Origin of the sequence: Cnuibacter physcomitrellae (genome assembly GCF_014640535.1) — a bacterium.
GTDB lineage: Bacteria > Actinomycetota > Actinomycetes > Actinomycetales > Microbacteriaceae > Cnuibacter > Cnuibacter physcomitrellae.
Genome location: NZ_BMHD01000003.1, coordinates 1 through 55,123 on the forward strand (window position 1 = coordinate 1; position 55,123 = coordinate 55,123).

62 protein-coding genes and 3 pseudogenes (1 of these 65 cut by a window edge) are annotated in these 55,123 nt (G+C 65.0%); 24 read left to right on the plus strand and 41 right to left on the minus strand.

Features of this window, described 5'->3' with window-relative positions; genetic code table 11:
- The 4 genes from IEX69_RS19145 to IEX69_RS19160 form a co-directional block, all read left to right on the plus strand.
- Window positions 1-1,018, plus strand: a 1,018-nt coding sequence (locus tag IEX69_RS19145; protein WP_188760980.1) for a S1C family serine protease, incomplete at its 5' end; no start/stop codon positions are given.
- 2 nt (window positions 1,019-1,020) lie between these two features.
- Entirely contained in the window at window positions 1,021-1,371 is a 351-nt protein-coding gene (locus IEX69_RS19150) for a response regulator transcription factor (RefSeq protein WP_174604621.1), read from the plus strand.
- On the plus strand, window positions 1,362-2,579 hold the full coding sequence (locus IEX69_RS19155) for an LCP family protein (RefSeq protein ID WP_174604619.1): 1,218 nt from the start codon (window positions 1,362-1,364) through the stop codon (window positions 2,577-2,579). The genes IEX69_RS19150 and IEX69_RS19155 overlap by 10 nt, the downstream gene beginning before the upstream one ends.
- Window positions 2,580-2,776: 197 nt before the next feature.
- Entirely contained in the window at window positions 2,777-3,364 is a 588-nt protein-coding gene (locus tag IEX69_RS19160) for a phosphatase PAP2 family protein (RefSeq protein ID WP_229756473.1), read from the plus strand.
- A 78-nt stretch (window positions 3,365-3,442) separates the two neighbouring features.
- Here IEX69_RS19160 and efeO read toward each other — a convergent pair whose 3' ends face one another.
- Together efeO and efeU are read right to left on the minus strand one after the other, a co-directional pair.
- The gene (gene efeO / locus IEX69_RS19165) at window positions 3,443-4,636 is read right to left on the minus strand and encodes an iron uptake system protein EfeO (protein WP_085021727.1); all 1,194 of its coding nucleotides are present in this window, start codon (window positions 4,634-4,636) and stop codon (window positions 3,443-3,445) included.
- A complete protein-coding gene (efeU, locus tag IEX69_RS19170) occupies window positions 4,633-5,487 on the minus strand; it encodes an iron uptake transporter permease EfeU (RefSeq protein WP_085021726.1) in 855 nt (284 codons plus the stop codon). The genes efeO and efeU overlap by 4 nt, the downstream gene beginning before the upstream one ends.
- A 238-nt stretch (window positions 5,488-5,725) precedes the next feature.
- Here efeU and IEX69_RS19175 point away from each other — a divergent pair, with 238 nt between their 5' ends.
- A complete protein-coding gene (locus IEX69_RS19175) occupies window positions 5,726-7,375 on the plus strand; it encodes a lamin tail domain-containing protein (protein ID WP_085021725.1) in 1,650 nt (549 codons plus the stop codon).
- A gap of 147 nt (window positions 7,376-7,522) precedes the next feature.
- Window positions 7,523-8,788, plus strand: coding sequence for a COG4705 family protein (locus IEX69_RS19180; RefSeq protein ID WP_085021724.1), 1,266 nt, complete (start codon window positions 7,523-7,525; stop codon window positions 8,786-8,788).
- Window positions 8,789-8,900: 112 nt separating this feature from the next.
- On the opposite strand, the gene IEX69_RS19185 is transcribed toward IEX69_RS19180, so the two are convergent.
- Window positions 8,901-9,221 carry a response regulator gene (locus IEX69_RS19185; RefSeq protein ID WP_229756503.1) on the minus strand — a complete coding sequence of 107 codons (321 nt, stop codon included), beginning with the start codon at window positions 9,219-9,221 and terminating at the stop codon, window positions 8,901-8,903.
- Window positions 9,222-9,326: 105 nt separating this feature from the next.
- On the opposite strand from IEX69_RS19185, the gene IEX69_RS19190 reads away from it, so the two are divergent.
- Window positions 9,327-9,632, plus strand: a complete 306-nt coding sequence (locus tag IEX69_RS19190) for a hypothetical protein (RefSeq protein WP_157127508.1) — start codon at window positions 9,327-9,329, stop codon at window positions 9,630-9,632.
- A 68-nt stretch (window positions 9,633-9,700) separates the two neighbouring features.
- Here the strand turns inward: IEX69_RS19190 and IEX69_RS21005 are convergent, their stop codons facing one another.
- Window positions 9,701-9,847, minus strand: coding sequence for a hypothetical protein (locus IEX69_RS21005; protein WP_229756474.1), 147 nt, complete (start codon window positions 9,845-9,847; stop codon window positions 9,701-9,703).
- On the minus strand, window positions 9,834-10,394 hold the full coding sequence (locus IEX69_RS19195; RefSeq protein ID WP_229756475.1) for a DedA family protein: 561 nt from the start codon (window positions 10,392-10,394) through the stop codon (window positions 9,834-9,836). The genes IEX69_RS21005 and IEX69_RS19195 overlap by 14 nt, the downstream gene beginning before the upstream one ends.
- A 124-nt stretch (window positions 10,395-10,518) precedes the next feature.
- On the opposite strand from IEX69_RS19195, the gene IEX69_RS19200 reads away from it, so the two are divergent.
- Window positions 10,519-11,289, plus strand: a complete 771-nt coding sequence (locus IEX69_RS19200; RefSeq protein WP_085021721.1) for a COG4705 family protein — start codon at window positions 10,519-10,521, stop codon at window positions 11,287-11,289.
- A gap of 193 nt (window positions 11,290-11,482) precedes the next feature.
- Here the strand turns inward: IEX69_RS19200 and IEX69_RS19205 are convergent, their stop codons facing one another.
- The 3 genes from IEX69_RS19205 to IEX69_RS19215 form a co-directional block, all read right to left on the minus strand.
- Window positions 11,483-11,791 carry a cation diffusion facilitator family transporter gene (locus IEX69_RS19205; RefSeq protein WP_229756476.1) on the minus strand — a complete coding sequence of 103 codons (309 nt, stop codon included), beginning with the start codon at window positions 11,789-11,791 and terminating at the stop codon, window positions 11,483-11,485.
- Window positions 11,792-11,869: 78 nt separating this feature from the next.
- The gene (locus IEX69_RS19210; RefSeq protein WP_085021720.1) at window positions 11,870-12,889 is read right to left on the minus strand and encodes a cation diffusion facilitator family transporter; all 1,020 of its coding nucleotides are present in this window, start codon (window positions 12,887-12,889) and stop codon (window positions 11,870-11,872) included.
- The gene (locus IEX69_RS19215; protein WP_174604617.1) at window positions 12,886-13,251 is read right to left on the minus strand and encodes an ArsR/SmtB family transcription factor; all 366 of its coding nucleotides are present in this window, start codon (window positions 13,249-13,251) and stop codon (window positions 12,886-12,888) included. The genes IEX69_RS19210 and IEX69_RS19215 overlap by 4 nt, the downstream gene beginning before the upstream one ends.
- Window positions 13,252-13,536: 285 nt before the next feature.
- Between IEX69_RS19215 and lgt the strand changes: the two genes are divergently transcribed.
- Window positions 13,537-14,460 carry a prolipoprotein diacylglyceryl transferase gene (lgt, locus tag IEX69_RS19220; RefSeq protein WP_085021718.1) on the plus strand — a complete coding sequence of 308 codons (924 nt, stop codon included), beginning with the start codon at window positions 13,537-13,539 and terminating at the stop codon, window positions 14,458-14,460.
- A 53-nt stretch (window positions 14,461-14,513) separates the two neighbouring features.
- Here lgt and IEX69_RS21270 read toward each other — a convergent pair whose 3' ends face one another.
- Entirely contained in the window at window positions 14,514-14,678 is a 165-nt protein-coding gene (locus IEX69_RS21270) for a DUF8730 family Cys-rich protein (protein WP_506256321.1), read from the minus strand.
- A 67-nt stretch (window positions 14,679-14,745) separates the two neighbouring features.
- Here IEX69_RS21270 and IEX69_RS19225 point away from each other — a divergent pair.
- From IEX69_RS19225 to IEX69_RS19235, 3 genes and pseudogenes are all read left to right on the plus strand, one after another.
- Window positions 14,746-16,376, plus strand: a pseudogene (locus IEX69_RS19225) (FAD-dependent oxidoreductase).
- A gap of 52 nt (window positions 16,377-16,428) precedes the next feature.
- The gene (locus IEX69_RS19230; protein WP_085021717.1) at window positions 16,429-16,728 is read left to right on the plus strand and encodes a rhodanese-like domain-containing protein; all 300 of its coding nucleotides are present in this window, start codon (window positions 16,429-16,431) and stop codon (window positions 16,726-16,728) included.
- Window positions 16,725-17,036, plus strand: a complete 312-nt coding sequence (locus IEX69_RS19235; RefSeq protein WP_085021716.1) for a metal-sensitive transcriptional regulator — start codon at window positions 16,725-16,727, stop codon at window positions 17,034-17,036. The genes IEX69_RS19230 and IEX69_RS19235 overlap by 4 nt, the downstream gene beginning before the upstream one ends.
- Before the next feature lie 277 nt (window positions 17,037-17,313).
- On the opposite strand, the gene IEX69_RS19240 is transcribed toward IEX69_RS19235, so the two are convergent.
- The 7 genes and pseudogenes from IEX69_RS19240 to IEX69_RS19270 all read right to left on the minus strand — a co-directional run.
- Window positions 17,314-17,898, minus strand: a complete 585-nt coding sequence (locus IEX69_RS19240; RefSeq protein WP_157127507.1) for a DUF305 domain-containing protein — start codon at window positions 17,896-17,898, stop codon at window positions 17,314-17,316.
- A 95-nt stretch (window positions 17,899-17,993) separates the two neighbouring features.
- A complete protein-coding gene (locus IEX69_RS19245; RefSeq protein WP_085021714.1) occupies window positions 17,994-18,425 on the minus strand; it encodes a DUF6153 family protein in 432 nt (143 codons plus the stop codon).
- Between the two features lie 214 nt (window positions 18,426-18,639).
- Window positions 18,640-18,903, minus strand: a complete 264-nt coding sequence (locus tag IEX69_RS19250; protein WP_157127505.1) for a hypothetical protein — start codon at window positions 18,901-18,903, stop codon at window positions 18,640-18,642.
- Between the two features lie 5 nt (window positions 18,904-18,908).
- Entirely contained in the window at window positions 18,909-19,178 is a 270-nt protein-coding gene (locus IEX69_RS19255; RefSeq protein ID WP_085021712.1) for a hypothetical protein, read from the minus strand.
- A 322-nt stretch (window positions 19,179-19,500) separates the two neighbouring features.
- Window positions 19,501-19,761, minus strand: a complete 261-nt coding sequence (locus IEX69_RS19260) for a hypothetical protein (RefSeq protein ID WP_174604615.1) — start codon at window positions 19,759-19,761, stop codon at window positions 19,501-19,503.
- A 250-nt stretch (window positions 19,762-20,011) separates the two neighbouring features.
- Window positions 20,012-21,406 (minus strand): FAD-dependent oxidoreductase, encoded by a 1,395-nt coding sequence (locus IEX69_RS19265; protein WP_085021709.1) that lies wholly within the window; start codon window positions 21,404-21,406, stop codon window positions 20,012-20,014.
- A gap of 76 nt (window positions 21,407-21,482) precedes the next feature.
- Window positions 21,483-21,695, minus strand: a pseudogene (locus IEX69_RS19270) (aquaporin family protein); the annotation flags it as partial.
- A 49-nt stretch (window positions 21,696-21,744) separates the two neighbouring features.
- On the opposite strand from IEX69_RS19270, the gene IEX69_RS19275 reads away from it, so the two are divergent.
- Together IEX69_RS19275 and IEX69_RS19280 are read left to right on the plus strand one after the other, a co-directional pair.
- The gene (locus IEX69_RS19275) at window positions 21,745-22,419 is read left to right on the plus strand and encodes an arsenate reductase/protein-tyrosine-phosphatase family protein (protein ID WP_085021708.1); all 675 of its coding nucleotides are present in this window, start codon (window positions 21,745-21,747) and stop codon (window positions 22,417-22,419) included.
- Window positions 22,420-22,446: 27 nt separating this feature from the next.
- A complete protein-coding gene (locus IEX69_RS19280; protein ID WP_085021707.1) occupies window positions 22,447-22,842 on the plus strand; it encodes an arsenate-mycothiol transferase ArsC in 396 nt (131 codons plus the stop codon).
- A gap of 100 nt (window positions 22,843-22,942) precedes the next feature.
- Here IEX69_RS19280 and IEX69_RS19285 read toward each other — a convergent pair whose 3' ends face one another.
- From IEX69_RS19285 to IEX69_RS19315, 7 genes are all read right to left on the minus strand, one after another.
- On the minus strand, window positions 22,943-23,542 hold the full coding sequence (locus IEX69_RS19285) for a cadmium resistance transporter (protein ID WP_085021706.1): 600 nt from the start codon (window positions 23,540-23,542) through the stop codon (window positions 22,943-22,945).
- Window positions 23,539-23,997, minus strand: a complete 459-nt coding sequence (locus tag IEX69_RS19290) for a signal peptidase II (protein WP_229756477.1) — start codon at window positions 23,995-23,997, stop codon at window positions 23,539-23,541. Before IEX69_RS19290 ends, IEX69_RS19285 begins: the two co-directional genes overlap by 4 nt.
- Window positions 23,998-24,119: 122 nt before the next feature.
- The gene (locus tag IEX69_RS19295; protein ID WP_085021704.1) at window positions 24,120-26,027 is read right to left on the minus strand and encodes a heavy metal translocating P-type ATPase; all 1,908 of its coding nucleotides are present in this window, start codon (window positions 26,025-26,027) and stop codon (window positions 24,120-24,122) included.
- On the minus strand, window positions 26,024-26,383 hold the full coding sequence (gene cmtR, locus IEX69_RS19300) for a Cd(II)/Pb(II)-sensing metalloregulatory transcriptional regulator CmtR (RefSeq protein ID WP_085021703.1): 360 nt from the start codon (window positions 26,381-26,383) through the stop codon (window positions 26,024-26,026). The genes IEX69_RS19295 and cmtR (IEX69_RS19300) overlap by 4 nt, the downstream gene beginning before the upstream one ends.
- 791 nt (window positions 26,384-27,174) lie before the next feature.
- Complete coding sequence (locus tag IEX69_RS19305; protein ID WP_157127503.1) at window positions 27,175-27,903, minus strand: cytochrome c biogenesis CcdA family protein; 729 nt, start codon at window positions 27,901-27,903, stop codon at window positions 27,175-27,177.
- On the minus strand, window positions 27,900-28,448 hold the full coding sequence (locus IEX69_RS19310) for a TlpA family protein disulfide reductase (protein WP_229756478.1): 549 nt from the start codon (window positions 28,446-28,448) through the stop codon (window positions 27,900-27,902). The genes IEX69_RS19305 and IEX69_RS19310 overlap by 4 nt, the downstream gene beginning before the upstream one ends.
- Before the next feature lie 31 nt (window positions 28,449-28,479).
- Window positions 28,480-29,205: a DsbA family protein gene (locus IEX69_RS19315; RefSeq protein WP_085021701.1), complete on the minus strand. Its 726-nt coding sequence runs from the start codon at window positions 29,203-29,205 to the stop codon at window positions 28,480-28,482.
- A gap of 640 nt (window positions 29,206-29,845) precedes the next feature.
- On the opposite strand from IEX69_RS19315, the gene cmtR (IEX69_RS19320) reads away from it, so the two are divergent.
- Window positions 29,846-30,190 carry a Cd(II)/Pb(II)-sensing metalloregulatory transcriptional regulator CmtR gene (cmtR, locus tag IEX69_RS19320; RefSeq protein WP_085021700.1) on the plus strand — a complete coding sequence of 115 codons (345 nt, stop codon included), beginning with the start codon at window positions 29,846-29,848 and terminating at the stop codon, window positions 30,188-30,190.
- 256 nt (window positions 30,191-30,446) lie between these two features.
- The gene (locus IEX69_RS19325) at window positions 30,447-31,172 is read left to right on the plus strand and encodes an SOS response-associated peptidase (protein WP_085021699.1); all 726 of its coding nucleotides are present in this window, start codon (window positions 30,447-30,449) and stop codon (window positions 31,170-31,172) included.
- A 12-nt stretch (window positions 31,173-31,184) separates the two neighbouring features.
- On the opposite strand, the gene IEX69_RS19330 is transcribed toward IEX69_RS19325, so the two are convergent.
- The 4 genes from IEX69_RS19330 to IEX69_RS19345 form a co-directional block, all read right to left on the minus strand.
- Window positions 31,185-32,018: an ATP-dependent DNA ligase gene (locus IEX69_RS19330; protein ID WP_085021698.1), complete on the minus strand. Its 834-nt coding sequence runs from the start codon at window positions 32,016-32,018 to the stop codon at window positions 31,185-31,187.
- 132 nt (window positions 32,019-32,150) lie between these two features.
- Window positions 32,151-32,981 carry a hypothetical protein gene (locus IEX69_RS19335; protein ID WP_157127502.1) on the minus strand — a complete coding sequence of 277 codons (831 nt, stop codon included), beginning with the start codon at window positions 32,979-32,981 and terminating at the stop codon, window positions 32,151-32,153.
- A gap of 681 nt (window positions 32,982-33,662) precedes the next feature.
- Entirely contained in the window at window positions 33,663-34,109 is a 447-nt protein-coding gene (locus IEX69_RS19340) for a hypothetical protein (protein ID WP_157127501.1), read from the minus strand.
- A 56-nt stretch (window positions 34,110-34,165) separates the two neighbouring features.
- The gene (locus IEX69_RS19345) at window positions 34,166-34,855 is read right to left on the minus strand and encodes a hypothetical protein (protein WP_085021695.1); all 690 of its coding nucleotides are present in this window, start codon (window positions 34,853-34,855) and stop codon (window positions 34,166-34,168) included.
- 145 nt (window positions 34,856-35,000) lie between these two features.
- On the opposite strand from IEX69_RS19345, the gene IEX69_RS19350 reads away from it, so the two are divergent.
- Complete coding sequence (locus IEX69_RS19350) at window positions 35,001-36,665, plus strand: N-6 DNA methylase (RefSeq protein ID WP_085021694.1); 1,665 nt, start codon at window positions 35,001-35,003, stop codon at window positions 36,663-36,665.
- Entirely contained in the window at window positions 36,665-37,570 is a 906-nt protein-coding gene (locus IEX69_RS19355) for a hypothetical protein (RefSeq protein WP_085021693.1), read from the plus strand. Before IEX69_RS19350 ends, IEX69_RS19355 begins: the two co-directional genes overlap by 1 nt.
- A gap of 35 nt (window positions 37,571-37,605) precedes the next feature.
- Here the strand turns inward: IEX69_RS19355 and IEX69_RS19360 are convergent, their stop codons facing one another.
- Both IEX69_RS19360 and IEX69_RS19365 read right to left on the minus strand, forming a co-directional pair.
- The gene (locus IEX69_RS19360; RefSeq protein WP_085021692.1) at window positions 37,606-38,157 is read right to left on the minus strand and encodes a hypothetical protein; all 552 of its coding nucleotides are present in this window, start codon (window positions 38,155-38,157) and stop codon (window positions 37,606-37,608) included.
- Complete coding sequence (locus IEX69_RS19365; RefSeq protein WP_174604611.1) at window positions 38,141-39,046, minus strand: HAD family hydrolase; 906 nt, start codon at window positions 39,044-39,046, stop codon at window positions 38,141-38,143. Before IEX69_RS19365 ends, IEX69_RS19360 begins: the two co-directional genes overlap by 17 nt.
- Before the next feature lie 703 nt (window positions 39,047-39,749).
- On the opposite strand from IEX69_RS19365, the gene IEX69_RS19370 reads away from it, so the two are divergent.
- From IEX69_RS19370 to IEX69_RS19390, 5 genes are all read left to right on the plus strand, one after another.
- Complete coding sequence (locus IEX69_RS19370) at window positions 39,750-41,462, plus strand: AIPR family protein (RefSeq protein WP_085021690.1); 1,713 nt, start codon at window positions 39,750-39,752, stop codon at window positions 41,460-41,462.
- Window positions 41,463-41,979: 517 nt separating this feature from the next.
- Window positions 41,980-42,441, plus strand: coding sequence for a hypothetical protein (locus IEX69_RS19375; RefSeq protein ID WP_157127500.1), 462 nt, complete (start codon window positions 41,980-41,982; stop codon window positions 42,439-42,441).
- A gap of 167 nt (window positions 42,442-42,608) precedes the next feature.
- Window positions 42,609-43,826, plus strand: a complete 1,218-nt coding sequence (locus tag IEX69_RS19380; RefSeq protein WP_157127499.1) for an acyltransferase family protein — start codon at window positions 42,609-42,611, stop codon at window positions 43,824-43,826.
- The gene (locus IEX69_RS19385) at window positions 43,819-46,017 is read left to right on the plus strand and encodes a heavy metal translocating P-type ATPase (protein ID WP_085021687.1); all 2,199 of its coding nucleotides are present in this window, start codon (window positions 43,819-43,821) and stop codon (window positions 46,015-46,017) included. Before IEX69_RS19380 ends, IEX69_RS19385 begins: the two co-directional genes overlap by 8 nt.
- A 25-nt stretch (window positions 46,018-46,042) precedes the next feature.
- On the plus strand, window positions 46,043-46,345 hold the full coding sequence (locus IEX69_RS19390; RefSeq protein WP_085021686.1) for a metal-sensitive transcriptional regulator: 303 nt from the start codon (window positions 46,043-46,045) through the stop codon (window positions 46,343-46,345).
- Between the two features lie 35 nt (window positions 46,346-46,380).
- On the opposite strand, the gene IEX69_RS19395 is transcribed toward IEX69_RS19390, so the two are convergent.
- The 12 genes from IEX69_RS19395 to IEX69_RS19450 form a co-directional block, all read right to left on the minus strand.
- A complete protein-coding gene (locus tag IEX69_RS19395) occupies window positions 46,381-46,767 on the minus strand; it encodes a four-helix bundle copper-binding protein (RefSeq protein ID WP_085021841.1) in 387 nt (128 codons plus the stop codon).
- A 109-nt stretch (window positions 46,768-46,876) separates the two neighbouring features.
- Entirely contained in the window at window positions 46,877-47,506 is a 630-nt protein-coding gene (locus IEX69_RS19400; RefSeq protein WP_157127498.1) for a beta propeller repeat protein, read from the minus strand.
- A 284-nt stretch (window positions 47,507-47,790) separates the two neighbouring features.
- Window positions 47,791-48,072, minus strand: coding sequence for a hypothetical protein (locus IEX69_RS19405; protein ID WP_157127497.1), 282 nt, complete (start codon window positions 48,070-48,072; stop codon window positions 47,791-47,793).
- 110 nt (window positions 48,073-48,182) lie between these two features.
- Window positions 48,183-48,863: a M23 family metallopeptidase gene (locus IEX69_RS19410; protein ID WP_229756480.1), complete on the minus strand. Its 681-nt coding sequence runs from the start codon at window positions 48,861-48,863 to the stop codon at window positions 48,183-48,185.
- A 490-nt stretch (window positions 48,864-49,353) separates the two neighbouring features.
- Window positions 49,354-49,809 carry a hypothetical protein gene (locus IEX69_RS19415; RefSeq protein ID WP_085021683.1) on the minus strand — a complete coding sequence of 152 codons (456 nt, stop codon included), beginning with the start codon at window positions 49,807-49,809 and terminating at the stop codon, window positions 49,354-49,356.
- A gap of 139 nt (window positions 49,810-49,948) precedes the next feature.
- Window positions 49,949-50,575 carry a DUF305 domain-containing protein gene (locus IEX69_RS19420; protein WP_229756481.1) on the minus strand — a complete coding sequence of 209 codons (627 nt, stop codon included), beginning with the start codon at window positions 50,573-50,575 and terminating at the stop codon, window positions 49,949-49,951.
- Window positions 50,576-50,630: 55 nt separating this feature from the next.
- Window positions 50,631-51,047, minus strand: coding sequence for a DUF6153 family protein (locus IEX69_RS19425; RefSeq protein WP_157127496.1), 417 nt, complete (start codon window positions 51,045-51,047; stop codon window positions 50,631-50,633).
- Between the two features lie 52 nt (window positions 51,048-51,099).
- The gene (locus IEX69_RS19430; protein ID WP_085021681.1) at window positions 51,100-53,334 is read right to left on the minus strand and encodes a heavy metal translocating P-type ATPase; all 2,235 of its coding nucleotides are present in this window, start codon (window positions 53,332-53,334) and stop codon (window positions 51,100-51,102) included.
- A complete protein-coding gene (locus IEX69_RS19435; protein ID WP_085021680.1) occupies window positions 53,331-53,660 on the minus strand; it encodes a heavy-metal-associated domain-containing protein in 330 nt (109 codons plus the stop codon). Before IEX69_RS19435 ends, IEX69_RS19430 begins: the two co-directional genes overlap by 4 nt.
- A gap of 226 nt (window positions 53,661-53,886) precedes the next feature.
- Complete coding sequence (locus tag IEX69_RS19440; RefSeq protein ID WP_085021679.1) at window positions 53,887-54,216, minus strand: hypothetical protein; 330 nt, start codon at window positions 54,214-54,216, stop codon at window positions 53,887-53,889.
- A complete protein-coding gene (locus IEX69_RS19445; protein WP_085021678.1) occupies window positions 54,213-54,443 on the minus strand; it encodes a hypothetical protein in 231 nt (76 codons plus the stop codon). The genes IEX69_RS19440 and IEX69_RS19445 overlap by 4 nt, the downstream gene beginning before the upstream one ends.
- Before the next feature lie 79 nt (window positions 54,444-54,522).
- On the minus strand, window positions 54,523-54,843 hold the full coding sequence (locus IEX69_RS19450) for a hypothetical protein (protein ID WP_085021677.1): 321 nt from the start codon (window positions 54,841-54,843) through the stop codon (window positions 54,523-54,525).
- Between the two features lie 193 nt (window positions 54,844-55,036).
- On the opposite strand from IEX69_RS19450, the pseudogene istA reads away from it, so the two are divergent.
- Window positions 55,037-55,123: pseudogene (gene istA / locus IEX69_RS19455) on the plus strand (IS21 family transposase) (it continues 1,580 nt past the right edge of the window).

A 55,123-nucleotide genomic window follows, 5' to 3' on the forward strand; every position in this document is an offset into this window, starting at 1 on the left:
CGCTGGGCTACCTCAGCCCAGCCGACTACGAACAAGAACACACCACCGCTGCTCTGGCAGCATGAACATCACAAAAGAAGCGTCCGGAGAACCGGGTCAAGCTCCCATCCTGTCCCCAGACGGCTACGTCGTCACCAACACCCACGTCGTCACCCTCGACGGAGCATCAGGGAACACCAGCATCCGCGTCACGGACGTCGCCGGGCGCCTGTACGACGCCACCGTCGTCGGAACCGACCCGACGGCCGACCTCGCTGTCATCAAGCTCACCTCCGCCACAGACCTGACCCCGGCCACGTTCGCGTCCTCCGCCGACCTGAACGTCGGGGACCTCGCCATCGCAATCGGTGCCCCTCTGGGGCTTTCAGGAACGGTCACCGACGGGATCATCAGCGCCCTGAACCGCAGCATCACCGTCGCCTCCTCCGCGCCCGCGAACCCGCAGGACTCCTCCCCACAGCAGACACCGAACTGGCTCTTCGACCAGAACGGGCAGACCCAGACCTCGCGTTCCACCATCGCTTTGCCCGTCATCCAGACCGACGCGGCCATCAACCCCGGCAACTCCGGAGGGGCGCTCCTCAACGCTCAAGGCGACCTGATCGGCATCAACGTCGCCATCGCCAACGCCAGCAAGACCTCCTCGCAGACTGGGAACATCGGTGTCGGCTTCGCGATCCCCTCCGACCTCGTGCAGCGGATCAGCAGCGAGATCATCGCCACCGGCACCGCATCGCACGCCCTGCTCGGAGCGACCGTCGGCGACGCCACCGCCGACGCATCCGCCACCGTCGCCGGAGCGGTCATCAAGTCAGTGACCACCCAGGGTGCCGCCACGCAAGCAGGCCTGCAGGCCGGGGACGTCATCACCGGGCTGGACACCATCCCCATCACGAGCGCTGACGACCTCACCGCACAGATCAGAGCACACGCACCCGCCGACACGGTCACCGTGCACTACGTCCGTGGCGGGCAACAGGCCACCACGACGGTCACCCTCGGCACACTCGGAGGCTGAAAATGCGCACCATCGTGCACGACCCCGACCGCATCCTTCCCCGTCGCCTTCTCGAGTCCTGGGAAGGGGCGCGGCCCGTGGCGGATCTGGAGGATGTCACGGCCACGCTCGGCGACGACGCGGTACTGGTGGTCGCCGCCCCCAGCAGCCGATGCGCCGACGTCTGCCGACAACTGCGCAAAATAGACGACTTTGTCCCTCTCCTCGCGGTCGTGGACACAGTCGACACCGACATCAGGATCGGATGTCTGCTCGCCGGCGCCGACGACGTTCTTCCCGTCGATGCCGAGCCCTCGGAGTGGAGACTGAGGCTGAAGGCGCTCGCCCGACGGCGAGGAGTCCCATGGCTGTGACCGGACGCGGTCCCACACCCATCCGCCATCGCCGTGCATCGCGCCGTACGCCGTGGCTGGTGCTCGTGCGATGGATGGCGATCGGGGCAGCCGTGATCGTCGCGGCGACCGTCGGCGTCGTGGGTGTAGCCGTCGCGTCGCTGTCACAGCAACTCAGCGATAACGCCGTTGACCTCGGCACCACGCCGACGGTCGCCCCGCCCTTGCTCGGCCCCTACCCAGGAGGATTCAACCTGCTGGTCGTGGGCACCGACAACGATCCCAACCAAGCCGACAGCTACGGGGCCCGATCAGCGACGCTGAACGACGTCACCATCCTCGTGCACGTCGCCTCCGACCATCAGTCCGCGACGATCGTCAGTCTTCCCCGCGACCTCGTCATTGCCCAACCCGCGTGCGTCGACCCCGCCACCGGGACCACCGCGTCCGCCGTGTCGGCCAGACCGCTGAACGAGGCGTGGGGCAGAGGAGGGCTGGCCTGCGTCGCTGCGACCGTGTCCGATCTGACCGGGATGAGCATCCCCTACGCGGCCGCAACGTCCTTCGCCGGCGTGGTGAACATCACCGACGCGATCGGAGGAGTGGACGTGTGCCTGACCGGGCCGATCACCGACCCGTACTCAGGCCTGGACCTCCCCGCGGGCCACAGCATCATCCAGGGCGACACGGCGTTGGCCTTCCTCCGATCCCGGCATGGCATCGGTGATGGCAGCGACCTGTCCCGCATCGGCAGTCAACAGCAATACCTCGCCTCCCTCGTACGGACCGTGAAAAGCCAGAGCACCCTCACCGACGTCACTAAAGTCTTCGGGCTCGCGCAGGCCGCGGCGCAGAACATTCGCCCCTCCACGTCGCTGCAGAGCGTCGACGCGATCACCTCCCTGGCCCTCACCCTCAAAGACGTCGATACCAGCCGGATCGCATTCGTGTCCTACCCGGTGACCACCTACGTCAACGACTCCAATAAGGTCCAACCCGCGCAAGCGACCGCTGATCAGCTGTTCTTGGCGATCAAGAACGATCAGTCCATCTCCCTTTCCGGTGGCACCACCGCCACCGGGTCCACCGCCATCCCACCCGCTGCTGGTGCCCCGACCCCACCGAGCACCAACACGCCAGCTGCCGACGCGCCCCCGGCGACGGCAGTGCAGGGAATCACTGGCCAGACCGCCGACGAGCAGACATGCGCCGACCCCTTCTTCGGGTGACCCTGCAATCCTGAGAGGACTCTCATGACCACACCCCGAGCATCGTGAGCGGGCCCGCGTACGGTCGAAAGATGACTCCTGACCCTCATGGCCGCAACCATCCCGTCGGGAACGAAAGCGCGTCTGAGCCTCGCCGGGGAGTCCTAGCCGCACTGGACTGGACCGCGGCTCGCCTCGGTCCTCATGGCGCTCTGATCGTGCTACTGGCGGTCGGGCTCGCTCTGGCAGTCCTGCTCGTCGTGGGCGCCGCGCAGGTCTACGACAACGTCACCGACGCCAACGGTATCGCGGGCCTGGACCAGCCTCTGCTGCAGCTAGCGATCTCGCTGCGTTCGCCCGCGGCCGACGCCATCGTCACCGGGTACACAGAGATCGCGGGCCCGATCGGAATGCCGATCATCGCTGTCCTGGCGTTGATGATCCTCGCGATCAGACGTCGGTCCTGGACCCCGGTCATCGTCATCGCCTCCGCAAGTCTGGGATCGCTGGCCATGACGATTGCAGGCAAGAACTTCATCGGTCGCGTCCGTCCCCCACTCAGCGACGCCGTGCCTCCGTTCGAATACTCGCCCTCTTTCCCCAGCGGACACACCCTCAACGCCGTCGTCGTCGCCGGCGCGATCGCCTACCTCCTCGTCGTGAACCAGACACGACGATCGGCCAAGGTGCTGACCATCAGCATCGCGGCCGGGTTCGCTCTCACCATCGGACTCTCCCGCGTGTTCCTCGGCCCCACTGGTTCACCGACGTCGTTGCAGGGTGGATCCTCGGCGCTGCATGGCTGACCATCGTGATCACCGCCCACCGGCTCTTCCTCTATATCCAGACCCGGCACCGTGCCCGGAGGGCGCGGGCGTCGAAGACTAGCTGACCAGGGTCGCGGTGAGGCGGCTCAACGGCTCAGACAGAGAGTTCACGCCGTCTGCTAGCTCCTTCACCTGCGCCGGCGTCAGATCGGTGTACGACGCGAACCCCGACTGCAAGTTCCCGTACCGCGACAGAGTGGCCTCCAGCTCAGCGAACCGCTGATCCAAGGTGGCGACCAGCGCCGGATCCTTCCCCGCCGCGATATCACGGACGCCCTCATAGGCTACGCGGGCGCCTTCGAGGTTGGCCTGGAAGTCCCACAGGTCGGTGTGTGACCAGATCTCCTCCTCACCGGTGATCTTGCCGCTGGCGACCTCCTCCAGCAGCGCGATCGCGCCATTGGAGATCGCGTCGATGCTGAGCGTGTAGCTCGGATCGTTCACCGCATCGGCGAGAGCCTGCGTGTCTGCGACGAGCCGGTCGGCATACGACGATCGTTCCGCGGCGGTCAGTGCGACGTAGGTCACGCCGCCGTTGTCGGCTGCGGCCGGGGGGAACAGGTCCTTCTCGATCCGGTGCCATCCGGTCCACGCCTCGCCCTGAGCAACGTCGGCCTCGCGGGCATCCAATGCCGGGTCGATGTCGCTGAAGGAAGACGCTACCGGTTCGATGCGCTCGTAGTTGGCCCGCACACGCGGATACAGCGCCTGTGCCGTGGCGACGTCTCCCGCCGCATAGGCGGTGGCGAGATCCTGTGTGCCCACCACGAGTTGCGCGACCTGGTCCTTGACGTAGGCGACGTAGTTCGCCGCCGCGGCATCGACCTGCTCCTGCAGGGTCCCGGGCAGCTGCACCGTGTCACCGGTGACGGTGAACACGGTCTTGCCGATGCCGTCACCGACCATGCCGGGCTTGCAGACGGTGAAGTAGTCGCCCGGCTGCGCCTGGACGACTAGGTCGCGGGAGATCCCGGGACCAATGTTCTCGATCTCCCCGACGATGCGGAGCCCGTCGTCGGCGAGGAGATAGAACTCCGTCACCTGATCGCCGCTGTTGGTCACGGTGAAGGTCACCGGGCCACTCGGCGCGGAGGCAGCGCCGACCGCGCAGTCGGTGCTCGAGCTGGTCACGGCGATCCCTCCACCGGCCGAGCCTCCGGCGGGGGTGTTGGCTACGCACCCCGCCAGGACGACGCCGGTCAGGGCGATCGGGGCGACGGCGAGGCGGCGGAAGGGCGTGCGTGCGGTCATGCGGCGACTTTCTCGGGAGCGGAGGATCGGGCTACCGCGCGAGCACGGCTGTTCCGCCGGACCGTGCGCAGGAAAAAGAACATGGTCGGAACGAAGTACAGCAGCCACACGGTCAGCTCCAGCCAGGTGGTCGCCGGTGAGAAGTTCACGGTCCCCTTCAACAGCGTCCCGTACCAGCTGTCGGGCGGGATGACCGAGCTGACGTCGAAGGCGAGATCGTGCAGCCCGGGGAGGATGCCGCCCTCCTGGAGGTCGTGGATGCCGTAGGACAGGACCCCGGCGGCGAGCACGATCAGGAACGCGCCCGACCAGGCGAAGAACTTCGCCAGGTTCACCTTCACCATGCCGCGGTAGATGACGTAGCCCAGCACGACAGCGGTGGCGATTCCCAGGGCCGCGCCGACTAGTGGGAGGCTGTTCGAGCCCACCGATTGCACGGCGGCCCAGATGAACAGCGCCGTCTCGATCCCTTCGCGTCCGACTGCGAAGAACGCCACGATCACCAGGCTCCAGGCGGATGCGGCGACCGCGCGATCGATCTCACCGTGGAGAGTGCCGCGCATGTTCTGAGACGTGCGGAGCATCCAGAACACCATCCACGTCACGAACCCCGTGGCGATGATCGACAGGCCCCCGCCGATCGCCTCCTTCGCGCCGAAGCTCAGCCCGTAGGTCCCGAAGGTGAGAATGGCGCCCAGTCCCAGCGAGATCGCGATCGCGATGCCGACGCCGATCCAGATGCGCGAGGCGAGGCCCGGACGATCGAGGCGCTTGATGTACGACAGCAGGATGCCCACCACCAGGGCCGCCTCGAGACCTTCGCGGAGGCCGATCAGGTAGTTCGCGAACATGCGGAGGACATCGCTTTCACTGGGGGAGGGAAGGTTAGGCAAACCAATCTTCACCGACGGCGTCGCGCTGAACCCAATTTCCTGAGAGGTTTTTCATCCGAAGAGAAAGAGGGCGCGATCAGGGACTGTCCGCTGTAACGGTCGATCGGTAGACGGTGTTCGACCGGAGTTCACCTGACGTTGCCCTGGTGCCGCCAGTGTGTCTCGGTCGCACATCCTCACCCCGAAGGACGGACCCATGGCGCTCAGACCCCGCTCATATCTCGCAGCACTCTCGCTCGCACTCGCATTCCCCGCGTCGGCAGCACTTCTGCCTGCCGTCGCCGAGGCGGCGCCGGCCCTACCTACCCTGGTGGTCAACGAGGTCGACGCGAGCGGGAACCCGAAGGACTGGATCGAGCTGAAGAACACCGGCTCGGTTCCCGTGGACGCCTCGGGGCTCATCCTCAAGGACGATAAGGACACGGACCGCTTCGACATCCCGGCGGGCACGGTGATTCCCGCGGGTGGATACGCGACGTTTGACGTCGCCGACTCCTTCGGTCTCGGCAAGGGCGGCGACTCGGCCCGCCTCTACCTGAGCGACAACACGACGCTGGTCGACGGCTTCACCTGGACCTCGGACTCTGTGTCGCCCGCGACTTGGGGTCGCTGCCCTGACGGCATCGGCGCTTTCGCGGTGAACCAAGCCGGCACGAAGGGCGCGGCGAATGACTGCGGCGGCTCGACGCCTCCCACGACGCCCCCGACCGACACGCCGGCTCCGGTGATCGACGGCTGGCCTGGATCCGCGACGGTCACTGACGCGGCGGTCAAGGACTACGCGCCCTTCTCGTCGAACATGAGCGGCCTGAGCTACCAGCTCGGCGCCAACGCCTCCGCCGACACACTGTGGGCGGTGCGCAACGGCCCCGGTGCCCTCTTCGCGCTGCAGAAGAGCGGGACCACCTGGATCCCCGCAGCGGGATGGGAGCAGGGCAAGCTGCTCCACTACGTGGACGGCACCGGCAACGTCGATGCCGAGGGTGTCGCCTACACTCCGCAGGCGATCTTCGTCGGCTCCGAGCGCAACAATGACCAGAACGGCGTCAGCCGTCCCGCTGTCCTGCGCTACGACCCAGCCTCGGGCTCAACCGACCTCTCCGCATCCGTGGAGTGGAACCTGACGTCGGCGCTGCCGACCGTGGGCGCGAACGCCGGCATCGAAGGCATCGCCGCGGTTCCGGACAGCTACCTGACCGCGAGCGGACTCATCGACCAGAACACCGGCGCCGCGTATGACCCGGCCCGCTACGCCGGTCACGGTGACAACCTGTTCTTCGTGGGCCTCGAGGGCACCGGTGGCGTCTACGCGTTCGCGCTCGACCAGACCGACGGGTCCAAGGCCACCCTCATCACGAGCTTCTCGACCGGATTCCCGAAAGGCGTCATGGAGGTCCAGTACGACGCCGAGCGATCGGCCGTCTGGGCCGTCTGCGATGACACCTGCGGTGGCCGCTTCGCGACCTTCGCCGTCGGAGCCGACGGGACCTTCGCACAGACCGCCATCTACGCGCGTCCGGCCGGTCTCCCCGACACCAACAACGAGGGCTTCGTCGTCGCGCCTCAGGCCCGCTGCGTCGCAGGGAGCAAGAGTGTGATCTGGGCCGACGACAACGACCTCGACGGCGTCGCCTTGCGCGAGGGCACGATCGACTGCACCACCCCTGCCGTCGCCGTCCCGTCCGCTCCCTCCTCCTCGAGCGTCTCGGTCGCCGCGGGCTCGAAGGGGTCGCTGGCTGCGACGGGGTCGGATGCGGTTCCGACCCTGCTGGCCGGGATGCTCGCGCTCCTGCTCGGGGCCGGCGGGCTGGTCGTGATCCGTCGCCGGGCAGCCCGGAAGGCCTGACGACGCCGACGCGGGGGATGGACTCGGCACTGCCCGGTCCATCCCCTTCGTCGTCTCCGGGGCCGCTCCCGTCCCGCTGTGAGAAGTCTCAGGGGCGGGGCCCCATGCTCGCAGCAGCTGGCGAGCAGAGCCTGTCAGCGTGCCCTCATGAGCGAATCCAGAGCCCCGGCGTCACTTCCCCGTCAGATGGTGAGCAAGGTCCCCGAGGTCACGATCTGGTTCTGGATCATCAAGATCCTCTGCACCACGGTCGGGGAAAGCCTCGCCGACTGGATCAACATGGCACTCGGTGTGGGACTCCTCGCCACCGCGTTGATCTTCACCGTCGTGATGGCGATCGTGCTCACGGTCCAGATGCGGCTGCGGCGATACCTTCCTGCGCCGTACTGGCTGACGGTCGTCGTGCTGAGCGTCACCGGCACCCTCTACACCGACATCCTCACCGACCAGCTGGGGGTGCCCCTCGCCGTCAGCTCAAGCATCTTCGCGGTCGTCCTCGCGGTGGTGTTCGGGATCTGGTACGCCCGGGAGCGCACCCTCTCCATCCACAGCATCACAACCACGCCGCGAGAGGCGTTTTACTGGCTAGCGATTCTGGTCACCTTTGCCCTCGGCACGGCGGTAGGCGACTGGACGCTCGAACTCACCGGATGGGGCCCTGGGTGGTCGATCCTGCTGCCGCTCGCCCTGATCGCCATCGTGGCTGGCCTCTGGCGTCTCGGCGGGAACCCCGTGCTCACGTTCTGGATCGCCTACATCCTCACCCGCCCTCTCGGCGCGAACATCGGCGACTGGCTCGGCCTGCCCCAGACGGACGGCGGTCTCGGTCTCGGAACCCTCGTGACCAGCCTCATCTTCCTCGCGGCGATCCTGGCCACCGTGATCTACCTCTCGGTGAGCAAGGTCGATGTAACGGAGCGTGCGTCCTCGAGAAACCAGCCCCCCAACACCCCGGCACGCCGGAGGTCCGCTCTCGTCGCGCTGGGGGTCGTCGCAGTCGCGACCATCGGGCTCCTGACGTTCATCAACAGCCTTCCCCACACGAGCGCCCTTGCTGACGAGGCGGCGGCGCCGACGTGCTCCGTCGGTGGGCCGGAGCTGACCCAGGATCAGGCGAAGGCAGCAGCACAGGCGCATTTCCCCGCCGACATCATGACCGAGCTCGGCAGCATCACCAACGACATCGCCGGGCTCGTCGGGCAGGGGGACCAGACGACGGCGGCGGCAAGAGCGACCGATCTGGAGACCGTCTGGGACGACAACCAGGACGCTCTAAACGGCGCGGACTGCCAGGCCTGGTCGTTCATCGACAAGCAGATCGACCCCGTCCTGACGTCCGTCCGGTCGAGCCATCCGGATGAGGCTACCAAGCAACAGGCGCTCCAGGCGCTCCAGGCGACGCTCGGCGCCTGACACGCCTGGAGCGCGGTCACGGCGTCCGGGTGGCGTCGTCTGCAGGCACCTCCTCCGGGGCGGTGGTCGCTTCGGGGGCGGCGGCCTCGAAGCGCTCCGAACGCGGTCTGCTCTAAGCGAGATCCTGGGCGAGCATGACGATGATGCCGCTCGGGATGAGTTCCCGAAGCCGCCGACACAGTTCGAAGCCCGACATTCCCGACAGCATTACGTCCAGAACGGCCAGAACCGGTGGCGTCCGACTGGCGGCGACTAGTCCCTGGAGGCCGTCAGCGGCGACGGTGACGTCGTACCCCTCGGCTGTCAGGCCGCGCCGGAGCAGTGCCGCCATCTCTGCGTCATCTTCAACGACCAGCAGAGGTGGGGTCCCGTCGGGGGTCGCAGCCTGCGCCATGCGTGGCCTCCCGTCGTGGGTCGTGTTGTCTGGGTACATCTTCACGGTCTCACGCTAGAAAGCCAAGGATGTCCACGGGACGCCTTCCTAGCGTGAAGACTCCAACACCGAAAGGCAGGAGTACCACTATGAGGAACAGTATGCGTGTCGCGATCGGGGCCGCCTCCGCGGCCGCTGTGCTTGCCGTGGCCGGTCTGGCCGTGGGTGGTACCCGCCATCGCCGGCACCACCCACGGCCCGACGACCTCGCAAAGCGACACCACCGCCGTCGGCACCTCGTCCGGTGGCGAGAGCGCCGATGACCAGGTCGGTGAGGTCGAAGACGGGACAGCCGGTGGAGAGACCGCGGATGACCAGCCTGGGGCGGGCCAGGGCGTCGAGGACGGCACCGCCGATGGCGAGATCGCCGACGACGGCACACCGGCGCCCGCGGTCACCAGCGCTCCGTAAGTCGCCTGCGCGGCGCAAAGACGCAAGGAGGGGACGGGGCGCAGAGGCGCCCGTCCCCTCCTTGCGTCTCAGTCATCCGACCGGGGCTCCTCGGGCGCGCCTGAGAGCTGCTCGGCACGGTGGCGTCGGCGTTCTCGGACGAAGGCCACCGCGATCGGGATGACCGACACCACCACGATGCCCACGGCGATGAGTTCGACGTTATCCGCGATCACGGGGATGCGACCCAGGTAGTACCCGGCCACGCCGAGCACCAGCGCCCATGCGACCCCGCCGATCGCGTTCCAGAGGAAGAAGCGCCCGTAGTGCATCCAGGACGCGCCGATAGTGCATCCAGGACGCGCCGACGACGGGCGGGATGAAGGTGCGAACCACCCGCACGAACCGGGCCAAGACGAGCGAGTGCGGGCCGTACTTCGCGAAGAACGCATCCGCGCGTTCCAGATACCGCAGCTTCAGGACCCGGGCGTCGGGTCTGAACAGGCGGCGCCCGAAGCGGTGACCGATCCCGTACCCGACCGAGTCGCCCAGAATCGCCGCAACAGCCGCTGTCCCGACCACGGCCCAGAGCGGCAGGCCGAGCTGGGTGCTCAGCAGCGCGGCAGTGAAGATCAGCGAGTCACCGGGGAGGAAAGGGAACAGCAGCCCCGTCTCGATGAAGATCATCGCCGCGACCACGGCGAGGGCCCATGGGCCGGCCCCCACAAGCAACCCGGACGGATCTAGCAGCCCGCCACTTGCGAGCATGACGCCCCTTTCCACCCGGTCGACGCTACGCACAGCGTCCCCCGCGAAGCCGCGAGCCACCACGGTTGTCTGTGAGGACTCTCACGAACGGGCCCCCACATCAGGGAGCCGTCGACGGGAGCCGGGCTACCGTGGCGGCATGCTGAACAAAGTGCCCGCCATCACGGCGCTGTTCTGGGTCGCGAAAGTGCTCACCACCGGCATGGGCGAGACCGCGTCCGACTTCCTCGTCACCACGATCGACCCCGTCGTCGCCGTCGGGCTCGGGTTCGTCGTCTTCGCAGGCCTCCTCGTGCTCCAGCTGACGCGGAAGCGGTATATCCCGTGGGTGTACTGGTCGACCGTGGCCATGGTCAGCGTGTTCGGCACCATGGCCGCCGACATCGTCCACGTCGAACTGGGCATCCCCTACACCGTCTCCACCGCCGTCTTCGCCCTCACCCTCGCGGCAGTGTTCCTCGTCTGGTGGCTCCTCGAGGGTGACCTCTCGATCCACTCCATCACCACTACCCGCCGCGAGATCCTCTACTGGGCTACGGTGCTCACCACCTTCGCGCTGGGCACGGCGGCAGGGGACTGGACCGCGACCGTCCTCAACCTGGGATATCTCACCTCGGGGCTCGTGTTCTTGGCCTGCATCGTCATCCCCGCGGCGGCGTACCTGTTCTTCTCCGCCAACCCGATCATCACGTTCTGGATCGCCTACATCCTCACCAGACCCCTCGGCGCGTCCTTCGCCGACTGGCTCGGCGTCACCCCCTCCCGCGGCGGCGTCGGATTGGGCACCGGCACGATCACACTGGTCCTGCTCGCAGCGATCGTCGCTTGCGTCACAGTCATGACCAGGCGCCGCTCCCGCACCGGTCTCAACGGCCCCGGGCTGCCGCCGGTTCAGCGGCTCGCCGCGTGATCTCAGGCCGCCACATCGCGATGGTGTCGTTGGCACGGCGTTGAGGACGAGTGGACATTGGGGCACCATGACCGGGGCGTCACGACGCCGGACGCCTGCAGGGCGCCCGGCACGAGGTGACGTCATGGTTGCGGGTCGGTTTCGCGACGAGCGGCTCTCCACACGGCCCGGGCGGACAACCAGGCTGCTTTCGTCAGGCTCCCAGCGTGCTGCCGGTATCGGACGAGGAGAAACGCACACGCGAGGTGACGGTGAGTGCCCCCAGCGCCGTGACCGTCAGCGGCACGGGCGAGGGCGGGTACGGATCGAGGATCTTGTTCACTGCAGCCCACACGGTCGCGAGGGCGGGCACGAGGATCACGAACGCGAGGACCGATCCCACGACTCGTCGTCGCCCGGCTGACCAGGGAAGGGCGGCGACGATGAGGAGGTTGATGGCCGTGTCCTCGAGGAAATCGACGCTGTCCGCAAACAGGGACACCGACCCGATGGACACAGCCACCACGAAACTCGACCCCGAAGTAGGCCAGGTTCAAGACCGCGACCAGCAACACGACCCGGCGCAGACCGGTCACGGTGTTCAGGCCCCATCTAGTGGGCGGGCGCTGACCCGGACATCGTCCACCATCCCCAGATGCTCCACGATCTGCCGCTCCGCCTCACGAGCGATCGCATCCGCCGCAGCCAGGGGCTGGTCATCCACCCTGATGACGGCGTCCCCTCTGAGCCGATGTCCGCTCCACCGCAACCGGACGCTCTCGATCGATCGGATCCCGTCGACGTGTTCCAGCGCATGGTGGGCGCGATCGACGAGCTCCGGCTCGATGCCGTCCATGAGGCGACGACTGATGCTGCGCACGGTACCGATCAGGAGGACCAGGATCGCGGCCGAGATCAGCAGCCCCACGATCGGATCCGCGAGAGGCAGACCGACGATGACACCCAACGCTCCGAGCACGACAGCCAGAGAGGTGAACCCGTCGGTGCGAGCATGCACACCATCCGCAACCAGCGCAGCCGACCCGATACGCCTGCCTACCCGGATGCGGTAGACCGCCACGATCTCGTTTCCCGCGAAACCGATCACTCCGGCAGCAACCACCCACCAGAGGTTCTGCAGCGGGTGCGGGTTCAGCAGTCGGTCGATGGACTGCCACGCCGCGACGATCGCGGACACCGCCACGACCACGATGATGAACAGACCAGCCAGATCCTCCGCGCGTCCCAACCCGTTCGGATAGCGGCGGCTGGGTGCTCGCCTAGCCAGCCGGAACGCGATCCAGAGAGGGATCGCAGTCAACGCGTCGGAGAAGTTGTGGACCGTGTCCGCCAGAAGAGCGACCGACCCGCTGATCAACACCACGGCCAGCTGCAGCAACGTAGTCCCCAACAGCAGGAACAGACTGACTTTCAGCGCCCGAATGCCCTGAGCGCTGGCCTCGAGAGCGTCATCGACGGAATCAGCCGCATCATGCGTGTGCGGCACGAACAACTCCCGAAGAAAGCCCCGAACCCCGCCATGGCCGTGGCTGTGGCCGTGGCGGTCGTGGTGATGGTGGTCGTGACTTACGCCATGGTCATGGCCGTGATGCGCGGTCATCGTTCGTCAGTGTCGCCGTGGTGATGCCGTGGGATACCGCCCAGGGAGTGCTCGGCCTGGAAGATCGCATCGGTGACGAGCTGACGAGCATGCTCGTCAGCCAGCGCATAGAACACACGGGTGCCGTCCTGTCGAGTCGTCACCATTCGGGCCAGACGGAGCTTGGCCAGATGCTGCGACACCGCAGCGGGAGACTTATCGACAACATCAGCCAGATGGTTCACCGACAACTCACCCGCATCGCGCAGCGCCAGGATGATCCGCACCCGGGTCGCATCTGCGAGCATCGCGAAAACCTCCACAGCCAGTTCCACGAACTGACTGTCGTGATCCCGCCCGCACATCCCGCTATCTGCATCCATACGCAGATTGTTACATACTCACCGAAGTAGGGGCGCGCTCACCCCTGGTCCGTGGAGGGGGCGCGTGCCTCGCGGCATGCGCAGTCCCACGCTCGACGCAGCGACGCGCGTCGGCGCGGCTCAGCTGCGGGCAGCCCAGATGGCGAAGGCCACTATGGCGATCACGACGATGGCGATCACGATTCCTGAGACGAGCACGACGCGGTCCTCCCTCCCTGGGGTGTTGCTGGCGTACAGGAAGACCTGTAACTATTTGCTCCACCCTAACGATCAAGGAGCGCTCCGTTGGTGACCAGCATCCCCAGCCCTGACCCTGCATGGTCACAGTTTCAGCTCGGCCCTCTCACGGTGCATACGTATGCGCTCTGCATCCTGGCCGGGATCGCCGCGGCGATCGTCATCACCGGACGCCGCATGACGGCCCGTGGAGCACCCTCGGGATTCGTCCTCGACGTCGCGATGTGGGCTGTGCCCCTCGGCATCATCGCCGCCCGGTTCTACCACGTCTTCACCCACGTGAACGACTACTTCTACCCGGGCGCGAACCTCTGGAACGTGTTCGCGATCTGGGACGGGGGCAACGCGCTCTACGGATCCATGCTCGGCGGGGCGGTCGGGATCGCGATCGCATGTCGGCGGGCGGGAGTACGGTTCCTCTCCTTCGCGGACGCTCTGGCGCCGGGCATGTTGATCGCGCAGTCTCTGGGCCGGCTCGGGAACTGGTTCAACCACGAGCTGTTCGGCCTTCCGACGACACTGCCCTGGGGATTGCAGATCGAATCGACCAATCCGAAGTTCCCCGCCGATCTCCCCGCCGGGACCCTGTTCCACCCCCTGTTCGCCTATGAGATCGTCTGGAACCTCGTGGGAGTCGTCATCATCGTCCTGCTCGAACGCAGGTTCGACCTCCGATGGGGGCGCACGATCGCGGTCTACCTCATCTGGTACGGGCTGGGACGCAGCTGGCTGGAGGCGATCAGGATCGACCCGACCAGCGACGGCCTGCTGGGCATCCCCGCCAACATCTGGGCATCCTTCGGCGCCATCGCGGTGGGCGCATCGATCTTCATCATCCAGACCCGACGGCATCCTGAGCGCGAGAGCAGCATCTACCGGATCACGCCCTCCACAGAAGAGAGCAGCGAGGACGTCGACGACACCCCCGGAGCAACCTCGCCGACACTGATCACCCGGCACTCCGGCGGGTAGCTCAGCGCCGCCGGTCAAGGCCATTCAATCGGGGCCGGAAATTAGACCGGTTCTCACCGTCCCAGCAGTCGCGCCAGCAGACCACCCTCGCGCTTCTGCCGCTGGTGCCCCTCGCAGCGCTCGCTCTTGGGCACACCGCGCATCACCTGATCCACGTGCTGCCCACATCCAGCCCACGTCGTCTTACCGCACGTCTTACAGGCGACTTGTCGGCACATACTGTGATCTCCCTCAGCTCATCGGACATTTGCATCAAATATACCCCAGGGGGTATCTTGGGTGTGTATGAGGACGATCATCATCGGTGGTGTCGCCGCGGAGATGAGCGCGGCGACAAGGCTTCGACGTCTCGATGAGGGCGCGTCATCTCGGTCTACGAGAGGGGAGCCCATGTGTCATTCGCCAACTGCGGTCTGCCGTATCGCGTGGGTGGTGTAATCGCCGAGCGCTCCTCGTTGCTGCTGCAGACGCCGGAGTCCCTGGCGGCCAGGTTCGCTCTGGATATCCATGTCCACCACGAGGTCGTCGCCGTCGACACGACGATGCGCACCGTGACGGTGCGGGATCTGGCGAACGGTATCGACCGCATCGAAGCCTACGACGAGCTGGTGGTCGCCACGGGCGCGACAGCGGCTCCGGGTATCTCCGCGGGTCATGTCCCCACGCACACGCTTCGAAGCGTGGAAGATGTCGACCGCGTCCTGGCCGTCCTAGACGGGGCAGGCCAGGCTCCACGGGTCGTGGTCGCTGGTGCGGGATTCATCGGACTGGAAGCGGTCGAGAATCTCCTCGCCCGCGGCGCACACGTCACGCTCGTGACCCGCGGCAGGCGGGTGCTCTCTCCGCTTGACCCCGAGATGGCGGCGCCCGTCCTGGCGCTTCTACGAGACTCCGGGGTCGATGTCCGTCTCGGTGTCACGATCACCGGCGCCGAACCCGGTCAGGTGCTCCTCAGTGATGGCAGCGCGATCAAGGCAGCCCTGGTCATCGAGGCCAGCGGCGTCCGCCCGGACCGCCAGATCCCCGACGACGCAGGGCTCGCGATGGGCCCCGCGGGCGGCATCGCAGTGAACGGATCGCACAGGACATCGGTGCCGGGCGTGTGGGCGGTGGGTGACGGTGTGGAGAAGCGGGACCATGTCGATGGCGAACCCACCCTGGTGACCATGGCAGGTCTGGCCAACAGGCACGGTCGCGCAGCCGCTGACGACCTCGCCGGCACAGACCCGGCCCCGGCAGCACCGGCGCTGGGCACCGCGATCCTCGGACTGCTCGACACCACGATCGCCATGGTCGGCTGGAGCGAGCACCGTCTCCGCGCAGCCGGACGGCCACGCAGGGTGATCCACACCCATCCGACATCGCACGCGAGCTATTACCCCGGGGCCCAGGCGATGGCCATCAAGCTCCTGATCGATCCCACCACGGAGCACATCCTGGGCGCGCAGATCGTCGGCGGTGACGGCGTCGACAAACGCATCGACATCATCGCGGTGGCCATGACCGCCGGCCTTACCGCGACGGCTCTGTCGCAGCTCGAACTCGCCTACGCCCCGCAGTACGGATCCGCGAAGGACCCGATCAACCTGCTCGGGTACGTCGCGGAGAACACCGCCAGTGGCGCCACACGCACGGTTCAATGGCACGAACTCCCCGCAGCAATCCACGACGGCGCCGTCCTCATCGACGTGCGCACCTCCGCAGAACACGCCGCTGCAGCGATCCCTGGAGCGGTGAACATCCCGCTGGATGATCTGCGCGCCCGACGCTCGGAGCTTCCCGACAAGCCGTTGATAGTGCACTGCCAAGTCGGCCAGCGCGGTCACACCGCCGCAAGACTGCTGACACAGCTCGGCCGAGACGTGCGCAACCTCGACGGCGGCTACCGAACCTGGGCCGCCGGAACCGCCGCCTGACGGTCACGTCCACCCATTGACGACCAACCCCTCTGACAACACTGGAGACACGATGCTGCAGATCACCGTAGACGACCTCGCCATCCTGGCTAGCCCGACCGTCATCGACGTCCGCGAACCGGACGAGTACGTAGCCGGCCACGTCCCCGGCGCCACCAACATCCCCCTCTCCCAGCTCTCCGCGCGACTCGGGGACATCTCCACGGCAGGCCCGGCGTACATCATCTGCCAGTCCGGTGGCCGCAGCGCCCGCGCCACCCAGGCGCTTGCGGATGCCAGCATCAACGCAGTCGACATCGCCGGTGGCACCTCCGCCTGGCAGGCAGCGGGACACCCCGTGGATGCAGCATGAGCGAGCCAGACCGCTCCCTGCACGACCAGGACGCCGTGCGGAAGATCACCAACAGACTCAAACGCGCCCACGGTCAACTCTCCGCAGTCATCTCCGCAGTGGAGGGGGGCGGTGATTGCCGTGAGGTGGTCACCCAGCTCGCCGCCGTCAGCAGCGCTCTGGACCGCGCAGGGTTCGCGATCATCTCCACCGCCCTGCGCGAGTGCATCACCGACGAACCCGCCGAAGACGCCGCCGACTTGCAATCCAGCAGAGACAAGAAGCTCACGGTCAGCGAACTCGAAAAGCTCTTCCTCACCCTCGCCTGACCCATGAGCGCCCGCCACCTCCTTCTCCACGCATACGGTGAAGCCGATACGCCCCTGAACCCCGCTAGGCACAACGGCGGAAGAGCGCGACGGGACGAGGGCTCAACGGGGGACACGAAAATCCAACATGCCGCCCAGGCGCACGTCACCAAGGACCCGCTCAGGGGAGGACGTGTTACCAGCTCAGGGTACGTTTTGATCACGAGGAACCAACTGTGAGGCTCCCCGGGGGCCACCACCGCGATCGGTGGATGACGCCGCGGTGACCCGGAACTGCCTAGGCGGACGCGAGCATGATTTGCATCTGCGCGATCTCGGCGGTCTGGTCGGTGATGATCTTCTTCGCCAGGGCAACTGCGTCGGCGTTCTCGCCGGAGTCGACCTCGGTCTGTGCCATCTCGATGGCGCCCTGGTGGTGTTGGATCATCCGCTCAAGGAACAGCTTCCCCGCGGCGGCACCATCAGCTTGCTCGAGCGCAGTCATGTCGTCCGCGCTCATCATGCCGTCACTGCCGTGGTCCATCATCATGCCGTCAGTCGATGCGCCCCACGACTCCAGCCAGCCAGTCATGGTGTCGATTTCCGGCTGCTGCGCGGCCTTGATCTTCTCGGCCAGCTGGGTGACCTTCTCATCGACCCCGGACTTTGACAGCAACGTGTCCGACATCTCGATCGCCTGCTGGTGGTGGGCGGTCATCATCTGGGCGAACATCACGTCCTGGTCATTGAAGGTAGCTGATTCCGAGCTGCCCGAGGACATCATCGTAGAGCTACCGGAGCCGTGGTCCATTCCGGACATCGAACCGGAACCGGACGAGCAGCCGGCGAGCGTGATAGCGGCGGCGAGGACGCCGGTGAGCATGAGCGTGGTGCGAATTCGAGACATAGCAAAAGTCCATTCAGTCAAGGGAGTGAAAGTGGTTCGGGGCATGCCGCCGAAAGGCGGCTGGCCGCGAATCAGGTCCGACTGATGGAGAGCTTGAGAAGGTCTGGAGGATCTCGGAAAGCTGCGGAGCGCGCAGCCGCGCCGAGCAGGCGGGCATGGACCGTGGACCGGGTGTGGGGTTGGATGCCCCGCAGGACGCCAGCAACAATTAGGAAAGCACCGACGAGCAGGGCGAGCACGCAGACCATCGCTGTCATGTCGTGGCTCGGCGCACAGTCGGCGCATCCGTCTTCCATCGGAGCAGGGTGCGTTTGATCCGCGAAGTGGCTGTCAGCGACCACCATGGCGGTGGTACCCGGCTCGCCGTGACCGGTCATGCCAGAGGCGATGGTGTGCATGGCCAGCAGGCCCGCGACGACTGCCAGGACGACGCCGAGAAGCAGGACCGTTCGCTGAAGCGCAGTGGGGCGCAAGACTACGGCCCGTAGCGATCGCAGACTCATCCGCCGTCCACACCTCCCGTCATCTTGACCGTAGCGTCCGCTACCGAGATACCGCTGTGGGTTGCCGCGCCGGAGCCACGGTTCGGAGTCGGTGGCGATGAGCGCGCCCCATCCCCGCCAGCCCCAAATCTATGAAAAGTCATGCTCAGCAGAAACCCAGAAGGACCGCTGATAACCCCAATTATGTCAACAGATCTTTTCTGAGACGTCATCCCTATGGAAAATCGTCCTCGTTTGCAGCCTGCACCGCGCTCTCCTCCGCTCGCTTTGTATGGCGATACAGAAGCCAGGCGCGCACGCTCCAGGCGATGCCCAACCCGCCGAACATCAGAGCAGCGAACCATGGACGGTGAAAGCCGAGCGCGAGCATGATCACCACGATCAGGACGCCGACCCCGAATAGCACACCCGCGAAGAAGAGGGTGCCTTGCCAGGTGTAGCCCCCGTCGTAGAGCCGGTTCCGTTTCGGCCGCTCCATGCCACTCACCGCCTCACCGGCATCTGCTGCCCTGCGTCTCGGCCATGCTCAGCGACGAAACGTCGACGTCGCCTCTCCACGGAGACGAGATGCACGACCCCATACACGGCCATTCCCGCGAGAGGAAGCCACAGAAAGCTGGGAACGCCACGGCTGAGCTGACCAATCCCCAGGATCAGCGCCAAGACAGCGGGAAACGCAATCCGGACAATCGCAACATTGCGCGCGCGGCCAAGCGCGATGCGCTGCTGAATCAGACCCGGCTCGTCGCTCACCGTCCGATCCCAGGGCCCCTCTGACACTTGCGCGGCCTGCCTTTGCGGAGGGCGAGCCTGAGCCACCATGCGGTGAAAGCGGCGAGCCCCAACGACGCGATCCCGAGCATTACAAAGACCAGCGGAACACGCGCAGACCCAGCCATAACGAAGAACACGCCCGCAAGCACGACCCCTAGAACGATCGCTATGGCCCCATTCAGCCACCCGAACGTTGACGGCTTGTACAACCCCATGACGTGGACAGTACGCCGGGGACCCCTCGAGACCAAGGTCCGAGCATCCATGCACCGATACACGACGTTATGTCAACAGCGGCGGATTAGCTCCCCGCGGTCGCCTGGTTGCCGAGGTCACGCAGGAACTCCCCCCAGCGGGTGTCGGCGTCCGCTCCGGAGTCGAATTTGCCCAGCCAGGCGTCGAAGGCCGGCGTGCCGACGAGCTTGATCTCGACCCTCAGGATGTGGTGGGCGCCATCCCGGTGGACTTTCGGCACGAGCGACACGACGTGCTCGGGATTGATCCACATCCGGGCACTGCCGGCAGGGCCGTCCCTGTCTGGCAGAGGGACGAAGCGCGGCATAGGCCCCACTGTGCCGGTGCGGGCACCATCGTCGCAATACTCACGCACTCAGGACGCCTGCGCCGCGAAAAGTGGAACTGAGCGAGCTGGGAGTACGCTGGGCGCATGCTCAAAGATACTTCATCCTCCATGACCGCCCTCGAACGCCTGCTGACGTCGCCGTTCCTGATCTCCACGCCGCGGGGCCGCTTCGCAGGCCCAGCTTGGCTGGCGCTCGCTCTCGTTGCAACGATTTGCCTCGTGCGGCCGTTCAGCTAACCGGCGCGGCCGCCGCTCGGAGCTGCCGGCTCCATGCCTGGGTGGCGACCTGCACGGCGTCCCACGGCGAGCCAAGCGGGGGCGTGTAGGAGAGGTCGAGGTCGCTCATCGCGTCGACGGTCATGCCGTGATGCAGGGCGGTGGCGTAGGTGTCGACGCGCTTGGCGATCTCCGCTCCCCGGGCGCCGACGAGCTGCGCGCCGAGCAGCAGCCCGGAGTCGGTGTCGCCGGTGATGCGGATGCTGAGGGGCTTTGCGCCCGGGTAGTAGGCCTTGTGGTCGTCCGCGATCGCGGTGCCGCTCAGGGGTGCATGTCCGGCGGTGTTGGCTTCGTGGTCGCGGAGGCCGGTGCGGGCGGCGACAAGGTCGAAGACCTTCACGACCTGGGTGCCGAGGCTGCCGGCGAACCGAGCATCGCCACCGATCGCGTTCTCGCCGGCCACCCGTCCCTGCTTGTGCGAAGTGGTGCCGAGGGGCAGGTAGGTGACGCCGAGCAGGCGGTGGTGGGTGACCACGCCGTCGCCTGCCGCCCAGACGTGAGGCAGGCCAGTGCGCATCTGCTCGTCTACGACGACCGCTCCCCCGGCCCCGACGCTCGCGCCAGCATCCGTGAGGAGGCTCGTGTTGGGTCGCACGCCCACCACGACGAGCACCAAGTCGGCGATGCGGGCGTATTCGTTCCCATCCTTGAATCCGGTAACGGTGAGGCCGTTGCTGTCACGGGTGATGCCTTCGACGCGGGCGCCGGTGACGACGTCGACGCCGTGGCGGGTGAGTTCGTCGTGAACAAGCGAGCCAAGTTCCGGGTCGAGGGTGGAGAGCACTTCGGGTCCACGCTGCAACTGCGTGACCTGGAGCCCGCGGACGGTGAGGGCTTCGGCCATTTCGAGGCCGACGTAGCCGGCGCCGACTATGATCGCGGTCGCGGGCTGGTGCTCGTCGAGGTAGCGCTCGAGCGCGAAGGTGTCACCCATCGAGTGCAGCACGTGCACGCCGTCGTCCGGGCCGAGCCCGTCGGGGCCGATGCCGGCGATGCCCGCGGTCGACGGGGATGCTCCGGTGCCGACCATCAGCTCGTCGTAGGCGATCGTCGATTCCTGCCCGTTGGCGTCCCGCACGGTGAGCTGCTGGCCGGCGACGTCGATGCTCGAGGCGAGGGTGTCGAGCCGGAGCTGCATCCCGGTCGCTTCGAGATCGGCGTGGGTGCGGTGCGCGAGCGACTGCCACGGGTTCACCTCGCGGGAGAAGTAGTACGGGATGCCGCAGATCGAGAAATTCGGATAGGCGTCCGCGACGACGACGGTCACGTCGACGGAGGGATCGAGTTCACGGGCGCGGAGCGCGGTGGAGATTCCGGCGTCGCTTCCGCCGATCGCTACGAGGTGCATGAGGGTGTGCCTTTCAAGGGGTGGATCAGTGGGTTTCGGCAGGGTGTGGGACCGCGACGTCGCCGGTCGTGCGGGCGGCGATCGGGTAGAGCACGAGCAGCAGGCCGAGCCCGAGGGCGATGCTGTTCTGCAGCAGTTGCAAGCCGACGTCACCGGCCGAGAGCTGCTGCGCGGCGATCCCGGAGCCGACGACGACCGTCACGAGCAGGCCGGTGCCGACGAACTCGGCGGTGACCCGGCGCGCCAAATGCGGGCGGGACAGCTCGGGGTGAAGGTGTGGGGTTTTCATGTCGGCCCCATCTTGACTCGAACCAACTAGTTCAGTCAAGATTGAAACAATGAACATTGAGCGAAGTGAAGAGTTGGAGCGGCGGGCAGCGAAGCACGCCGCGCTCAGCGAGCCGGCACGGCTGCGCATCGTCGACCTGCTCACGCTGGGCGACCTCTCCCCCACCGAAATCCAGGTCGCGCTCGGCATCCGATCGAACCTCATCACCCATCACCTGAACGCCCTCGAAGCCGTCGGCATGATCGCCCGGACCCGCTCGGAGGCCGACAAGCGCCGCTCCTACGTGCACCTGACCACCACCGCGCTTGCCGGGCTCACGCCGGGTGCGGTGGAACGGGCCGACCGGGTGGTGTTCGTCTGCACCGCGAACTCTGCCCGGTCACAGCTCGCGGCCGCGCTCTGGGAGCAGCAGTCGACCATCCCGGCCGCATCCGGGGGCACGCATCCGGCCGAGCAGATCGACGCCGGAGCGATCGCGGCCGCGCAGCGCCACCACCTCACCCTCGCAGACGTGCAGCCGCGCGTGCTCGATGACGTACTCACCGGCACCGATTTCGTGGTCACCGTCTGCGACAACGCCCACGAAGAGCTGGGCGCGACCGGGAACCTCCACTGGTCGATCCCGGACCCGGTTCGAATCGGCACCGCCGCCGCATTCGACACCACCTATGCCGAGCTGCACCGACGCATCTCGGACCTCGCTCCGCGGCTCGCCGCATCCTGAACCCCCTGCACCGAACGGAAGCGATTCATGACCGTCACACCTACCGTCCTGTTCATCTGCCAGCACAACGCCGGCCGCTCCCAGCTCGGGGCCGCGCTCCTCGACCACCTGGCCGGGGGTCGGTTCACCGCGGCCTCGGCCGGGCTCTCGCCCGCCGATGTGGTGAACCCGGCCGTGGCCGCGACGGTCGCTGAGCTGGGTGTCGATATCTCGGGCAACGTCCCGCGCGAAGTCACGACCGCAGACCTCGACGAGGCCGACATTGTGGTGCTGATGAAACCAGGACTCGCACTGCCCTCGACGCCGCGCGGCGAGGTGCTGGAATGGTCATTCCCCAACCCGGAAGCGTGGGACGCCGACGCGGTGCGGCCGCTGCGCGAGGCCGTGGGCGCGCAGATTCAGTCGACGCTCCTGACCCGCTGAGCCTGGCCCGCTAGACGGAGGCCGGGGCACGGCCGATCTGGATCAGGAGCTGCTCCGGGGACGCGAAGTAGCTCCCGCCGATCGCGGGCGTGGCAGGTCGTCACAGACCAAAGGCGCCACCGCTGACGAGGATAAATATACCCAGGCCGATGAGGACGATCGGGAACAGTATGTGTTCACCGCGTTCTAGTAGTTCTGCAATGGGCCGACGCGTGGTGATGAACTTCGCAAGGCCGACAAGGCCAGCGACCAGGGCCAGGAACACGAGGCAATATGCGATCACGGCCGCGGGGCCGATATTGAGAAAGACGGGGACGTAAACGCCAATGTTGTCGCCGCCGTTGGCGAAGGTGACCCCGGCTACCGTCCACGCCGCGACTTTCTTGCCCTGGACTTTCGCGTCATCATCGTCATCTCGCCGCCGCCGCCAAGCCTGCCAGGCAGCCCACAGCCCTAATCCGAGCGGAATGAGGCCGAAGTAGGGGATGACCTCTGGTGGCAGGAACGCCCCGGCGCCGAGCGCCACCAAGACGGAAGCGCCCAGGATGCCGGCGAACCCGAGGTACTGTCCGACCAGAATGCGGCTCGTGGTTCCTTGCTGCCCCGCCCCTCGCGCGAAAAACAGTGAGAGCACGATGATGTCATCGATGTTCGTGGCCACGAACAGTCCAACGGCTTGTAGTACCGATGACAGGATCACGCGTCTACCGCCGCGCCGCGTCGTTCTCCGTCGCGGGACCGCTGTGCACCCAGGAGATAGAGCAGCAGGCCGAGACCGACGCCGACGCCGATGAGGACATCGGCGAGGTTGCCGATGAATAGGTTGCCGTAGGCGAGAAAGTCGGTGACATGCCCCACTCCAAACCCGGGGGGTGCCAGCAGCCGGTCGAGGAGGTTGCCGACCGCGCCCCCCAATAGCAGCCCAATCACAACCGCCCACCCGGCTGCCCGGGCGCGCGTAGCGGCGATGAGCAGTGCCACGGATGCCGCTGCCGCGACGAGGGTGAGCAGCCAAGTTGAGCCGGATCCCAGTGACATGACGGTGCCGGGGTTGAACGCGAGCTGGAGGCCGAGCCAGTCCCCGAAAAGTGGGATGCGATTTTGCTGGCTGAGCCGTGCGAGGGCGAGTGCTTTGGTACCCTGGTCGATCAGCACGGCACTGGCGGCGACGGCGACCGCAAGTAGGAATAGTCGGGGTCGCACACGCACTCCGACAGAGTTGGCGGGAATTACCACGGCATCCGCGTTCCCGGGAGCGCGGCCGTCAGCAGGCCCGGTCATGGTTGAGTGCGCCGCGCCGCGCGGAGCCCGTTGAGGATGACGAAGACTTCCGCGACCTCGTGCACGAGCACTACCGCGGCGAGCCCGAGGATTCCTGAGATCGCCAACGGCAGCAGCACAGCGATGATCGCGATGGAGAGCACGACGTTCTGGTTGATGATGCTACGGCCGCGGCGAGCGTGGGCGAGGGCCTGCGGGATCAGGCGGAGGTCATGGCCAGTGAAAGCTACGTCGGCCGACTCAATCGCGGCATCGGCGCCCTTAGCTCCCATCGCGATCCCTAGGTCTGCGGCCGCGAGAGCGGGGGCGTCGTTGATGCCGTCCCCGATCATGGCGGTGGGCTGTGACGTCGACAGTTGCGTGACAGCGGCCGCCTTATCCTCGGGGCGCAGTTCGGCGCGCACGTCGTTGATGCCGGCTTGTGCCGCCAGCGCTGCTGCGGTTCGGGCGTTATCCCCCGTGAGCATTGTCACACCGATCCCGCGGCGGTTCAGCGTGGCGATAACCTCGGGCACCTCGGGGCGCAGCTCGTCCCGCACCCCGATCGCGCCAACTGGCTCATCGTCGCGGTAGACGATGACGACAGTCATCCCCTCGGACTCCATTGCTTGAACATTGGTGGCCATTCTGCCGGCGTCGAGCCACCGTGGGCTCCCTACCGCGAGACGGACGCCGTTGAGGGTGCCGACGATGCCGTGCCCGGCGGTCTCCGTGACGTCTGCGGCGATCGGAGCGTCGGGAACCGCGTTGGTGATCGCTGCGGCGAGGGGGTGTGTGCTGTGACCTTCGAGGCTCGCCGCCCATGCCAACACATCACCCTCGGTCGCCCCGGTGGTGACGACACGGGTGACGGTGGGTTCGTTGCGGGTCAGGGTGCCGGTCTTGTCGACGGCGAGGTGACGGATGCCGCCGAATCGCTCGAAGGCGGCCCCGGATTTCACGACCACGCCAAACTTGGAGGCCGCACCGATCGCGGAGACGACGGTGACCGGGACGGCGATCGCCAGCGCGCACGGAGAGGCCGCAACCAGCACGACCAGGGCGCGGGTGATCCACAGCCCCCAGTCGCCGGTGAGCAGCGACCCGAGTACGCCGACAAGTACGGCGAGAATCATCACACCGGGAACGAGGGGGCGGGCGATCCGGTCGGCCAGGCGGGCGCGATCCCCCTTCTCGGCCTGGGCTTGCTCGACCAGCTCGACGATGGTAGTGAGGGAGTTGTCGGTGCCGGCGGCGGTGGCTTCGACTTCGAGGACGCCGCTGGTGTTGATCGACCCGGCCGACACGTCGGTGCCGGGCTCGACTTCGACCGGGATTGACTCGCCTGTGATCGCGGACGTGTCTAGGCTGCTTCGACCGGCGCGCACGGTGCCGTCCGTGGCGATTCGTTCGCCCGGCCGGACCACGAGCACGTCACCGACGCGCAGCTCCTTCGCCTCCACCTCGGCCGTGGCGTCGCCTTGCTTGACGAGTGCGGTGTCGGGGACGAGCTTCAACAGCGCCCGCAATCCTGCGCGGGCACGGTCCATCGCTTTGTCTTCCAACGCCTCTGCGATGGAGTACAGGAACGCCAGCGCGGCGGCCTCCTCGACATAGCCGAGGATCACCGCGCCGGTCGCACTGATTGTCATCAGAAGACCGATGCCGAGCTTGCCCTTGGTGAACAGCTTGCGCAACGCGCCCGGCACGAACGTGTAGGCGCCCAGCAGCAGGCCGATCCAGAACAGCACCAGACCCGCGGTCTCCGCGCCGGTCCACTCGCAGATCAGGCCGGCGGCGAACGCGACACCGGAAGCGATCGGGATCAGAACGCTCGGGCTCCGATACCACGGCCGATCGTCATCGTCATCATCATCATCATCGAGGTCGACGTGCTCGACCTGCGAACCCGTGACGGCGCTCACGCCGGAACCTCTCCGGCGACGCAGCCCTCGACTCCGCAGTCAGGGTCCATGCACGGCACGCTCTCGTCGACCGCGAGCGCCACGTCAACCAGGGCCGTCAGGGCCCGCGCCAGGTGCGGGTCTGCGATCTCATAACGGGTCTGCCTGCCTTCAGGCTCGGCCACCACGATCCCACACCCCCGCAGACACGTCAGATGGTTCGAGACATTCGAGCGCGACAGCCCAAGATCACGAGATAACACGGCCGGATAGCTCGGGCCAGTCAGAAGGGTCAAGAGGATGCGAGAGCGCGTCGGATCGGCCATAGCTCGGCCGAGCCGATTCATCACATCAAGTCGATCTGCAATAGTCAGCACACAGTGACTATACATCGTCTAGTGTACAAGGAAGGAGCAAAACAAACCGACGATGAATCAGGAACGGCTCGAGCCGACCTCTCTAGGAGCTGCGATGCCTTTCCTACCCACTCAGCACACGGGGGAACAGTCGATGACCCTCGCGGCTCGCTCGTTCCCTGGCCTAAGGGTGTGCCCTTGTTTGTAACAGCTATTCGCTCTCCCCTGCATTTGTGGGGCGCGACTTACCTCAGCCTCAGTGATCTTCTCAGCGTCCGCTCAACGTTCACGGTGCTGGTCTTTCTGCCCGGTACGTCGATCGAGGATGCGCAGGCTGCAATGCAATACCTGTCCCGGCGTAGCTTCGACGTCTTATTGTGCATCGCCGCGATGCCACTAATTCTGGGCGCAATGCTGCTTTCTGGAATATTCGAATCCGCAGTATTGGCACTATGCCTGAGTGTGACCATCACTGCGAGCACGGCGGCGATTCTTATAGGAGCCCACGGTAGCCGTCCTGTTCATAGGCTGCTTCGTCAGTCGGTTCGGTTTCGACTCGCAGCTCATGGAACGCGTTCAAAGGACGTCTCCGCTGAGGTGCTCGTGAGAGAGATTGAACACCTCCGTCAGACATCCATCGTGAGCGCACGCGACCCCGTGTCAGACGAAGAGCTGTGGGGCCGCGCGTGGAGGGCCGTGCGTGGTTCGGCCAACCGCTAATTGGTGCCATGCGGCTGCTCTTACCGGCACCCGCCTGTCGCTGAGGCTGTGTCTGTGCGTTGGTACCATCCGCGAGGTGCGGCTGTGGGTGTTCAGATGGGGGTAACGAAACCACCTATCCAGCCTTGAATTTGGTAGATGATTGCGGTCCACGCGCCAGTGACCATGAAAACTCCGAGCAGAATGAGCAAGGTCCCGCCGGCGATGTTCAGGGGCCGGATCAGGCGGCGCAACGAGGCAATGGCGCGTGTGGCCCACACGAATCCCCCGGCGATGAGCAGAAATGGGAGGCCGAGACCAAGGCAGTAGGCGAAGCCGAGGAGGGCGCCGCGGCCGGCGGAGCCGCTTTCGAGACTGAGGGCCGAGATCGCGACGAGAGTGGGGCCGAAGCAGGGCGTCCAGCCGAGTCCGAAGACGACTCCGAGGATTGGTGCGCCAACGAGGCCAACTGCCGGTTTCACGGGCAGCTTGACCGTGCGTTGCAGGCCGGGGATGAAACCCAGGAAGACGATTCCGACGAGGATAACGATGACGCCGAGCACCCGGGTGATGACGTCTTGCCACTGCACGAGCCAGGCGCCGAGCGCACCGAAGAGGGCGCCGTAGGCGACAAATACCACGGCGAAGCCGAGGACGAACAAGGCTGCTCCCAGGATGGTGCGGCCTCGGTTACGTGTGTGCTCTGCGGAGCCGGAGACATAGGCGAGATATCCCGGCACCAGCGGGAGCACGCACGGTGACACGAAGGACACCAGCCCGGCCAACACCGCGAGGGGCAGGGCGACGGCAAGCTGTCCACTGAAGACAAGCTCGGGAATCACTGCTGCTCGTCCAATGCTGATTCGATCAGAGCGCGAAGGATTGAAAGCTCTGTCACGCGGCCAAGAATCCGAGCGGAAACCCGCCCCTGCCGGTCCAGCACGAGGGTCGTAGGTACTGCGTTGGGTGCGACCTCTCCGGCGAAGCTGAACTGCACTCCCCCATCGGTGTCCACCAGTGACGGGTAGGTGACGCCAAACGTCTCGGCGAACCCGCGCGCTGTTGCCGGCTGATCTCGCACGTTGACTCCGAGGAACGCCACCTGCTGCGGAAGATACTGCTGGTAGGTCGCTTCGAGGTCTTTGGCCTCCAGCCGGCATGGGGCGCACGCCGCGTACCAGAAGTTCACCACGAGTACCTGGCCCACGAAATCTGCCGAGGTCAGCTCCGCGGCATCGTCGGTGGTCCCGGTGAACACGATTGGTTCACCGCGATCAGCCGGACGAATCTCGACAACAGACCCATCGCCGGCAATGAAGCCTTTACTGTCGCCGGCAGCGTACTGCTCGGCCAGCGGATCGGCAGCGCACCCGCTCAGCAGCGCCACGACGACGACGGCCGCGGCTACCGCGACTGCGTTACTCGGCCAGCGCGGCATCGATCTGCGCCCGGAAGTCATCGATTGAGGTGATGGTCATCATTTCGCCGTTCAAGAAGAACGTCGGGGTGCTCTGGATTCCCAGAGCAACGCCGTCGTTGAAGTCGACCAGCACACGATCCAAGGTCGCCGGATCGGCCACCGCCGCGTCGAATTCGGTCATGTCTAAGCCGATTTCCTCGGCGAAGCCGCGGAAGATGGCGGCCTGCGTCTCCTGCCGTTCGCCCCATTGCGGCTGCGTCTCGAACATCATTCGGTACATCTGCTCGAACTCGCCCTGCGCCGCTGCGGCCTCCGCCGCAATTGCGGCCGGCTTCGAGTTCTGATGACCAGGCAATGGGAAGTAGCGGGTTACAAACGTAATCCGACCGGCATAGTCCTCGCGTAACTGCTCGACATGGGGGTACAACGCCCCGCACGCCTCACACTCGAAGTCGAGGAACTCGACCAACGTGACCTTCCCGTCCGCCGCCTCACCCAGAACATGACTGTTGGCCCGCACTACGGCTGTCCCGCCCTCGGGCGCGGTCGCAGCACGATTCACCGTGCTCTGCGCCACGCTGATCGCGATAATCGCGATCGCCGCTGCCACGGCTAGAGACACGGCAGCGAGGATGACAATTTTGGTGCGCCCAGTCAATGCTGGCGCGGCGGCGATGCCGTGGCGCCGGGTCACGCCGGCGATCGTTTTTTTCTTCGAACTCATGGAGGTTCCCTTCGATTCTCAGCTCCAGCGAGGTAAGCGCGCCCAAGTGGGCGCGCGAAGGCACACCGCAACTCACACTTGGCGGGAGGAGTTGCGGGAGCCTGACCAGCTTCTAAATGCGGAGGAGGCTGAGAGCGTGAAGTGACGGCCCTTCGGGCATTGCATTGCGCACGATCCGGAGTGGGACAGCGCGGATGAGTAGTCCTAGCTGCGTTATGGGAATTGTGCCGGGCGAAAATCGTAGCGCGAGCAGCGCCACGACACCGACTATGCAGATCAAGCCGACTGCAGCGCAGCCGACTAGGCCATCCGTCACTGGCTGCTCGGTGTCACTCATCGAAGAGCCGACGTCGTCCAGGTGTGCCACCGTCATAGCGTTCATTGGCGCATCGCCAGTGCTTGTTGAGGCTGCACCGAGAAAGTGGAGGCAGAAGGCGGCGAGAACGATCGTCAGGAGACTCAGGAGACCCCCGACAACTCGATTCGGCCGCAAGGGGCGATTCACGGTCGCGGCGTCATCTCGTCGCACCGTGTGTCCTTCCGCCCGATCTTCGTCTTAGGTATCGGCAACGATCGTACAGTAGGGCCTGAACAGTATGTTGAGGTTGATTAATACAGCAGTAGCTGTATTAATTGGTTTATGCTGACGCTCGCAACCCGGCTCGACGTGATGAATAGGCTCGGACGCGCGATGGCCGACCCGACTCGTTCCCGCATTCTGCTGATGCTTCTCGAAACACCGGCCTACCCTGCCGGGATTGCGGAAGCCCTTGATCTGACGCGTCAGAACGTCTCCAACCATCTGACCTGTCTCCGCGATTGCGGCATTGTCGTAGCGGAGCCGGAAGGCCGACAGAACCGGTACGAGATCGCGGATGCACACCTCGCAAAAGCGCTAAACGATCTGGTGGACGTCGTCCTGGCCATCGACACCTCAGCGCCGTGCAACGACGAGTCCTGCGCCGTGCCTGGATGCTGCGAGTGAGCCCCGCGACGGCCACGATCGAACGCATTGGCGGCGAAAGTCGGGCGGTTCTGCATAAATGCGTCCGCCCGATCGACGCTGCGCCACGTCAGCAACCACGCTGCTCGATGACCCCAACCAACCGATGAATTACCGCCCCGAAGGAGAACCTCATGTCTGATTGCTGCGACGGAAGCTGCTGCACCACCGAATGCACCGACGGCTGCACCTGCTGCTGAGGTACAACCTGCGCCGTTTTCCGGCGTAGCGTGCAGCTATGTGCGGACGGTTCGCGATTGACGGCAAGGTCAACGAGGCCATCACCGCCTACGTCCACGCCGGCGGCCGACCGCAGGACTGGAGCCCTTCTGACTGGGACGCCAACTACAACGTCGCCCCCACGAACACCTCCGTGATCGTCCGCGACCGCGTCGACGACGACTCCGGCGAGCTGCGCCGCGAGGTCGACTGGGACGCGGTCTGGGACTTCCGGCCGCCATGGTTGAAGACGCCGGCGCCGCAGATCAATGCTCGGATCGAGAACCTGACCAGCTCGAACCTTTGGAAAAAGGCGTTCATCGGCCGGCGCGCGATCGTGCCGATGCTGGGCTACTACGAGTGGAAGACGATCGCAGGCAAGAAGCAGCCCTACTTCATCCACTCCCCCGCCGACTTCCTCTCCGCCGCCGGCATCTACGTGCCCGTCAAGACCGGCGACGGGTGGGATGTGCGGTTCGCAATCATCACCCGCGAGGCCCGCGACGCCTCCGGCGAGATCCACGACCGCATGCCAGCCTTCCTCACCCCCGACACCTGGGACGCGTGGCTCTCCCCCACCGACCTCGAGGACCCATCCGAGACGGTCGAGATGCTCATGGCCACATCAGAGACCGTGGCCTCTACGATCACCACGTACCCGGTGAGCAAGGCGATCAACAACGTCCGCGCCCGGCCCGTCTGGGACGACCCCGCGCTCTTGGAGCCTGTCGAGGTGGCTGACTAGAGCACGGACGGGTCAGCGCTCCCGCTCGGCGACGTCGACGGGGTCGAGCTCGGGTCGAGCTCGCAGGTAGCGGACGGCGTGCCGGAAGGAGCGACCCGACCAGGCGACGTCGGCGGAGATCTCGACCACGATCGGCTTGACGAGCGTGAGGTCGACGAGCTCGCGGCCGCTGTTGCCGAATCGGTCCAGGGCGCCGGGCTTGATCTGTGCCGGCCAGGGATGCCCCTCCCCCACCGCTGGCCGTAGCAAGCGGCCGAGGGCACGAGCCGGGGCCGCGCGCAGCGGCGTGCTGCGGCCCACGATGCGCAGCTCTCCCTCGACGGGCAGGCCGACGATGATCTCCTGGGGCTGATGGGCGGGGCCGATGACGGCGGCGCAGACGACGTCGAGGGTGTCGCGGTGCTTGACCTTCACCCACTGCCGTACTCCCCCGCTGTACCGGTCGCCGGCACCCTTGACGACGAGCCCCTCGATCCCCGCCGTGTGCAGCTGCTCGAACCATGTCACGGCCTCGTCGTAGTCGGTGGTGGCGGGCGAGAGGTTCAGGGGCGGGGTCCAGTCCCGGGCGAGCTGCTCGAGGAGGGCCCGGCGATCGCGCAGCGGTAGCGACCGCGCATCCTGGCCGTCGACGGCGAGGAGGTCGAACGCGGCATAGGACGCCGGCCGCTGGTGGGCGAGGCGCTGCACCGCGGCGGGGCTGGTGGTGAGCCGCATCTGCAGCGCGTCAAAGTCCAGCCGGTCCACGGCCCACACGACCGCTTCACCGTCGACCCTGTCCGCCGCACCACCGTCAGCACCCGAAACCGTCGTCTCTGCAAGGCGGCCGACCTGTCCACACGTCTCGATAGACGATCGCTATCCGAAGTGTTTCGCGCACTCCCGGAGGCAGCGGAGTCCCGCGGTTCGAGTCCTCTCAGAAGACCCTCCCGTTGAGCACTTCGGTGAGGGGGCGCCGACCGGCATAGTAGGGGAGCGGCTCTATGGCGACTCGTTCTGACCGTTTGGATTTTCCCGGCTCCTGCGTCTCAATCGGACGTTAAGGAATCGATTGATGCCGCCGCTTGAGAAGACGATGTCAGCGGAGTCCCCCAGGAACTCGAGGCTTCTCAGGACCAGATGTGGCTCGCAGTCCTGAGAGGTCATCAAACGCATGTACTCCTGGAGTATCTGGCTGTCCAACCGTCCGCAGTAGGCCTCGACGGCCGCGCTTCCGCCCAGCCAACCCCAGCAGTCCACGTCGAAAGGCGCGAACGAGTCGAGGAGCCCGATCCTGCGGACCAGTGCGCTCAATGCTCGGCGGGTCCTCACACGGCCTTCATGGGAAGGTGGCCGCTCCATGGTCGGAGCTGCGGCCACAGTGGACTGCAGATAGTCGGCCAGCGCTGCCGTGTCAGCACCCTCGATGAGTATTCGTCCTGTCGAACGATCATCTCTGTAGTCGAATCGCACGACATCGGGGGAGAGGACCGCCACCTGTGCCCCGGGGATCCCGACTGAACCTCCTTCGTCGGAGAAGGGCAGAGCCGCCTCGACCCATTCAAGAATCGAGGTGCTCGGGCTGAGTCGTATTGTCAGGCTGCTGGGCGCCGGCAGGAGTTGGAGGATTGCCAGCTCCCCTCCTGGGGTCTCAGTGAGGTGTCTCAGGAAGCGGACCTGTTCGAAAAAGCACCCCTCCAGATCCCTTTGAGCTGTCGAAGCTTCGGGAATAACGGGCTCGTCGGCATGGACGATGTGCTGGGCAGCCGAGAGTGGCGTCCTCGTTGCTTCTGAGAAGAGGCGGTGGCGGCGTGTTGCACGCGAGGTAGGCATGGACTCTCCCGACCGGCCGGTCCCGGAGAAAGTCAGTGCTCAAGAGCATGCGATCGTGTCGAACCTGAGAGCCGAGCTCCGCTCCGCTTAGTGCAGCCGACCGGGGATGCGCGGATGGTGAGGTTGTCCCGCCGTCCAATATAGCCAACGCGTCATCAGAGCTGCCGGAGATCCTCGAGGACGGCGGGTCCGTGTGTCGATCAACGATGGGCACAACACCCTTCCGTCATTCCAGTTCGCGGTCGCCACCGTTCCAGCGTTTGGCGGCCCCGTGGAGGCTTCTGTGGCTGCTGTGCCTCGTCCGGCGAAGCTCGCGTTTGTGGTTCTGGCCCTCGTGGCAGAGCCAGCAGGAGCAGATGTTCACGCCATCGAACCGCCATTCCCAACGGCATATGGCTGGACCACCCAAGCGGTCGTCGACGCGATCGCGCGGGGGAAGATCGCAGGCGCGATCGACGTGATTGTGAACGGCGATAGCGCGCACGCTGCCATGGGCGATAAGAACGCGTACTGGCTGATGGGCGTCGGTGCGAGACATAGAGACTCCGAGGGTCGAACGCGCCGACCCGCTGCCCCTCGGTGAGGGCGAGCCGGCGCTACGGCTTTCGGAGCTTCGACATGGCTGTCACATTCCAATATTTGCAGGAGACTGCGCAACCGGGGAAACTCAGCGGTCCCTGACTATGCCTGCAGCTCGACCGACCCGTCAGCGGCCACCCAGAACACCTGAACACCGATCATGCGGAGAGCTACGGCGATCCGGGTTACCTCGGATCGGTGTAGCACGTTGGAAGGCAGTGCGATCGCGGCCGCCGCGTGGGCGCTGGACACGACTTGCATGGCTCGCACGACTGCCACGGAAACGTGCGTGCGCACCTGGTTACGGTTGAAGGCAAGCCCATGCCTGCGGGATCCAACCCGGGAGCTTCCTTCCCCCTTGGCCTCTACGAGAAGCTTCTCCATGCCGCGCACGGCCACGATGTCATCGCCGTGCTGATGGCTGAGTGCGAACGATTCGATCGTCCAACCGCCCGCCTTGAGGTGAGCCATCACTGATCGCACAACGTCATCCTCGGAGAGCAGGCCAGCCGCCACCGCCGACTGAGAATGGTCTGCAGGATCCTTCACCAAAGAAAGCTACCTCCCCCCTCCTCCACAGGACCATTGCCCTTCTGAACCGACAACTACATCGTCTTGTCCCACTTTGCAGGCGGCGTCCCGAAGGCGCGGCGACTAGTCCGGATGGTGACCTCCGACATCGCGAGGTTCGCTCCGCCACCAATCACGGTCCCGATCCCGAACGGTATGACCCTTCCCAGGACCAGGATCCCCTGCTTCGTGCCGTACTTGGTGATGAAGTTTCGTCCAAGTATCCGGTTGATCTGGAGCAGTTTGGACGCCGGTATCTGAGCGACGATGTTCTTCGCCCAATGCTGGCCTGTGCGCTCCGCTACCCGCGAGATGGTCTCTGTGGTGCCGCCCCCGAGCAGGATGCCCATCACAAGAGTTCTGCGCCGTTCAAGCTCTTGGATTGGGACTCCATGAATCTCCGCAAGAGAGAGCGCGAAGACGGCCGTCATCTCCAGTGTGGTGAACACTTCGCCCCCAGATACGACTAGCGCAGCACCGGTTCCAACGGCTGGCAGCGCCGCCACGCCGCCTACGGCGGCGCCGCTCCCAGCGAGCGCGGCTCGATACATGCGCTCAAGCGTCTTGATCACCTCTGCTGGTGTTGCATCGGGCCGACGCTGGCGAGCACGGGCGATGAAGTTCTCTATCGCTGGCTGTTGGATGCGGAGTGCCGCGTCTAGAGCGCGGATAGCGAGGTTGCTGGGCTCGTATGTACCGGCAGCTTCGCCTTGAGAATAAGCCATGGCGACACGCTAGTCCGCCGATCCAAACGCGTGACGGACCCAGGTCAGAGCTGATCGGCGTGGTCTGCGCCACTAGGCCCCGCGACACGGGATCTGTGCTGCAGCGGTGCCGCGATGTCGGTGGTGTAGCCAATAGTGTGGTGACGTGCTGTCCGACTCACCTGACCTCGAAGAGGGCATCGACTCTGCGTCGGCGCGGAAGGCACGCGGGGCGTTCTTCACCCCTTCTGGCATCACCGAGCACATCGTCGCGTGGGCCATCCGAGGTGCCGGCGATCATGTCCTTGAACCGAGCACCGGCGAGGCTGCCTTCCTCACCGCCGCCGTTAAGCGTCTGACCAGTCTGGGCACCGCCACGCCCGTCGTTCATGGCGTCGAGATACATCCGCCGAGCGCCCTAGCCGCCGAGAAGGTGGTTCAGGATGCCGGGGGTCGCGGGGAGATCGCAGTCCAAGACTTCTTCCTCGTCGATGCTGTCCCGGAATTCGACGCCATCATCGGCAATCCTCCGTTCATCCGCTATCAGGAGTGGACCGGAGCGCAACGCGATCGGGCCCGGTTTGCCGCGCTGCAGCAGGGCGTGGCGCTGACCGGGCTTTCCTCCAGCTGGGCGGCCTTCGTGGTCCATTCCGCAGGCTTTCTCAAGCCCGGTGGTCGGCTTGGGTTGGTCCTGCCCGCCGAGCTGCTGAGCGTGAACTATGCCGCGCCCGTACGCCGGTTCCTCCTTGAGAGATTCGCCAGCGTTGAGCTCGTCGTGTTCGACGAGCAGGTCTTTCCCGACGCCGAGGCCGACACCGTCCTGGTCAAGGCCGACGGCTGGGGACAGGCGCCGTCCGGCCGCGCGTCCCTGCGTCAGACACGGAACGCCGCCACGCTCGACTCCCTAGAAGCGGGAACGACGTGGGCGCCGATCAGCACTGCTGACCGTTGGACCCCCTTGGCTCTCTCCGACACGACCGAATCGGCGCTTCGCCGACTCAGCGCACAGGCCTTCGTCCCCCTGTCGAGCTACGGGGATGTGTCCCTCGGCGCCGTGACCGGCGGAAACCGCTTCTTCGCGCTGTCACCGTCTCGTGTGCGTGAACTCGGCATTCCGCGACGTGACCTCCTGCGCATCAGCCCCCCAGGCAGTGGGCACCTTCGTGGACTGGCGCTGACCGACAGCGCCATGACCAGGCTCGGACAGGCAGGCCAAGCCACCTGGCTGCTCTACCCGAGTAACCATCCGGCCGAAGCCACGAAGCGGTACATCGAGCTCGGCCACGCGACCGGTGTCGACACTGCCTACAAGTGCAGGGTACGAATCCCCTGGTGGAAGGTGCCGGTGCTAGCAGCCCCCGACCTTCTCTTGACCTACATGAACGCAGACACCGCGCGTCTGACCACCAACGCCGCCGGCGTACGGCACCTCAACAGCGTGCACGGCGTCTACATCAAGGCCGAGTACCGGGACCTCGCCCGAAGCATCCTGCCGATCGCTTCCCTGAACTCCCTGACCCTTCTGTCCGCGGAAATGGTGGGTCGGTCGTACGGGGGCGGCATCCTCAAGATCGAGCCAAGAGAAGCAGACCGCTGGTGGATGCCCGCGATCGATCTTCTGGCGCGGCACCAGGAGGCGCTGATTGCCATCAAGCCGCGGGTCCAACGGCTGCTGCAGTCCAAGCGGCTCGCCGCCGCCGTCGCGGCCGTGGACGACGTCCTCTTCGCGGGGGTCCTGGAGGGTCGAGAGCTGGATGGGTTGCGCGCGGACCATGCCGCGCTCTCAACCCGGCGGACCGTCCGCGGCCGCAGCAGCGGGCAGAACATCTGATGGCGGCCCGTGGGGACTCCTTCGAGCCTTTCGACGAAACGCTCGCGTCAACCCCGCTGACAGACCCCTGGGTCCACGCACTCGGCGAATCGCCCGTCTACGCCCCGGACTACGCCGCCTTCGAGCGCCTCCTTGCTATTCCGCTCAGCTCAGACAAGGGCTGGCAATCCGGCGGTCTCGCCAACGGGGTCGACTCCTGGCTCGCACACGAGTTGCGCCGCGCGGGCTTCGGCGCGGACGAGGTCTGGCCCAGAGCATCACGTCCCAGAATCGTTCCCCGCGACATCGCCGCGCTGCTCGAACTACTGCCGAAGGATCTCTCCTCAGAGATACGACGTCGCCTTACCGGAGGCGGTTTCGCGTCGATCGTCCCCACCGACGCACGAATCCTGGGACGGGCATACGAGAAGCAGGTCGACGTCGCCATCGCCCGCTGGGACCGCGGACCCGAGCTCATGCTCAGCACCAAGACCATGGTCTCGTCCTTCGGCAAGAACCTCGCGAACAGGTTCGAGGAGGCATATGGCGACGCCGGCAACCTCCGCGGCCGCTACCCGCTCGCTGCAGTCGGGTTCTTCTTCCTCCAGCGCTCAACGATCCTCGACGACGAACCGGATGCGTTCGAGAAGACCGTCGACATGATGAGGAAGCTCCGCGACCTCGGCGGCGCAAATGGGTACACCGCCACAGGGTTAGCCCTCGTAAATCACGCGACGGACGGCGCCGTTCGCATCGAACTCGAACGGATCCCGGCCGATGTGCGCCCGGAGCAATTCTTGATCAAGATGATCGAGCAGGTCCTCGCAGCGACTCCCGTGGCGCACCATGTCGATGTCCGGAGCAAGATGGAACGTCGCAATATCCCCGTCGCCGAGGAAGACAACGCGGATCCATCAGACCGGTAGAGACCGGCGCTGAGCCCGTTGATCGCTACGATCCCTTACGGCGCAGGAGAGGGCGTTCCTGTTGGTTGCACCGAGCCGAGAACGACTTCCCAATTGAGCGTCAGGGCGAATACGCCTAAGGCGACTAGCAAGAGTATCCCGGTTCCAGAGCCATAGAAGATATTGAGCTTGCGGGTGGAGTTCATCTCCCTCCCAAACCACTTTTCGTGACTCGCCTCCGTGATCGCCGTCGACAGCCCCGCATCTATCCCATGCGCCTTCAGCGCATCCTCGATCGGCCCAGCGGCCTTTTGGGCGCCCCTGAGTAGCCGGTGATACCAGATGCCGTCGGCAAACCAGAAGAGTGCCCAGATAGACAGTCCCAGCACGGGAACGAAGACGCTTGGGTTAAACGTCCATGTCCCAACGTTGACTGACTTCGCATTCAGATAGCCGAAAAACGTCGCACCGAGTGCGAAGGTGAGCGCCGTGATTGCTAATGACCTGATTCGCCAGCCGATGTCGTTGAAGTGCTGTTGTACTCCAACGATGGTTTTCCAGATGTCAATGGACGTCGCGACATCAAATTCGTCAGCCTTGCGAGGCATCGCTTCTCCTAGTGGGCCGGAAGTCGAACATGCCCAGCAGCTCATCAAACCCTCGTTCGAGCACCCAGGTAGCGGTCGGATTCACGCCGGGACGTTCATCCTGCTCTTTCCTCACCATCTCATCTGTCCAGTGGGACACGGACTGGAGTAGCCCGTAGCGGGGATCCGCATGGTTCACTCCGTATTTTGCCCAGACATCATGGACTCCGACCCGCTGGGCCATCTCGATGTCTTTCATCAGGGTGTCGCCGACGTAGACAGTCTCCTCAGGGCTCACGCCGTAATCGGCGATGATCTGCGAAAGGACTTCTGAGGAGGGCTTAAGGACACCCCTCGCCACATGGCGGTGTTCTGTCACCTGAAGTTGGTATGAGTCGTCAGAGAACCGTCTCAACGCGCTCGGGTCGAGTCCGAGTGGGGCGTCGTGATCGGGGGAGGAATAGTACGCGTCGAGCAATCCATCGGTTTCAGTTCGGAGGATTCTCCACCGAGTCCAGAACTCGAGGGACTCCGTGTATGCAACGATCTTCGTCCCCGCCGTACGAATGCTTTCCAACGACTCACGAACTCCCTCGCGAAGTCCCGTATGAACGAGACGAGCTGAGTTCTGCGCGTGAAGCGCAGGGTCGAAGTATTCGCGAGCCGTCATACCCTCTGGGACGGCCGGCCTGAGAACCTCCAACTCGTCGACAAGCCACGAGTACTCCGACGTTCCTCGCTTCTGATGGATTTGCCGAATCTCAGGAAGCAGCTCATGCTCGGCCAGCCCGGACTGCCCCGCGAGGCCACCGAGAAGCGCCCGAAACGACGCGTACCAGGGCTCGAACCAGTACCACAAGGTGTCATCAAGATCGACCACGAGAAGCCGAGCAGGTACAGGGTCCGCCATGGAGCCCACCCTATTGGGAGCATCCGACAGCAGATGGCCTATCGCTGGAGTTCCATTGCGAGCTGGGGCCAACAAGCCTGAACGCACCAGTCCGACGAAACGGTGTGGCGGGGCCAGCTGGCGGTTCAGACCGCCGACAACCTCGTTATGTCGACGACGCTGGGTGGAGCGAAGCATGCGCGCTGACTCGCGACCCGATGGAGGCACCACTTGTTGCCCTTCTCTTAGGCAGCACGTCGTCGAAGTACCCCGACGTGGTGCCCGTGATGACCTTCAGGTCACGTTCAATTTCGCCGCCCGCGTCAACGAACTTCACGGCCTGGAGCCGGTCGGGGGATGACCGTACCAGGACTGTCTCGCACGTCGACCGGCGCGGCACGAACGAATCCACGAACCGGCTGCTCCGGGCCCCCGAAAATTGACAGTCGGATCATGACGCACCGCCCCTCCGAGGGCAGTCAATGGTCACCGGGCCACCCGCAACGGCGCTCCGATATGTGCCGTCACGGGTTCCGCCCGGAACACGGAGGGGGCTCTCTGGCCTAGAGGGTGAGGCGAAGTCACAACGGTGACCGCTATCTCGACCGAAGAGGGCTGAGCTGGCGGGACGCGCTCTGCACCTTGAGCGAAGGCTCTACCGTCCTTGCCTGCCAAAGTAGAACACCCATAACCTAGGCCGAGTTTCATCAATTGGGGGAGCAACATGACCAAGGCCGCTGATCGCCAAAGTAAGTACGAATCGATCGCCAGAGTCGCAAATCCTGATGCTTCCGAAGGCCTCAATCGCCAGCGATCTATTCTGGTCCTCTGGTACTTACGCAATATCGTCGGCTTCGATGACCTCGACGCTTACGAGTACATCAGTGATGGGACCGATGATCGGGGAATCGACGCCCTATACCTAGAGAACGGGCTCTCCGACGACGACGAGCAGACTCTCATACTAGTTCAGTCGAAATACCCTGAGTCACCTAAAGAGGTGAGCGAAGGAGAACTCGCTCTGCTCGTGGGGTACGCGGGTCATTTTGCGAATGTCGAGAGCCTCGATGCCCTCATGAATGATGGTCCGTTAGAACCGGCCCTGAAAGCGCTTATTCTTCGACTTCAATTGCGATCCAAGCTCGCCGCGCAGAAGCTCAAGATCCGTCTCGTTTTCATCACAGCTGGATGGTTGAACAAGAAGGCCATTCAGCTCAAGACGGCGACCAACGCCCAGCTTGGATCCGACTACCTCACGACCTACGATCTAGACCGTTTAGCGCCTCTTTGCGATGCATTCCTTGAGCCACGACCTGTCTCAGTGAATGCAGTGGTACTGGTACCCAAATCTCAGAGATTTGAGGTGACCGTCGATGGCCGTAAGCATGTTATAGCTGCCGTGCCAGCTAAGGCGATCGTGAAATGGCCGGGAATCGAAGATCGGACCCTGTTCGATATGAACGTTCGGAAAGAACTTCGTCCCAACCGAGTCAGCCGCTCACTTCGGAAGGCTCTCGAGAAGGAGATCGATCACAAGAACTTTCTCGCATTTCACAACGGACTGACTGTCGTTTCCGACAGCATTGTGACGACCCCTTCGCGAATCAAGCTTGAGGGTATCTCCGTTGTCAACGGAGCCCAGAGCGTCTTGGCCCTAAGGGACCGGGAGGCTCAGCTGACCGAGGCACTACTTCTTATGGTGAAATTCGTCGAGATCGGGGAGCACATCCAGGTTGCTCGCGAGGTGGCACGGCGAAGCAACAGCCAGAACCCTGTCAATGCGCGGAATCTTCGGGCGTTGTCGGGAATACAGCTGAGACTCAAAGCCGATTTCGAAGCCAACTATCCCCTCTTCCACTACATTACCCATCCTGACGCGGGCGCCAAGTACCCAGGAACCCAGATCCCTAACGACCTTGCAGCTCAATGGCTCTGCGCTGTCTACGTACAGCAGCCGTGGCTTGCCGTGAAGCTGCTTGCGCTGTTCGAAGAGGAAAATTACAGAACGATCTTTCGCGAGAACATCACGGCCGCTCACATCATTCTCTGCCAGCGCATCGTTGAGGCCGTTGAACGCAATGAGGCCGAAATTCCGGAACAGTATCTTGACGCAAAGAAGCTCACCCACCTAGTGGTCACGTTCTTGATCGCAGAGCTCATGCGAACGAATGCGGATACGCAAAAGATACTCGACGAACCCGCTGACGCAGTCGCAGACCTTCCCGCGCTAGACGCGCGACTCGACGAGCTCGTGAGTCACGCCGCAGGAACCCTTGCGATGAGGGTCGAGAGCAAGAAGACGGAGGATTCCTTTGATGACTACAAGATCGACTTCAAGAACCGCGATGAACTTCTTCAGCTGGCCGGCAAAGCGCGTGAGCAGTACGCATATCTTCAGCGAGTTTCCAAAAAGGCCATGGCTAAGCAAGCCAAATAGTTGCTGCGCCCGAGATCTCTCTCTCACGGTTGATCTATGTCTGTCGATGAGGTCTTCTACGCGGTGCGAGGTCGATATTTAAGACGCTGATAACAATTATTATGTCAAGAGCGACTCTCTCGAGCCCCTCTTCCAAGCGCGGCATCGGTCTGAAGGGCGGCACATGACGACGTCGTGGCGAACACTCGGGATTTGAAGTTTTGAAGCCCTTATGCCGTCTCAATAAAGTCGATCCGAACCGTAAATCGAGACCGCCTGGTACATGACGTTATGTCAATAAACACAATTGACCTTCCCGAGACCACCCAGCACGGCGGTCTCAGCCCCGCGGGGTGGGGCCGCCGGGTGGCATGCTCTTCGGGCTCACTTGTCGGCCGAGGAAAACGTCGATGCGGTCGCTGACTAGGGCACTAAGGTAGCCGGCGGCCCATCTGAGAGCGGCCAGCACCTGCCCGTTCCCCGCTGCGCGCGAGTCGGTCGTCCTGGGAATGCTGTAGGAGAGTCACCGAGAATTTGGATGCCTCCTTCGATCGGGGGACGATGGAACTGGTTGGAGGTCATAGTGCAGGGTGGTGTTGCTTTTCGCTCTGCGCGCCCGATGGGGGTTCTTCTCGTCGCGGTGATGACCTTGGCGCTAATCATCTCCACCGCGCTCGCCCACGTTGTTCCTCTGCCCTCGGTCGATGGTGCGAGCCATGTGGCCGGCATCACGAATCCCACCTCCGGGTCTTCCCTGGGATCGGTTGACTCTCAAAACGATGCCCCCGCACCCGGACACCACGACCACGAACACGTCGAGGTCGATCACGACGGGACTGTGCCCGCGCGCGCCGTCGTGACAGTGGGCGCCCTGGCTGACACGCCCACCGTGCTGTCTCAGATCTCCGTGGTCGCAGACGAGAGCCCCGATGAGGGCCAGGTGAACCATCGAGATGCCGAAGGCCCGTCTCTGGCCGCGCTCTCGATCAGCCGAACCTAGAGGCCAGAGCCGTTACTTGAGCCCTGCCCGGGCTCTCCTCGGTGTCCCGCTTGAGCTCCGCGCCGTTGACCTCCGTCCGGTGCAAGTTGCACGCGCCCGCGCCCCGTCGGCGCGCCCTCTTCTGGTCTCTGAATGCAAGGGCTTTTCTCGTGCTTTCCCTCCGCGGCATGTCATCGCGCAATCGCAGTTCCCCCACCGCATCAGCTCATCCCATTTCGCCTCGAATTCCGTCACTTGATGGTCTGCGCGCGTTGGCAGTCTTGGTGGTGTTCGTCGGTCACGGCCGCACCGACCAGGGGCAATGGCCCGGCTATGCCGGGGTGACGGTATTTTTCTTTCTCAGCGGCTTTCTCATTACGACCCTTCTCCGCCGCGAGTTGGAGAAGTCGGGGCGAATCCAATTGACCCGGTTTTATCTTCGACGAACGTTCCGCATTCTGCCGGCGGCGTACTTCACGATCGTGGTCTCGTTAGCCTTGGCGACAGCAGGCCTGCTGCCCTCGTCAATCAGCGGCTGGGGAGTCCTTTCGGAGTTCCTGAACTACACGAACTACTACATCGTCGCGAGGGGATACGAGAGCCTTCCGCCGGAGACGAGCCAGATGTGGTCGCTCGCGGTTGAAGAGCAGTATTACCTCGTCGTACCGGTGGCGTTGTTGGTGGCCTACCGCCTAGGTGCCCGACGCACACTGGTGGGCTGGTGTTTGGTCAGCGTGGGTCTTCTGATTGCGGGATGGCGGGTGTTCCTCGGGCTCAACGGTGCGGATTTCGATCGGCTCTACTTCTCGACCGACACCCGTATCGACAGCATCTTGTGGGGTGCGGCGTTAGCCCTTCTGATGAATCCGGTGATGGGCGACGCAGCTGCTCTCAGGGGCCGTCTCGTACGATGGATCGCACGTCATCTGGGCTTGATCGCTGCTGTCGCCATTGGGACGCTCGTGTTTAGCGCCGTCGTGCCTGCGTTGTCGTTCCGCTTGAGCGTCGCGACCACGCTTCAGTGCCTTGCTCTGGTCCCGATCTTCTGGTTCGTCATCACTCGCCCGTCTGGCGTTATCGGCAAGCTGCTGAACAGCCGGGTGCTTGTGCACCTGGGTGTGCTGTCTTTCTCGTTCTACCTGTTGCACAAGATCGTGCTGGCAGTGATCGGCCCGCTGATCGACGCCCCGATCCTCACCGACAGCATCTCGCTGCTTGTGTCTGTGTTGGTCTCGCAACTCGTCTTCTGGAGCATTGAGCGTCCCTTCACCAACCTGCGGGTACGGATAGAACGTCGATTTCTCTCCCGAGCGGCGACGAGAACTGGGAATAGCGGGGCGGCGCAGCCACTTACACACCTTACCCCTAGGGGGTATAGTGGAATGGGCAGGAGAATTCATGGATAACCACTCAGAACATGAGCACCCGACGACAGGTGAGCACATGCCGCAGGCCGTTCCCAATCCCCACGCAGCGCACCAGATGGCCAACAGTCACGACGGTCACGCAGATCACTCCGGACATGACGCGCAGTCCGGGGACGGCGGTCACAGTGGGCACGGTGGCCACTCGGGGCACGGCGATCATGTGGGTCAGTTCCGCAGGCTGTTCTGGATCATGCTGGTCGTGGCGATTCCGGTGGTCGTGTTCTCGCCGATGTTCGCCATGATTATCGGCTATTCCCTCCCGGATGCCGCGTGGGTGGGCTGGGTTTCCCCGGTCCTTGGAACGGTCATGTATGTCTGGGGTGGCCGGCCCTTCCTGACCGGTGCGGTGAGTGAGCTGCGGGCTCTCAAGCCCGGGATGATGTTGTTGATCGCTCTGGCGATCACGGTGGCGTTCTTCGCCTCTTGGGGCGCGACCCTTGGTCTTGTCGATCACGAGCTGGACTTCTGGTGGGAGCTTGCGCTGCTGATCGTGATCATGCTCTTGGGCCACTGGATCGAGATGAGGTCGTTGGCGCAGACGACGTCGGCACTCGATTCGCTCGCTGCGCTGCTGCCCGATGAAGCCGAGCGCGTCGACGGGGATTCCACAGTCGTGGTCTCCCCCGCCGATCTGGCGCTTGGCGACGTGGTGGTCGTGAGGCCGGGTGGTCGGGTGCCGGCAGACGGCAAGATCGTGTCGGGGTCGGCGAGCATGGATGAGTCTATGATCACCGGCGAGTCTCGTCCCGTCCGAAAAGGTGAAGGCCAAACGGTTGTCGCAGGGACCGTCGCCACGGACTCCGGGCTCCGGGTCGAGATCACGGCAGTGGGCGCGGACACCGCCCTCGCCGGCATCCAACGACTGGTTACGGATGCTCAGAGCTCGTCCTCGCGTGCGCAGCGCATCGCCGACACGGCCGCTGGCTGGCTGTTCTGGTTCGCGCTCGGCGCCGGGGTCATCACCGCCATCGTGTGGACGGCGCTGGGACTCCCGGACGAAGCGGTAGTGCGGACTATCACCGTGCTCGTGATCGCGTGCCCGCACGCTCTTGGACTGGCAATTCCGCTTGTGGTGTCGATCGCGACCGAGCGCGCCGCCCGAGGTGGGGTGCTGATCAAGGACCGCCTGGCCCTCGAGAGCATGCGCACCGTCGACACGGTGCTGTTCGACAAGACCGGGACGCTCACCAAGGGTGAGCCAACCGTAACGGCGATCGAAGCGGAGGATGGCCGCTCAGACGACGAGGTGCTTGCCCTGGCTGCGGCGGTGGAGGCGGACTCAGAGCACCCGTTGGCCCGTGCTATCGTCAACGCCGCGCGGACACGGAACCTGTCAGTGCCGGCCGTGACCGATTTCGCGTCGTCGCCCGCGGTTGGGGTGACCGGGACGGTGAATGGGTCTCGCGTTCAGGTCGGAGGACCGCACCTGCTCGATCAAGAGCACCAGGCCGAACTCGCAGTGGCGGACTCGTGGCGGCAGGATGGCGCGATCATCCTTCACGTCCTCGTCGACGGCTCGGTGGTCGGTGCCTTGAAGCTCGCCGACGAGATCCGGGAGGAGTCTCGGCAGGCCATCGAGGCACTTCGCGCGCAAGGCGTGGGAGTGGTGATGATCACCGGAGACGCCGAAGCGGTTGCCCACTCGGTGGCTACCGAATTGGGAATTGAACGCTACTTCGCCGGGGTGCGCCCGGAGGACAAGTCGAGCAAGGTCAAGGAACTCCAGGCCGAGCATCGACGGGTGGCGATGGTCGGGGATGGCGTCAACGACGCGCCCGCGCTAGCGCAGGCAGACGTCGGAATAGCTATTGGTGCCGGCACCGACGTGGCGATCGCTTCCGCGGGCGTCATCCTGGCAAGTGATGACCCGCGATCGGTCCTCAGTGTCATCGAGCTGTCTCGTGCCAGCTACCGGAAGATGAAGCAGAACCTTTGGTGGGCAGCGGGATACAACCTGATCTCGGTGCCGCTCGCGGCAGGGGTCCTGGCCCCGATTGGTTTCGTTCTGCCGATGTCCGTGGGTGCGATCTTGATGTCGTTGTCTACGATCGTGGTGGCGGTGAACGCTCAGCTCCTGCGCCGGCTGCAACTTGACCCTGACACCAGTGTCCGGGCGGCTCTTGATCACTCGGCCCCCGCTGATCGCCTGTCAGAAACGCCGTCCCGATGATCGGGCTATCAGGAAGAAGCACACGATGACCGACGTCGCCTCCGCGCACCACGGCTACATCACCGACAAGGAAAAGTACCTCGCTCGCATGAAGCGCATCGAGGGTCAGGCCCGCGGTATCGCCCGTATGGTCGATGACGAGAAGTACTGCATCGACATCCTTACCCAGATCTCCGCCCTCACCTCCGCGCTGGAAAGCGTCGCGCTTGGACTGCTCGACGACCATCTGAAGCACTGCGTCGTTGACGCTGTGCAGCTCGGCGGCGAAGAGGGCGAGGCGAAGATCAAAGAGGCATCGGACGCGATCGCTCGGTTGGTGCGCTCGTAGCAGTCCGACTGTGCGCGAGAGAGGTCAGCGGCTCGTTACAGGCTGGCGAGGAGCTCAGCGCATGCCTGCTCGCAACGTCGGCACGCCTCGGCACAGATCCGGCAGTGCTCGTGCATGTCGGCGTGCTTCTCGCACTCTGCTGCACAACTGGCGCACGCGGCGCGGCAGGCTTCAACGATCGCCCGAAGTGTCGTCTCGTTGGAGCCTGTATGCCGAGAAAGGATCGTAGCCGTCGCCGCGCAGACGTCGGCGCAATCGAGATTGGTGCGGATGCAGAGGGTGAGTTCGCTCACCATGTCTTCACTGAGGCACGCGTCGGCGCACGCGGTGCACGATTGGCTGCACTCCAGACAGGCCGCGATACAGGCTGCGAACGCAGCCTTATCAACGCTGCCGAGGTCAGCGGGGTGGGTGCTCAGCATTTCTTCGATGACAGACACGAGATCTCCTTCGATTGATTGGTCACCGGGTTTGCCGTCGACGCTACGCCTGAAGAGCAGATGCGTCATGGGGCAGCCGGCAGCAGTGGGGTCACTGTGCTTTCACGAGCGGGACGGTGGTGGCGCCCAGATCGGCGGTGGCCACCACGCCTCGGTCGTCGCTGATGAGCAGCCAGGGGGCGGAGCCACTGACGAAGGCGAGAGCCTGTGGCTCCCCCGTCACGGTGCCGCCTTGAATCCATCCAGCGCCGTCGCTCGCCCAGATGACTCCTGAAGTGTCGATCCCGACGAGGCCGGTGTCGGTAGTGGCGATCAGGAACAAGGCCGGGGCATCGGGCATGGCGGTGAAGGTGCGCGCGGCGTCGTCGCTGATCTGCACGCCGGATGCGGTCGTGGCGTACACCCGGTCGGGGTTGGTGGAATCGATGGTGAGATCTCGGAGGTCCATTGTGGCGCCGTCTGACCAGGTCGTTCCGCCGTCGTCGCTGATTCTGATCAGACCCCGGGTGGCGTCATAGCCGTAGATGCGTGAGGCGCCGGTGGAGGTTGTGGTGGCAGCGATGTCATGGAAGTCTGCCTCGCCAGCGAGAGACACGGTCGTCCATTCCCTAGCGGCGGTGTCGCTGCTGATCAGACCGAGGTTGGTGGGGGCGGCGGTGTCGGTGGGGTCGGGGTGCCCGGACGCGAGCAGGAGGCCGTCGTTCGTGACGAAGAAGCCCATCGTGTCTTGCCGGCGATCTTCGATGAGTAGTGGAACACCGTCAGGCGGACTGGCAAGGCTTCCTGCTCCGAACGAAGAGGGAAGCTCGCTGGCGGGTAGCGCCCATACGCCGAGGTGGGTGGCCGCAAACACGATCCCGGCCCCAGGGTCATACCCCAGCCCGTGAACGTGCCCGAACTCGGACGCGGTGTCCCCGGGGGGCGCGTCCTGGGATGTGCAGCCGGTCAGCATGACTCCTGACATTGCGATGGCGGTGACGGCGATGATGGCTCGGGGTCGGGTTTTCAATAGCTTTGTCCTGGTCGTCTGACGGCTCGGGGGGATTTTCGGTGCCGTACGGCTGAGGCGATGAGGGTGAGGGAGAGCACCAGCGCTGGAAGAGCGATCACAGTGCCTGCCAGCCACCAGGCGAGGAGGGCAGGAGCGCCGAGGCTCGACAGTTGCGGTGTGACCGATTCACCCGGGCTGGTGGGCAAGAGCACCACCTGCGCCGCCGGCACTGCCGGCACCGCCGAGGCATGGGTTTCGGCGATCTGAACGGGAAGCGTGACGAGGAATGTGCTCACAGCCAGGACTAGGGCGGAGGTGGCTATCGTCGTCCACCGTCGCACCCGGCCCCCCTCCCGACGTCGCAGCTGACTGCGAGGGGGTCGGCTGGGGGCCTGCTCAGCCTCGCTCACGGGAGGACGTGAGCGCTCATCCACGCGTAGGGATCGATGGGCGTTCCGTCGACGTGGATCTCGAAGTGAAGATGCGCGCCGGTGCTGGTCCCGGTATTGCCGACGTTCCCGACCTGCTCCCCCACCGTCACGACCTGGCCCTCGCTGAGTTGAAGCGAGCCTTCCAGCATGTGCCCGTAGACGCTCGTGATGCGCTGACCGTCGATGACGTGCTCGATCTCGGCGTACACACCCAAGCCGCCGTTGTCGCTGGCTTGAGCGACGGTAACGACTCCATCTGCGATGACTTGGATCGGGGTGCCTTGACCAGGGTTCATGTCGAGACCCTTGTGGTAACTGGAGCAGCCTCCACAGGGTGCAGCTCGGGGACCGAACCCGTCGCTGATGGGCACTCCGGTGGTGAACGGCCATTGGATCGGCGACGCGGGGTTGTTGGTGAAGGTATCCGCCGTCCTCGCGAACGCGTTTGAAGCAGCCGGCACAACCACCACGGGCGGGGGCGGGGGCGGCGGCGCCTCGGTGACGGCGTATCCGTCGCGCTGTACCGCGGCGATCGTCCCGCCTGCGACGAGTGTCTGGGTCGACCATGCAGCCGACGTCGCGAGACCCTCATCTGGACCTGGTGCGGCCGCAGCCGGTATGGCGAAAGTGACCGCCAGGAGACCGATGAACGTCATCGCTAGGCTCGCCTGCACGCGGCGCGCTCTATTTGGCGCCTGGCGGACGGGACGCCCGTTACGGGCTGGTGCCGGCTGTGATGCCTTGTTGTCGAGGTGGTTTCGAAGAGTGCGCTCCACCGTGGGTGGAAGGACCGGTGAGGACATGACCGACGTGGTGATGGGGGCCGGGGAGATGGCGACCGTTTGGCGATGAGTGTCCTCAACCGGAGTCTGCGCTTCGGGCAGGTGCCGGAGATCGCGTCGCCGGGTGGGTGCGGAACCGGTAGAGGAATCGCGGAGGTCGCGGCGGCGGGGGAATTTCCCCTCATCGATTTGGGGAGCTGGGGTGCGGAGAGAGCGCCGGCTGGGGTAGGCGGCGTCGGGGTTCGGGTTAGTCAAAAGCACATTTCGTCAGAAGAACAGGAGAACGAGCAGACGAGTCGGCAATGCACGCACACGTCACATGCCGACACGGCGACATGATGGGGCCACGAAGAAGTGGCCGGCTCTAGGTTCTGCTGATGCCTAACGCGAGGGGCGCTGGAGTGAGACTTCGAGGTATCGCCGCTACGGCGAGGATCAATACGCGTCCACGGTCGATAAGGGGACCGAAGACGGCAGGCCTGGGTCCCAGAATGAAGGCCACCGCGGAGACGAGGAGCAACAAGGCGGCTCCCGTCGCGCCGGCCACAGTTCCGAGGGCGCACCCCTCGCAGGTGGCGAGGAACCCGGAGTCGATGCCCGCTTGCAGGGAGCCGGAGGCGGTCGCTGCTCCGTTCGGGGCGACGTCCGAGTGATCGTGGGCGCCGCTGATTCCGGCGTGGGAATGGGCGGCGTCGTGACTGGTTGTCGCGTGCATCGTGACCAGTCCGAGGCAGGCCCCTGCGATGGCGAGCATGACGACGAGGAGCCGGGCCATGAACGGTAGGCGAGGTAGAGAAACGCGGTGCGTCTTCTCCGTCATCTTGTCCTCATCCGATAGTCGAGCCGCTCGGGCATACCGCCCTAGGGTAACGGTTTGGTCACGAAGAACCAACTGTGCGTTCTCTTGAGAGGGCCACCGCGGCGGCCGGTTATCGCCGACGCGGTGGCCCAAGTACGGGCTAGGCGGACGCGAGCAGAGACTGCATCTCCGCGATTTCAGCGGTCTGATCGGTGATGATCTTCTGTGCCAGGGCGACAGCGTCGGCGTTCGTGCCGGAGTCAACCTCGGTCTGGGCCATCTCGATAGCGCCCTGGTGGTGTTGGATCATCTGCTCGAGGAACAGCTTCCCCGCGGCGGCGCCGTCAGCCTGCTCAAGCGCGGTCATGTCGTCAGCGCTCATCATGCCGTCACCGCCGTGGTCCATCCCCGACATGCCGTCGGTTGATGCTCCCCACGACTCAAGCCACCCGGTCATGGTGTCGATCTCCGGCTGCTGAGCGGCCTTGATCTTTTCGGCCAATTGGGTGATCTTCTCGTCGACCCCGGACTTCGCCAGCAGCGTGTCCGACATCTCGATGGCCTGCTGGTGGTGGGCGGTCATCATCTGGGCGAACATGACGTCCTGGTCGTTGAAGGTCGCTGTTTCCGAGCTGTCCGTGGGTGCCATCGAGCTACCGGAACCGTGGTCCATTCCGGGCATCGAGCCGGAGCCGGAGCCGGATGAGCATCCGGCGAGCGTGATAGCGGCGGCGAGAACGCCGGTGAGGATGAGGGTGGTGCGGAATCGAGACATGGTGAAGTCCATTCAGTTAGTGAGGGAAGTGGTTCAGGGCATGCCGCAGCGAGGCGGTGGCCGTGAATCAGGTCCGACTGATGGAGAGCTTGAGGAGGTCGGGGGGATCTCGGAAGGCTGCAGAGCGCACGGCCGCGCCGAGAAGGGAGGAGCGGACCGCGGATCGCGCGTGGGGTTGGATGCCATGCAGGAGGCCGGGAAGGATCAGGACTGTTCCGACGAGCAGAGCGAGGACGCACACCATCACTGTCATGTCATGGCTGGGTGCACAGTCAGCGCACCCGTGTTCCATCGGGACGGGGTGCGTTGGATCAGTGCGGTGGTCATCGGTGACCGTCATGGCGGCGGTGCCTGGGTCGCCGTGGCCGGTCATGCCGGTTGCGATGGTGTGCATCGCTAGAAGGCCGGCGACGATGGCCAGGACGACGCCGAGAAGCAGAACAGTCCGTTGCAGGGCGGTGGGGCGCAGGATTGCGGCGCGCAACGCTCTAAGACTCACCTTCTTCCACCTCCCGTCACCTTGACCGTATCCCCCGCTACCGGGATGCCGCTGTGGGGTTGCGGGGAGCGAACCGGCGCAGACGAAGACTGTTCGAGACCACGAACACCGAGGAGAATGCCATCGCCGCTCCGGCGACAAGCGGGTTCAGAAGGCCCAGCATCGCGATCGGGATGGCGGCGATGTTGTAGGCGAACGCCCAGAACAGGTTGCCTTTGATGATCCCGAAAGTGCGTCGCGACAGACGCAGCGCATCTGCGGCCGCTCCGAGGTCATCGCGCATGACGGTGATGTCCGCCGCGGCGATGGCCGCGTCGGTTCCGGTCCCCATAGCGATGCCAAGATCCGCAGCAGCGAGAGCGGCGGCGTCGTTGACCCCATCCCCGACCATTGCCACCGTCCGGCCCTCCGCTTGGAGCTCACGAATGACATTGAGCTTGCCCTCCGGGGTCACTTCAGACCGGATGTCCGCGATGCCCGCGGCCGCGCCGATCAGCTGTGCCGCGCCGGCGTTGTCGCCCGTCAGCAGAACGGGACGCAGACCGAGCTTCCGGAATTCCGTGACCGCGACCACACTGCCCGGCTTAAGGACGTCCCCCACGACAGCGAGCCCTCTCACGTTGCCATCCCACGCGACCGCGATGACGGTCTTACCGTCGTTCTCGGCGGCATCCTGGGCCGTGGTCAAGGTCGATTCTGTGTCGAGGCCCCACTGTTCGCGGAGCCAACTGGACCGCCCGGCGAGGACAACGCGGCCATCGACGATCGCTTGCACTCCGTAACCGCTGTGCGACTGGAAGGACTCGACGGCGTGCGGACCGACCGCGGCGGCACTGATGGCTCGAGCGATGGGATGCTCTGAGCCACTCTCCGCTGCTGCGGCAAGACGACCAACCTCGCCGGCATCTTCGCCGGGCGCGGCGATGACATCAAGAAGGGTCATGTGGCCGGTGGTCACCGTGCCGGTCTTGTCGAGAACGATGGTGTCGATGCGTCGGGTTTCCTCGAGCACTTGGGGTCCGCGGATCAGGATTCCAAGCTGTGATCCGCGACCGGTGCCGACCAGCAGGGCCGTCGGAGTAGCAAGGCCCAGCGCGCAGGGACACGCGATGATCAATGTCGCGACCGACGCGGTGAACGCTGCCTCGACGGACCCCGACGCGATCAGCCATCCGATGAAGGTGAGGACCGCGAGTCCGATCACCACAGGGACAAAGATGCCGGACACCCGGTCTGCCAGGCGCTGCACGTTCGCTTTGCCGGTCTGTGCGTCCTCCACGAGGCGACTCATTCGAGCCAGCTCCGTGTCGGCACCGGTGCGAGTGACTTCAACGACCAGTCGGCCTCCAACATTCACGCTCGCTCCCACCACGCGATCGCCCGTGCTCACCTCGACGGGTACCGTCTCTCCGGTCAGCATGCTGAGATCGACCGCGGAGGCGCCGTCCGTGATCAGCCCGTCGGTGGCGATCTTCTCCCCCGGGCGGACTACGAACAGATCCCCGGGCCTCAAGGCCGATACCGCGACGGGGGTCTCGCGCCCGTCGCGGAGCTGGGTCGCGTCTTTGGCACCAAGCTCCAGCATTGCCCGCAATGCCGCGCTCGAGTCGCGCTTCGCCTTCGCTTCGAAATAGCGTCCGGCAAGGATGAACACCGTCACGGCGGCGGCGACCTCGAGGTAGATCTCGTCTCCGTGCCCGGTGCCGAACAGCGTAAAAGCCATCTGCATCCCCGGCTCGCCGGCAGTGCCGAAGAACAGGGCGTACAGCGACCATCCGAAGGCGGCGAGCACACCAACGCTGATGAGAGTGTCCATCGTCGCAGCTCGGTGACGGGCGTTAATCCACGCGGCCCTATGGAACGGCCAGGCACCCCACACCGCGACCGGCGCCGCGAGCGTGAGCGCTAGCCATTGCCAATTCGTGACCTGTAGTGCCGGGACCATGGACAGGACCACGACCGGCAGAGCCAGGGCGGTCGACACCAGTAGTCGGCGGCGCAGCCCGTCAACCGCCGAGACGGCGGCATCCCCTGAGTCCGCGGGTTCTGACCACGGCGGGGCCGGAACAGCGGCCGTGTAGCCGGCTGCCTCGACCACTGCAATCAACTCATCGGGTGTGAGCCCAGCTGAGGCATGGATGCGAGCCTTCTCCGTCGCATAATTCACGGTCGCTTCGACACCCGGGACCTTATTGAGTTTGCGCTCGATCCGGTTCGCGCAGGATGCACACGTCATCCCGCCGATATCGAGTTCCACATCCGCGAAGGTCATGCTTCCGCGGTGGCGATCGAATACCCCGCCTCTTCCACGGCAGCCGCGATCCTGGAGTCTTCGATGGCCTTCTCGCTGCGCACGGCTACTCGCGATGCTCCACCAACGCGAAGGTCGACGTGGACGCTACGAACACCGTCAATGGTGGCGATCTCTTCGCTGACGCTAGAGACGCAGTGAGAACACGTCATGCCCGTCACGAGGTACTCCTGCGTGATGATGTCGTTCTGTGCGGGAGCGGGGCTCGAAGCCTCATGGGCCCCAGCTGAACAGGTACAGCCGCTGTTGACGTCAGAGAGGCCGAGGTCCTTGCGTGAGATGTGCATGATGCTCCTTGGGTCGATCGGATACCCCCTAAGGGTACACCCTCTACCCCATAGGGGTATGAGGGACAGCCAGATCAGCCTGGTGGGGGCATCGTGATGGTCGGATGTTTCGGCACGGGTGGACGGGACTCGTCGATGGGTTGCGGGGTGCTGTGGCAGCCCGTGACGACGAGGAGGAGGATTCCGGCTCCGATCACCGCGGATCGGAGCCGAGCAGGTATGGCCGTCACGCGCTCGCCTCACCCGACGCGTCGTTTTCCGGGGCCGTGTCCTCGCCCGGGCTCCACAGCGGGCGGCTTGCCCGTCCCGCCCCCGCGCCCGTGATCGCTTCTCGCAGCTCCGCTAGGCGCTCGGAGATCTCGTCCGCGGAGAGCGTCGCCGGCCCCAGGTAGACCCGCGGGATGATCCCGCCGCCCGTGGCCACGAACGCCACTTCGCAGTTCGTGGCGGTCTTCACGACGGTGAAGTGCGAGACATGGTCCGTGTTTACGACGAACGGGGTCGGGGCGTTGAGGGCTGTGACGTCTTGCGCCAACAGGAAGCGAACGAAGGTCACGGCTGGGCCTCCCAATCGTGTGCGGCGTCGGGGCGCGGTCCTCGGCGGGTCGCGCCCGTCGCGACCGGCATGCTCTCGTAGAGCGTGACGTAGGTGTGGTGGTCGCGCAGCGCCCTTCTGACGCCGAGCCGGATCGCCCAGGTGAGCAGGTAAAAGACCACGGCGACGGTCACAATCAGCAGCGCGATGCTGGTGAGCAGTGCTCCGGGAGAGTCGAACACTGGCATGGGGTTTCCTTCCTCGAAAAGGCTGACACGGACGTGTCAACCGGCGCGCCGGCCTCGGCCGACAGATCGTCGTTGACCGCTACCCTCGGGCGGTGTCGGCAGCGGCTTGGGTTAGCTGGGCGAACTCCTCATCGCTCACCCTCTCGCCTGCGCCGGAGATGACGTTGGTGACGATGAGCAGTCCGTCGCCCGCTACGAAGTACATCGGGAGCGACGTCGAGACGTAGTTGACGGTGGCGTTCATCACGTATCCCTTGGCCGTCCCCTGGACGCCAGACGCGGGGGCGGGCTCCCACTCCATCGTCGCCGTCTTTCCGTTGATGGACGTCTCTGCCTCCTGCCCGTAGCAGGCCGAGATCGCGTCGTCGATGGTGGCGATGGTCTTCTCGGGGTCGCTCACCAGGACCAGGGCCTCATTGAAAGTGGTGTTGGACCGCTCGAAGCTGACTGATGGCTCTGTCAGTCTGTTTTGGCCCCGGAGTGACGGCTAGGAGTGGCCCCACTTTCTGACTTGCCGGGGCGGTTCTGACGGTTTGATCTGGCCCCACCTGAGCGTGTGTTTCGTGTTGCTTCAGGATGAGCGGGCCCGGCAGGTGTCGAAAGTGGAATTGTTCGCGGATATCCGCCGTGCCTCGCGCGTCGACGGGCTATCGGTGCGCGCGTTGGCAGACAGGTTCGGG

What these genes read in the sequence shown, in the direction of transcription:
- IEX69_RS19250 (WP_157127505.1), bottom strand. Translation starts at nt 18,903, where the DNA reads ATGGAGCGGCCGAAACGGAACCGGCTCTACGACGGGGGCTACACCTGG.
- IEX69_RS19435 (WP_085021680.1), bottom strand. Translation starts at nt 53,660, where the DNA reads ATGCACATCTCACGCAAGGACCTCGGCCTCTCTGACGTCAACAGCGGC.
- IEX69_RS19420 (WP_229756481.1), bottom strand. Translation starts at nt 50,575, where the DNA reads ATGGACTTCACCATGTCTCGATTCCGCACCACCCTCATCCTCACCGGC.
- IEX69_RS19215 (WP_174604617.1), bottom strand. Translation starts at nt 13,251, where the DNA reads ATGGATGCAGATAGCGGGATGTGCGGGCGGGATCACGACAGTCAGTTC.
- IEX69_RS19155 (WP_174604619.1), top strand. Translation starts at nt 1,362, where the DNA reads ATGGCTGTGACCGGACGCGGTCCCACACCCATCCGCCATCGCCGTGCA.
- IEX69_RS19265 (WP_085021709.1), bottom strand. Translation starts at nt 21,406, where the DNA reads ATGCACCTCGTAGCGATCGGCGGAAGCGACGCCGGAATCTCCACCGCG.
- cmtR (WP_085021700.1), top strand. Translation starts at nt 29,846, where the DNA reads ATGCTGACGCTCGCAACCCGGCTCGACGTGATGAATAGGCTCGGACGC.
- efeO (WP_085021727.1), bottom strand. Translation starts at nt 4,636, where the DNA reads ATGACCGCACGCACGCCCTTCCGCCGCCTCGCCGTCGCCCCGATCGCC.
- IEX69_RS21270 (WP_506256321.1), bottom strand. Translation starts at nt 14,678, where the DNA reads ATGTGCCGACAAGTCGCCTGTAAGACGTGCGGTAAGACGACGTGGGCT.
- IEX69_RS19390 (WP_085021686.1), top strand. Translation starts at nt 46,043, where the DNA reads ATGACCGACGTCGCCTCCGCGCACCACGGCTACATCACCGACAAGGAA.
- IEX69_RS19275 (WP_085021708.1), top strand. Translation starts at nt 21,745, where the DNA reads ATGAACATTGAGCGAAGTGAAGAGTTGGAGCGGCGGGCAGCGAAGCAC.
- IEX69_RS19380 (WP_157127499.1), top strand. Translation starts at nt 42,609, where the DNA reads ATGTCATCGCGCAATCGCAGTTCCCCCACCGCATCAGCTCATCCCATT.
- IEX69_RS19180 (WP_085021724.1), top strand. Translation starts at nt 7,523, where the DNA reads ATGAGCGAATCCAGAGCCCCGGCGTCACTTCCCCGTCAGATGGTGAGC.
- IEX69_RS19185 (WP_229756503.1), bottom strand. Translation starts at nt 9,221, where the DNA reads ATGTACCCAGACAACACGACCCACGACGGGAGGCCACGCATGGCGCAG.
- IEX69_RS19280 (WP_085021707.1), top strand. Translation starts at nt 22,447, where the DNA reads ATGACCGTCACACCTACCGTCCTGTTCATCTGCCAGCACAACGCCGGC.
- IEX69_RS19150 (WP_174604621.1), top strand. Translation starts at nt 1,021, where the DNA reads ATGCGCACCATCGTGCACGACCCCGACCGCATCCTTCCCCGTCGCCTT.
- IEX69_RS19240 (WP_157127507.1), bottom strand. Translation starts at nt 17,898, where the DNA reads ATGCTCACCGGCGTCCTCGCCGCCGCTATCACGCTCGCCGGCTGCTCG.
- IEX69_RS19410 (WP_229756480.1), bottom strand. Translation starts at nt 48,863, where the DNA reads ATGACGTTCATCGGTCTCCTGGCGGTCACTTTCGCCATACCGGCTGCG.
- IEX69_RS19355 (WP_085021693.1), top strand. Translation starts at nt 36,665, where the DNA reads ATGGCGGCCCGTGGGGACTCCTTCGAGCCTTTCGACGAAACGCTCGCG.
- IEX69_RS19245 (WP_085021714.1), bottom strand. Translation starts at nt 18,425, where the DNA reads ATGAGTCTGCGATCGCTACGGGCCGTAGTCTTGCGCCCCACTGCGCTT.
- IEX69_RS19365 (WP_174604611.1), bottom strand. Translation starts at nt 39,046, where the DNA reads ATGGCGGACCCTGTACCTGCTCGGCTTCTCGTGGTCGATCTTGATGAC.
- IEX69_RS19325 (WP_085021699.1), top strand. Translation starts at nt 30,447, where the DNA reads ATGTGCGGACGGTTCGCGATTGACGGCAAGGTCAACGAGGCCATCACC.
- IEX69_RS19175 (WP_085021725.1), top strand. Translation starts at nt 5,726, where the DNA reads ATGGCGCTCAGACCCCGCTCATATCTCGCAGCACTCTCGCTCGCACTC.
- IEX69_RS19260 (WP_174604615.1), bottom strand. Translation starts at nt 19,761, where the DNA reads ATGCCGCGCTTCGTCCCTCTGCCAGACAGGGACGGCCCTGCCGGCAGT.
- IEX69_RS19375 (WP_157127500.1), top strand. Translation starts at nt 41,980, where the DNA reads ATGCCTCCTTCGATCGGGGGACGATGGAACTGGTTGGAGGTCATAGTG.
- IEX69_RS19385 (WP_085021687.1), top strand. Translation starts at nt 43,819, where the DNA reads ATGGATAACCACTCAGAACATGAGCACCCGACGACAGGTGAGCACATG.
- IEX69_RS19395 (WP_085021841.1), bottom strand. Translation starts at nt 46,767, where the DNA reads ATGCTGAGCACCCACCCCGCTGACCTCGGCAGCGTTGATAAGGCTGCG.
- IEX69_RS19315 (WP_085021701.1), bottom strand. Translation starts at nt 29,205, where the DNA reads ATGAGTTCGAAGAAAAAAACGATCGCCGGCGTGACCCGGCGCCACGGC.
- IEX69_RS19370 (WP_085021690.1), top strand. Translation starts at nt 39,750, where the DNA reads ATGACCAAGGCCGCTGATCGCCAAAGTAAGTACGAATCGATCGCCAGA.
- IEX69_RS19345 (WP_085021695.1), bottom strand. Translation starts at nt 34,855, where the DNA reads ATGGCTTATTCTCAAGGCGAAGCTGCCGGTACATACGAGCCCAGCAAC.
- IEX69_RS19445 (WP_085021678.1), bottom strand. Translation starts at nt 54,443, where the DNA reads ATGCCAGTGTTCGACTCTCCCGGAGCACTGCTCACCAGCATCGCGCTG.
- IEX69_RS19335 (WP_157127502.1), bottom strand. Translation starts at nt 32,981, where the DNA reads ATGCCTACCTCGCGTGCAACACGCCGCCACCGCCTCTTCTCAGAAGCA.
- IEX69_RS19430 (WP_085021681.1), bottom strand. Translation starts at nt 53,334, where the DNA reads ATGACCTTCGCGGATGTGGAACTCGATATCGGCGGGATGACGTGTGCA.
- IEX69_RS19400 (WP_157127498.1), bottom strand. Translation starts at nt 47,506, where the DNA reads ATGGGCTTCTTCGTCACGAACGACGGCCTCCTGCTCGCGTCCGGGCAC.
- IEX69_RS19200 (WP_085021721.1), top strand. Translation starts at nt 10,519, where the DNA reads ATGCTGAACAAAGTGCCCGCCATCACGGCGCTGTTCTGGGTCGCGAAA.
- IEX69_RS19230 (WP_085021717.1), top strand. Translation starts at nt 16,429, where the DNA reads ATGCTGCAGATCACCGTAGACGACCTCGCCATCCTGGCTAGCCCGACC.
- IEX69_RS19415 (WP_085021683.1), bottom strand. Translation starts at nt 49,809, where the DNA reads ATGACGGAGAAGACGCACCGCGTTTCTCTACCTCGCCTACCGTTCATG.
- IEX69_RS19210 (WP_085021720.1), bottom strand. Translation starts at nt 12,889, where the DNA reads ATGACCGCGCATCACGGCCATGACCATGGCGTAAGTCACGACCACCAT.
- IEX69_RS19235 (WP_085021716.1), top strand. Translation starts at nt 16,725, where the DNA reads ATGAGCGAGCCAGACCGCTCCCTGCACGACCAGGACGCCGTGCGGAAG.
- IEX69_RS19360 (WP_085021692.1), bottom strand. Translation starts at nt 38,157, where the DNA reads ATGCCTCGCAAGGCTGACGAATTTGATGTCGCGACGTCCATTGACATC.
- efeU (WP_085021726.1), bottom strand. Translation starts at nt 5,487, where the DNA reads ATGTTCGCGAACTACCTGATCGGCCTCCGCGAAGGTCTCGAGGCGGCC.